This window comes from Microbacterium sp. NPDC090003 (assembly GCF_044748385.1).
GTDB lineage: Bacteria > Actinomycetota > Actinomycetes > Actinomycetales > Microbacteriaceae > Microbacterium.
Genome location: NZ_JBIVFW010000001.1, coordinates 1,130,411 through 1,187,559 on the forward strand (window position 1 = coordinate 1,130,411; position 57,149 = coordinate 1,187,559).

General features: G+C 69.9%; 49 protein-coding genes and 1 riboswitch (2 of these 50 running past the window's edge). Of the genes, 36 read left to right on the forward strand and 13 right to left on the reverse strand.

From position 1 onward, the window contains the following. The 8 genes from ACIPVN_RS05530 to ACIPVN_RS05565 form a co-directional block, all read left to right on the forward strand. Positions 1 to 317: the 3' portion of a pilus assembly protein CpaE gene (locus ACIPVN_RS05530; protein WP_400440531.1), read on the forward strand. It extends 103 nt beyond the left edge of the window; the window shows 317 of its 420 coding nt (coding positions 104-420); the start codon falls outside the window, past its left edge; it ends in the stop codon at positions 315 to 317. 98 nt (positions 318 to 415) lie between these two features. Beyond that, positions 416 to 1,399 (forward strand): 1,2-phenylacetyl-CoA epoxidase subunit PaaA, encoded by a 984-nt coding sequence (gene paaA, locus ACIPVN_RS05535; RefSeq protein WP_400440534.1) that lies wholly within the window; start codon positions 416 to 418, stop codon positions 1,397 to 1,399. Continuing rightward, complete coding sequence (gene paaB, locus ACIPVN_RS05540; protein ID WP_247623085.1) at positions 1,399 to 1,704, forward strand: 1,2-phenylacetyl-CoA epoxidase subunit PaaB; 306 nt, start codon at positions 1,399 to 1,401, stop codon at positions 1,702 to 1,704. The genes paaA and paaB overlap by 1 nt, the downstream gene beginning before the upstream one ends. After that, complete coding sequence (paaC, locus tag ACIPVN_RS05545) at positions 1,701 to 2,525, forward strand: 1,2-phenylacetyl-CoA epoxidase subunit PaaC (protein ID WP_400440538.1); 825 nt, start codon at positions 1,701 to 1,703, stop codon at positions 2,523 to 2,525. The genes paaB and paaC overlap by 4 nt, the downstream gene beginning before the upstream one ends. Before the next feature lie 5 nt (positions 2,526 to 2,530). Continuing rightward, a complete protein-coding gene (paaD, locus tag ACIPVN_RS05550) occupies positions 2,531 to 3,013 on the forward strand; it encodes a 1,2-phenylacetyl-CoA epoxidase subunit PaaD (RefSeq protein ID WP_400440541.1) in 483 nt (160 codons plus the stop codon). Beyond that, a complete protein-coding gene (gene paaE / locus ACIPVN_RS05555; protein ID WP_400440544.1) occupies positions 3,013 to 4,176 on the forward strand; it encodes a 1,2-phenylacetyl-CoA epoxidase subunit PaaE in 1,164 nt (387 codons plus the stop codon). The genes paaD and paaE overlap by 1 nt, the downstream gene beginning before the upstream one ends. A 14-nt stretch (positions 4,177 to 4,190) precedes the next feature. Continuing rightward, complete coding sequence (locus ACIPVN_RS05560) at positions 4,191 to 4,961, forward strand: enoyl-CoA hydratase/isomerase family protein (protein ID WP_400440546.1); 771 nt, start codon at positions 4,191 to 4,193, stop codon at positions 4,959 to 4,961. Positions 4,962 to 5,041: 80 nt separating this feature from the next. Then, the gene (locus tag ACIPVN_RS05565) at positions 5,042 to 6,565 is read left to right on the forward strand and encodes an ATP-dependent DNA ligase (RefSeq protein ID WP_400440549.1); all 1,524 of its coding nucleotides are present in this window, start codon (positions 5,042 to 5,044) and stop codon (positions 6,563 to 6,565) included. A 30-nt stretch (positions 6,566 to 6,595) separates the two neighbouring features. Here the strand turns inward: ACIPVN_RS05565 and ACIPVN_RS05570 are convergent, their stop codons facing one another. Next, complete coding sequence (locus tag ACIPVN_RS05570; protein ID WP_400440552.1) at positions 6,596 to 7,114, reverse strand: phosphoribosyltransferase; 519 nt, start codon at positions 7,112 to 7,114, stop codon at positions 6,596 to 6,598. A gap of 145 nt (positions 7,115 to 7,259) precedes the next feature. Here ACIPVN_RS05570 and ACIPVN_RS05575 point away from each other — a divergent pair, with 145 nt between their 5' ends. From ACIPVN_RS05575 to ACIPVN_RS05590, 4 genes are all read left to right on the forward strand, one after another. Next, positions 7,260 to 9,026, forward strand: a complete 1,767-nt coding sequence (locus ACIPVN_RS05575) for a thiamine pyrophosphate-binding protein (RefSeq protein ID WP_400440555.1) — start codon at positions 7,260 to 7,262, stop codon at positions 9,024 to 9,026. A gap of 80 nt (positions 9,027 to 9,106) precedes the next feature. Further along, on the forward strand, positions 9,107 to 9,973 hold the full coding sequence (locus ACIPVN_RS05580; protein WP_400440559.1) for a PhzF family phenazine biosynthesis protein: 867 nt from the start codon (positions 9,107 to 9,109) through the stop codon (positions 9,971 to 9,973). A 324-nt stretch (positions 9,974 to 10,297) separates the two neighbouring features. Beyond that, a complete protein-coding gene (locus ACIPVN_RS05585; protein WP_400440561.1) occupies positions 10,298 to 12,031 on the forward strand; it encodes a DUF222 domain-containing protein in 1,734 nt (577 codons plus the stop codon). 199 nt (positions 12,032 to 12,230) lie between these two features. Next, the gene (locus ACIPVN_RS05590) at positions 12,231 to 12,626 is read left to right on the forward strand and encodes a VOC family protein (protein ID WP_400440564.1); all 396 of its coding nucleotides are present in this window, start codon (positions 12,231 to 12,233) and stop codon (positions 12,624 to 12,626) included. A 9-nt stretch (positions 12,627 to 12,635) separates the two neighbouring features. Here ACIPVN_RS05590 and ACIPVN_RS05595 read toward each other — a convergent pair whose 3' ends face one another. The 3 genes from ACIPVN_RS05595 to ACIPVN_RS05605 all read right to left on the reverse strand — a co-directional run bounded on the left by ACIPVN_RS05595 (position 12,636) and on the right by ACIPVN_RS05605 (position 16,551). Next, positions 12,636 to 13,016, reverse strand: a complete 381-nt coding sequence (locus ACIPVN_RS05595) for a VOC family protein (protein WP_400440566.1) — start codon at positions 13,014 to 13,016, stop codon at positions 12,636 to 12,638. Positions 13,017 to 13,177: 161 nt separating this feature from the next. Beyond that, positions 13,178 to 15,055, reverse strand: a complete 1,878-nt coding sequence (locus ACIPVN_RS05600; protein ID WP_400440569.1) for an FAD-dependent monooxygenase — start codon at positions 15,053 to 15,055, stop codon at positions 13,178 to 13,180. Between the two features lie 116 nt (positions 15,056 to 15,171). After that, positions 15,172 to 16,551: an MFS transporter gene (locus tag ACIPVN_RS05605; RefSeq protein WP_400440572.1), complete on the reverse strand. Its 1,380-nt coding sequence runs from the start codon at positions 16,549 to 16,551 to the stop codon at positions 15,172 to 15,174. Positions 16,552 to 16,749: 198 nt separating this feature from the next. On the opposite strand from ACIPVN_RS05605, the gene ACIPVN_RS05610 reads away from it, so the two are divergent. Genes ACIPVN_RS05610 through ACIPVN_RS05645 form a run of 8 tightly spaced genes read left to right on the forward strand, consistent with a single transcriptional unit; the run spans position 16,750 to position 24,536 of the window. Beyond that, the gene (locus ACIPVN_RS05610; protein WP_400440575.1) at positions 16,750 to 18,300 is read left to right on the forward strand and encodes a fumarylacetoacetate hydrolase family protein; all 1,551 of its coding nucleotides are present in this window, start codon (positions 16,750 to 16,752) and stop codon (positions 18,298 to 18,300) included. Further along, positions 18,297 to 18,980 carry a GntR family transcriptional regulator gene (locus ACIPVN_RS05615; RefSeq protein WP_400440578.1) on the forward strand — a complete coding sequence of 228 codons (684 nt, stop codon included), beginning with the start codon at positions 18,297 to 18,299 and terminating at the stop codon, positions 18,978 to 18,980. Before ACIPVN_RS05610 ends, ACIPVN_RS05615 begins: the two co-directional genes overlap by 4 nt. Continuing rightward, positions 18,977 to 20,473, forward strand: coding sequence for a 5-carboxymethyl-2-hydroxymuconate semialdehyde dehydrogenase (gene hpaE, locus ACIPVN_RS05620; RefSeq protein WP_400440581.1), 1,497 nt, complete (start codon positions 18,977 to 18,979; stop codon positions 20,471 to 20,473). The genes ACIPVN_RS05615 and hpaE overlap by 4 nt, the downstream gene beginning before the upstream one ends. A gap of 41 nt (positions 20,474 to 20,514) precedes the next feature. Continuing rightward, positions 20,515 to 21,681, forward strand: a complete 1,167-nt coding sequence (gene hpaD, locus ACIPVN_RS05625; RefSeq protein ID WP_400440584.1) for a 3,4-dihydroxyphenylacetate 2,3-dioxygenase — start codon at positions 20,515 to 20,517, stop codon at positions 21,679 to 21,681. Between the two features lie 9 nt (positions 21,682 to 21,690). After that, positions 21,691 to 22,476, forward strand: coding sequence for a fumarylacetoacetate hydrolase family protein (locus ACIPVN_RS05630; protein ID WP_400440586.1), 786 nt, complete (start codon positions 21,691 to 21,693; stop codon positions 22,474 to 22,476). Then, positions 22,461 to 23,279, forward strand: coding sequence for an HpcH/HpaI aldolase/citrate lyase family protein (locus tag ACIPVN_RS05635; RefSeq protein ID WP_400440589.1), 819 nt, complete (start codon positions 22,461 to 22,463; stop codon positions 23,277 to 23,279). The genes ACIPVN_RS05630 and ACIPVN_RS05635 overlap by 16 nt, the downstream gene beginning before the upstream one ends. A 37-nt stretch (positions 23,280 to 23,316) precedes the next feature. Further along, positions 23,317 to 24,039, forward strand: a complete 723-nt coding sequence (locus ACIPVN_RS05640) for a DUF6882 domain-containing protein (protein ID WP_400440591.1) — start codon at positions 23,317 to 23,319, stop codon at positions 24,037 to 24,039. A 59-nt stretch (positions 24,040 to 24,098) separates the two neighbouring features. After that, complete coding sequence (locus ACIPVN_RS05645) at positions 24,099 to 24,536, forward strand: hypothetical protein (RefSeq protein ID WP_400440594.1); 438 nt, start codon at positions 24,099 to 24,101, stop codon at positions 24,534 to 24,536. A 90-nt stretch (positions 24,537 to 24,626) separates the two neighbouring features. On the opposite strand, the gene ACIPVN_RS05650 is transcribed toward ACIPVN_RS05645, so the two are convergent. Both ACIPVN_RS05650 and glyA read right to left on the reverse strand, forming a co-directional pair. Further along, positions 24,627 to 25,505, reverse strand: a complete 879-nt coding sequence (locus ACIPVN_RS05650; protein ID WP_400440597.1) for a bifunctional methylenetetrahydrofolate dehydrogenase/methenyltetrahydrofolate cyclohydrolase — start codon at positions 25,503 to 25,505, stop codon at positions 24,627 to 24,629. After that, complete coding sequence (glyA, locus tag ACIPVN_RS05655; protein ID WP_400440600.1) at positions 25,502 to 26,776, reverse strand: serine hydroxymethyltransferase; 1,275 nt, start codon at positions 26,774 to 26,776, stop codon at positions 25,502 to 25,504. The genes ACIPVN_RS05650 and glyA overlap by 4 nt, the downstream gene beginning before the upstream one ends. A gap of 38 nt (positions 26,777 to 26,814) precedes the next feature. Beyond that, positions 26,815 to 26,899, reverse strand: a riboswitch (ZMP/ZTP riboswitch). 52 nt (positions 26,900 to 26,951) lie between these two features. On the opposite strand from glyA, the gene ACIPVN_RS05660 reads away from it, so the two are divergent. The 6 genes from ACIPVN_RS05660 (at position 26,952) to ACIPVN_RS05685 (ending at position 34,273) form a co-directional block, all read left to right on the forward strand. Continuing rightward, a complete protein-coding gene (locus tag ACIPVN_RS05660; protein ID WP_400440603.1) occupies positions 26,952 to 28,478 on the forward strand; it encodes a family 20 glycosylhydrolase in 1,527 nt (508 codons plus the stop codon). Beyond that, positions 28,475 to 29,650 carry an N-acetylglucosamine-6-phosphate deacetylase gene (gene nagA, locus ACIPVN_RS05665; protein ID WP_400440606.1) on the forward strand — a complete coding sequence of 392 codons (1,176 nt, stop codon included), beginning with the start codon at positions 28,475 to 28,477 and terminating at the stop codon, positions 29,648 to 29,650. Before ACIPVN_RS05660 ends, nagA begins: the two co-directional genes overlap by 4 nt. Positions 29,651 to 30,085: 435 nt before the next feature. After that, positions 30,086 to 32,134 carry a sigma-70 family RNA polymerase sigma factor gene (locus ACIPVN_RS05670; RefSeq protein ID WP_400440609.1) on the forward strand — a complete coding sequence of 683 codons (2,049 nt, stop codon included), beginning with the start codon at positions 30,086 to 30,088 and terminating at the stop codon, positions 32,132 to 32,134. Between the two features lie 9 nt (positions 32,135 to 32,143). After that, positions 32,144 to 32,515, forward strand: a complete 372-nt coding sequence (locus ACIPVN_RS05675) for a YrdB family protein (RefSeq protein WP_400440612.1) — start codon at positions 32,144 to 32,146, stop codon at positions 32,513 to 32,515. Further along, the gene (locus ACIPVN_RS05680; protein ID WP_400440615.1) at positions 32,512 to 33,876 is read left to right on the forward strand and encodes an FAD-binding oxidoreductase; all 1,365 of its coding nucleotides are present in this window, start codon (positions 32,512 to 32,514) and stop codon (positions 33,874 to 33,876) included. Before ACIPVN_RS05675 ends, ACIPVN_RS05680 begins: the two co-directional genes overlap by 4 nt. After that, complete coding sequence (locus tag ACIPVN_RS05685; RefSeq protein WP_400440617.1) at positions 33,869 to 34,273, forward strand: NUDIX domain-containing protein; 405 nt, start codon at positions 33,869 to 33,871, stop codon at positions 34,271 to 34,273. Before ACIPVN_RS05680 ends, ACIPVN_RS05685 begins: the two co-directional genes overlap by 8 nt. 45 nt (positions 34,274 to 34,318) lie before the next feature. Here ACIPVN_RS05685 and ACIPVN_RS05690 read toward each other — a convergent pair whose 3' ends face one another. From ACIPVN_RS05690 to ACIPVN_RS05705, 4 genes are all read right to left on the reverse strand, one after another. Then, complete coding sequence (locus tag ACIPVN_RS05690) at positions 34,319 to 35,098, reverse strand: glucosamine-6-phosphate deaminase (RefSeq protein WP_400440620.1); 780 nt, start codon at positions 35,096 to 35,098, stop codon at positions 34,319 to 34,321. Beyond that, positions 35,091 to 36,017 carry an ROK family protein gene (locus ACIPVN_RS05695; protein ID WP_400443316.1) on the reverse strand — a complete coding sequence of 309 codons (927 nt, stop codon included), beginning with the start codon at positions 36,015 to 36,017 and terminating at the stop codon, positions 35,091 to 35,093. The genes ACIPVN_RS05690 and ACIPVN_RS05695 overlap by 8 nt, the downstream gene beginning before the upstream one ends. Positions 36,018 to 36,091: 74 nt before the next feature. Next, positions 36,092 to 37,279: an ROK family protein gene (locus tag ACIPVN_RS05700; protein WP_400440622.1), complete on the reverse strand. Its 1,188-nt coding sequence runs from the start codon at positions 37,277 to 37,279 to the stop codon at positions 36,092 to 36,094. A 74-nt stretch (positions 37,280 to 37,353) separates the two neighbouring features. Continuing rightward, on the reverse strand, positions 37,354 to 40,692 hold the full coding sequence (locus ACIPVN_RS05705) for a family 20 glycosylhydrolase (RefSeq protein ID WP_400440624.1): 3,339 nt from the start codon (positions 40,690 to 40,692) through the stop codon (positions 37,354 to 37,356). A gap of 25 nt (positions 40,693 to 40,717) precedes the next feature. Here ACIPVN_RS05705 and ACIPVN_RS05710 point away from each other — a divergent pair, with 25 nt between their 5' ends. Beyond that, on the forward strand, positions 40,718 to 41,122 hold the full coding sequence (locus ACIPVN_RS05710; RefSeq protein ID WP_247623118.1) for a RidA family protein: 405 nt from the start codon (positions 40,718 to 40,720) through the stop codon (positions 41,120 to 41,122). A gap of 90 nt (positions 41,123 to 41,212) precedes the next feature. Then, positions 41,213 to 42,679, forward strand: a complete 1,467-nt coding sequence (locus ACIPVN_RS05715; protein ID WP_400440627.1) for a L,D-transpeptidase family protein — start codon at positions 41,213 to 41,215, stop codon at positions 42,677 to 42,679. A gap of 67 nt (positions 42,680 to 42,746) precedes the next feature. Here ACIPVN_RS05715 and ACIPVN_RS05720 read toward each other — a convergent pair whose 3' ends face one another. Beyond that, positions 42,747 to 44,966 carry an NADP-dependent isocitrate dehydrogenase gene (locus ACIPVN_RS05720; protein WP_400440630.1) on the reverse strand — a complete coding sequence of 740 codons (2,220 nt, stop codon included), beginning with the start codon at positions 44,964 to 44,966 and terminating at the stop codon, positions 42,747 to 42,749. 117 nt (positions 44,967 to 45,083) lie between these two features. Between ACIPVN_RS05720 and ACIPVN_RS05725 the strand changes: the two genes are divergently transcribed. The 7 genes from ACIPVN_RS05725 (at position 45,084) to ACIPVN_RS05755 (ending at position 53,778) form a co-directional block, all read left to right on the forward strand. Beyond that, a complete protein-coding gene (locus tag ACIPVN_RS05725; protein WP_400440633.1) occupies positions 45,084 to 45,542 on the forward strand; it encodes a GNAT family N-acetyltransferase in 459 nt (152 codons plus the stop codon). Positions 45,543 to 45,743: 201 nt separating this feature from the next. Continuing rightward, a complete protein-coding gene (locus ACIPVN_RS05730) occupies positions 45,744 to 46,757 on the forward strand; it encodes a LacI family DNA-binding transcriptional regulator (protein ID WP_400440636.1) in 1,014 nt (337 codons plus the stop codon). Positions 46,758 to 46,889: 132 nt separating this feature from the next. Then, on the forward strand, positions 46,890 to 48,197 hold the full coding sequence (locus tag ACIPVN_RS05735) for an ABC transporter substrate-binding protein (RefSeq protein ID WP_400440639.1): 1,308 nt from the start codon (positions 46,890 to 46,892) through the stop codon (positions 48,195 to 48,197). A 58-nt stretch (positions 48,198 to 48,255) separates the two neighbouring features. Further along, positions 48,256 to 49,221, forward strand: coding sequence for a carbohydrate ABC transporter permease (locus ACIPVN_RS05740; protein ID WP_400443318.1), 966 nt, complete (start codon positions 48,256 to 48,258; stop codon positions 49,219 to 49,221). Next, a complete protein-coding gene (locus ACIPVN_RS05745; protein ID WP_247623124.1) occupies positions 49,221 to 50,108 on the forward strand; it encodes a carbohydrate ABC transporter permease in 888 nt (295 codons plus the stop codon). Before ACIPVN_RS05740 ends, ACIPVN_RS05745 begins: the two co-directional genes overlap by 1 nt. Next, entirely contained in the window at positions 50,108 to 52,342 is a 2,235-nt protein-coding gene (gene yicI, locus ACIPVN_RS05750) for an alpha-xylosidase (RefSeq protein WP_400440642.1), read from the forward strand. The genes ACIPVN_RS05745 and yicI overlap by 1 nt, the downstream gene beginning before the upstream one ends. Continuing rightward, on the forward strand, positions 52,339 to 53,778 hold the full coding sequence (locus ACIPVN_RS05755) for a GH1 family beta-glucosidase (protein WP_400440645.1): 1,440 nt from the start codon (positions 52,339 to 52,341) through the stop codon (positions 53,776 to 53,778). The genes yicI and ACIPVN_RS05755 overlap by 4 nt, the downstream gene beginning before the upstream one ends. Before the next feature lie 33 nt (positions 53,779 to 53,811). Here the strand turns inward: ACIPVN_RS05755 and ACIPVN_RS05760 are convergent, their stop codons facing one another. Further along, positions 53,812 to 54,639, reverse strand: a complete 828-nt coding sequence (locus tag ACIPVN_RS05760) for a hypothetical protein (protein WP_400440647.1) — start codon at positions 54,637 to 54,639, stop codon at positions 53,812 to 53,814. 208 nt (positions 54,640 to 54,847) lie between these two features. Here ACIPVN_RS05760 and ACIPVN_RS05765 point away from each other — a divergent pair, with 208 nt between their 5' ends. Then, on the forward strand, positions 54,848 to 55,684 hold the full coding sequence (locus ACIPVN_RS05765) for an alpha/beta fold hydrolase (protein WP_400440649.1): 837 nt from the start codon (positions 54,848 to 54,850) through the stop codon (positions 55,682 to 55,684). Positions 55,685 to 55,784: 100 nt separating this feature from the next. On the opposite strand, the gene ACIPVN_RS05770 is transcribed toward ACIPVN_RS05765, so the two are convergent. Beyond that, on the reverse strand, positions 55,785 to 57,149 hold the 3' portion of the coding sequence (locus ACIPVN_RS05770) for an ABC transporter ATP-binding protein (protein WP_400440652.1). Its footprint extends 447 nt past the window's final position; only the last 1,365 of its 1,812 coding nucleotides appear in the window; its start codon lies off the right edge, out of view; it ends in the stop codon at positions 55,785 to 55,787.

The window sequence follows — 57,149 nt, forward strand, 5'->3', positions numbered from 1 at the left end:
TCGAGTCCGAGGCCGACGTGTTCACGGTCAGCGGGATGACGATCGAGGCGCGGCAGACGCCGAGCGGTACCCACCTCGCCTTCAACGGCACGACCGAATGGGCGCTCGACGCGGTGACCCTCGCGGATGCCGTCTGGCTCCCGCGCGAGGATCAGCTGCGCGAGCTGCTGCGGGGAACCTTCCGCTCCCTGGAGCGGCTCGACGACACCTTCCGTGTGCGGGTGCGGATCTCGGGGGAAGAACTCTCGTTCGAGCACCCCGATCCCGCCGAGGCGTACGGCCGAGCGCTGCTCGAGCTCGTCTCGCGCTCGCAGTGAGTCGAGGATCCGGGCAGCGCGGTCTTGAGGATCCCCTCCCGTCGTGACAGAATTACCTAACGATCGGTCAGTAAAGACGCTGGCCGGGAGGAGTCACGATGAACGCCCCCGCAGACCTCTCGATCACCGCGGACGTCTCCGACGAGGAACGCCTCTTCGACGAGCTCATCGCGAACGAGCAGCGGATCGAACCGCGCGACTGGATGCCCGAGGCCTACCGCAAGACGCTCATCCGTCAGATCTCGCAGCACGCGCACTCCGAGATCATCGGCATGCAGCCGGAGGGGAACTGGATCACGCGGGCGCCCAGCCTCAAGCGCAAAGCCATCCTGATGGCGAAGGTGCAGGATGAAGCCGGTCACGGCCTCTACCTCTACTCCGCGGCGCAGACCCTCGGCATCACGCGCGACGAGATGATGCAGCAGCTCATCGACGGGCGGGCGAAGTACTCCTCGATCTTCAACTACCCCACGCCGACGTGGGCCGACATGGGCGCGATCGGATGGCTCGTCGACGGCGCCGCGATCTGCAATCAGGTTCCGCTCTGCCGTGCCTCCTACGGCCCCTACGGTCGCGCGATGGTGCGGGTCTGCAAGGAGGAGTCTTTCCACCAGCGACAGGGCTTCGAGATCCTGCTCACCCTCATGCGGGGCACCGAGGAGCAGAGACGCATGGCGCAGGATGCCGTCGACCGCTGGTACTGGCCGAGCCTGGCGATGTTCGGTCCGCCGGACGATCAGTCCCCTCACTCCGCGCAGTCGATGGCCTGGAAGATCAAACGCTTCTCGAACGACGAACTGCGCCAGCGCTTCGTGGGGATGCTCGTGCCGCAGGCCGAGATCCTCGGCGTCACCCTCCCCGACCCCGAGCTGCGCTACGACGAGAGCACCGGGCGTTACGAGATGGGCGAGATCGACTGGGACGAGTTCTTCCAGGTGCTCCGCGGTAACGGCCCGTGCAACACCGAACGGCTCGAGCGGCGGCGCACCGCCCACGAGGACGGGGCGTGGGTGCGCGCAGCCGCGGCGGAGTACGCCCGCAAGCAGGCCGCAGTCGCAGCGATCGAGAAGGACGCGGCCTGATGGCGAGCCCCGGCACCGACCCGCGCGAGCCCTGGCCCCTCTGGGAGGTCTTCGTGCGCGCGAACCGCGGACTCAGCCACGTGCACGTGGGCTCTCTGCACGCACCGGATGCCGAGATGGCGATCCGAAACGCCCGCGACCTCTATACGCGACGCGGCGAGGGGGTCTCGATCTGGGCGGTGCCCGCCGAGGCCATCACCACGAGCGACCCCGATGCGAAGGGCGCGTACTTCGAGAGCGCCGCGGGCAAGAACTACCGGCACGCCGTGTACTACACGGCCTCCGAAGGGGTGCCGCACCTGTGAACGTCGCGAACGGGCACGGCGACGTCACCGTCGAAGAGCTGCACCTCGCGCAGGAGCTCGCAGGTTCCGGCGAGCGCGCGGCATCCGCCGACATCGCCGAGTACGCGCTGCGGCTCGGCGACGACGCGCTGATCCTGTCGCAGCAGCTGGGCGCCTGGATCTCGCGCGCACCGGAACTCGAGGAGGACGTCGCGCTCGGCAACATCGCCCTCGACCTGCTCGGCCACGCTCGCTCGCTGCTGCGCTACGCCGGCTCGTTCGACGGACGCAGCGAAGACGATCTGGCGTTCTTCCGCGACGAGCCGGAGTTCCGCAGCGCCTGGATCGTGGAGCAGCCCAACGGCGACTTCGCGCAGACCATCGCGCGGCAGCTCGTCGTCTCGACGTACATGGTCGAGCTCTACGCGGCGCTGCGATCCAGCGGCGACGAGACCCTCGCGGCCGTCGCCGAGAAGGCGCTCAAAGAGGTGGACTACCACCGCGACCACGCCGTGCAGTGGACGCTCCGGCTCGCCGGCGGCACCGACGAGTCGCGCACGCGGATGATCCGCGCCCTGGGTGACGTCTGGCCCTTCGTCGACGAGCTGTTCCGCGACGACCCGCTGATCGACCGGCTCGGCGAGGCGGCCGCGCGGCCGTCATCGCTGCGCGCGGGCTTCAACGCCGTGATCGACACGGTCTTCGCCCGGGCCGACCTCGTGGCTCCCGGGGTCGCGGCGTCGTCGGCGGGCGGGCGGCACGGGTCCCATGCCACGCCTCTGGGGCACGTCCTCGCCGAGATGCAGGTGCTCGCCCGACGGCATCCGGGGGCGACATGGTGACGGCGATGACGACGACGGATGCCTGGCGGATCGCCGCCGCCGTCGCCGACCCCGAGGTTCCGGTGCTGACCATCGAGGACCTGGGCGTGCTGCGCGCGGTCGAGTCCGACGGCGCGCGCGTACGCGTCGACATCACGCCCACCTACAGCGGATGCCCTGCGATGGACACGATCCGCGACGACGTGATCCTGGCGCTCACCGCGGCGGGCTTCGGCGAGGTCGAGGTGCGGCTCGTGCTCGCCCCGGCCTGGACGACGAACTGGATGTCGGATGCCGGCAAGCGCAAACTCGAGCGCTACGGCATCGCCCCTCCGACCGGTCGAGCGGCGGTGCGCGGGGGCCCCATCCCTCTCACGCTGAGCGTGCGCTGCCCGCGATGCGGATCGCTCGACACTCGCGAGGTGTCGCGGTTCGGCTCCACCTCGTGCAAGGCGCTATTCGAGTGCCGCGCCTGCCTCGAGCCCTTCGACCACTTCAAGGTGCACTGATGTCGCTGTTCGCGCCGTCCCCGGCATCCGCTCCTCCGCCCTCGCGTCGCGAGGTGTCGACGGTGCGGACGCGGGCTCGCTTCCATACGCTCGTCGTCGAGGCCGTGCGCCCGCTCACCGACGACGCGGTGGAGGTGACCTTCGCAGTGCCGGCCGCGCTCGCCGACGAGTACGACCATCTGCCCGGTCAGTACGTCGCGCTGCGCACGGTGCTCGACGGGGTCGAGGTGCGGCGATCGTATTCCCTGTGCCGCGCGCCCGAGCATCGCGCCGACGGCGCCGACACCCGGCTGAGCGTGGCGGTCAAGCGCGACGAGGGCGGGCGGTTCTCGACCTGGGCGCAGACCGGCCTGCAACCGGGGTTCGAGATCGACGTGATGAGCCCGCAGGGCACCTTCACCTCGGCCCTGCCCGACCTCGATCACCGGCACGTGGCGGGCATCGCCGCCGGCTCCGGCATCACCCCTCTGATGGCCCTGGCGCACACGGTGCTGTCGCGGTCGGACACCGCTCGGTTCACTCTGCTGTACACGAACCGGTCGACCCTCGACGTGATGTTCCTCGAGGACCTCGCCGACCTGAAGGACCGCTACCCCACGCGCCTCACCCTTCACCACGTGCTCTCTCGCGAGCAGCGCACCGCACCCGTGCTGTCGGGCCGCATCGACGAGCCGAAGCTGCGCACGATCCTCGCGACTCTCCTCCCGCCCGACGACGTCGACGAGTGGTTCCTGTGCGGTCCGCTCGCCCTGGTCGACCTCTGCCGCGAGGTCCTGGCCGATGTCGGCGTGGACCGCGACCACATCCGCTTCGAGCTGTTCACGACCGGCGACGAACCCTCCCGTGCCGCACGACCGGTGCGGGTGCGGGCCGGTGAGCGCACGACGACGATCGAGGTGACGCTCGACGGCGTCTCATCGACGGTCGAGAGCCCCGTGGATGCGCACGAGTCCGTGCTGAACGCGGCGCTGCGCGTGCGCCCCGACGCCCCCTTCGCGTGCGCCGGCGGGGTGTGCGGCACCTGTCGTGCCCGGGTCGTCGAGGGCAGCGTCACGATGACCGAGAACTACGCGCTCGAGCCCGACGAGATCGAGCGCGGATTCGTGCTCACCTGCCAGTCCCATCCGACCAGCGACCGCGTCGTCGTCGACTACGACGTGTGAGGGAGAACGCACCGATGATCGACCTCACGATCGCCGACGAGATCGCGACCGTCACTCTGAACGCACCGGCGAAGCTCAACGCGCTCGACGAGCAGGCGCTCCGCGGCCTCGATGCCGCCTACGCCGAGGCCGAGACGGCCGGAGTGCGCGCCCTCGTGCTGAGCGGAGAGGGGCGTGCGTTCTGCGCGGGACGAGACATCTCGGACGTGGATCCGCGCGACGACGACGTCGTCGGGTACCTCGGCGGGCTCGTCACCCCGCTCCTGCAGCGGATGTCGCGCTTTCCCGCACCCACCTTCGCCGCAGCCCACGGCGCCTGTCTCGGCGTCGGCCTCGGGCTGCTGATCGCCACCGATGTCGTGTACGTCGCGGAGTCGGCGAAGATCGGCTCGCCGTTCGCCGCTCTCGGCGCGACCCTCGACTCGGGCGGGCACGCCCTCTTCCTCGATCGCCTCGGCGCGCACCGCACGCTCGACCTCATCTACACGGGACGCCTGATGACCGGCACCGAAGCCGTGACCGCGGGGCTCTTCTCCCGGGTGCTGCCAGACGGAGAGGTGCATCGGGCGACGACGGATGCCGCGGCGACGGCCGCCCTCGGGCCGACGGCGGCCTTCGTCGCCAGCAAGCGACTCGTGGCGCGGATCCGCGACGAGCGGCTGGCGCTCTGGGAGTCGGTCGAGCTCGAGAACGCGGCGCAGGCGGCGCTCGGTGGCACCGACGACTATCGCGAGGGCTTCGCGGCGTTCCAACAGAAGCGGAAACCGCGCTTCCGGGGTCGGTGAGGCGGCGAGCACATGAGCCGTCGAGCACCGGGTTGTCAACGCTCTGCCCGGATGTCGGCGCCCGGTGTCACACTTCGGAGATGATGCTCTCGCAGCTGGTCTCCACGACCGAAGAGGTCGCCGCCACGTCCTCGCGCCTGGCGAAGATCGACGCGCTCGCCCGGTTGCTGGCCCAGGCCGATGCCGATGAGATCGCGCCGCTGACCGGGCTCCTCCTCGCGACGCCGCGGCAGGGCCGCCTGGGCGTCGGATGGCGAGGGATGGCCGCCCTCGAGGTCTCCCACGCCGATGCCTCGACGCTCGCGATCACCGACGTCGATCAGGCGTTCGAGCGCCTCGCGGCGGCATCCGGAACCGGCTCCGCGAGCGTACGGAGCAGCACCCTGCAGGCGCTGGCCGCGCGGGCCACCGCACCGGAGTGGGATTTCCTCACCCGCGCCATGCTCGGCGAGCTGCGCACCGGCGCGCTCGGCGGCGTGCTGCTCGACGCGATCGCCCGCGCATCCGACCGCCCGGTGCCCGCCGTGCGCCGGGCCGCCATGCTGTCGGGCGACCTCGGCGAAACGGCGCTGATCGCACTCACCGGAAGCGCCGAATCGCTCGACGAGGTCGGGCTCCGCGTCGGTCGTCCCGTGCTCCCGATGCTCGCCGCCACCGCCGCGACCCCGAGCGATGCCCTCGGCATCACCGGTGAGGCGTCGGTCGAGTACAAGCTCGACGGCGCCCGCATCCAGGTGCACCGCCACGGCGAGGAGGTGTCGGTGTACACCCGCAGCCTCGCCGACATCACCCACCGCGTGCCCGAGCTCGTCGAGATCGTGCGCGCCCTGCCCGCGCACGACCTCATCCTCGACGGCGAGACGCTGGCGCTCGACGAAGACGGCGGGCCGCGTCCGTTCCAGGAGACGATGTCGCGGTTCGGGGCCGACGCGGCGCGCGAGCTCGCCCTGCGCCCGTGGTTCTTCGACCTGCTGCACATCGACGGCCGCGACCTCATCGACGAGCCGTTGGGCGTGCGGCTCGCAGAGCTCGATCGGGTCGCCGGCCCGTGGCGCATCCCGGGAACGGTGACGGCCGATGCCGACGCCGCTGAACGGGTCTCGCGCGATGCCCTCGCCGCCGGCCACGAGGGCATCGTCGCCAAAGCCATCGATTCGCCGTACGCCGCGGGTCGCCGCGGCAAGTCGTGGGTCAAGGTCAAGCCCGTGCTCACCTACGACCTCGTGGTGCTCGCGGCCGAGTGGGGTTCGGGGCGCCGCCAGGGCCTGCTCTCGAACCTGCACCTCGGGGCGCTCGATCCCGACGGGGAGTTCGGCGAACCCGGCGGTCTCGTCATGGTGGGCAAGACCTTCAAAGGACTCACCGACGAGCTGCTGCGCTGGCAGACCGCCACGTTCCCGACGCTCGAGACCCGACGCACGCAGGGCACCGTGTTCCTGCGGCCCGAACTGGTCGTCGAGATCGCGATCGACGGCGTGCAGCGATCCCCTCGCTATCCCGGGGGCATCGCGCTGCGCTTCGCGCGGGTCAAGGGCTACCGCCCCGACAAGGCGGCGCGCGATGCCGACACGATCCAGACGCTCCGCGCGCTGCTGCGGGAGTGACGTGCGGAGAGCGTCGGCTGCGGCATCCGCTCAGGCCGAAGGCGCGAGCCCGAGGTCCTCTTCGCGCACGGTTCCCTGGAACGACCACGGGAAGTTGATCCAGAGGTCCGTGTCCTTCCAGGCGTAGTCGGGCTGGATGATGGTCGACGGCTTGGTGTAGATCGTGACCGAGCGCACGTCGGCGCCCTTGTCCTCGAGCAGCTGCACCGCGAGAGCGAGGGTGCGACCCGAGTCGGCGACGTCGTCGACGAGCAGCACGCGGCGTCCGTCGAGGTACGCCATGTCGAGCTCCGGCGGGAGCACCTCGGGCGCGTCGAGCACCGTGCCGATGCCGGTGTAGAACTCGACGTTGATCGCGCCGCAGTTCTTCGCGCCGAGACCGTAGGCGATGGCGCCGGCGGGCAGGAGCCCTCCACGAGCGATCGCGACGACGACCTCGGGTTCGAAGCCGCTGGCGAGGATGTCACGGGCAAGGTCGCGGGTCGCGGCGCCGAAGCCGTCCCAGGTGAGCGTCTCGCGCTCGTTCGATGCATCAGTCACCCGATCCATTGTCCTCCATCACGGCGATAGACTGACCACGTCCGGCCGCACTGCGACCGGTGCCTGAAAAAGAGGCACGAAGCACTCCTCGCCGACGCGGGTGCGAGACACATACGGAACCTCGTTCTCCGTCCCTGTCTCGAAAGGCTTCGCCATGCCCTCCGTCTCCGCGCACGTCGCACTCACCCTCGCCCAGCACATCGACGCCGTGTTCGGGGTGATGGGCAACGGCAACGCCTACTTCCTCGACGCGATCGAGACTCAGACGGATGCCGTCTTCACCGCCGTGCGCCACGAACAGGGCGCCGTGGTCGCCGCCGACGCGCACTTCCGCGCCTCGGGCCGGATCGCCGCGGGCACGTCGACCTACGGTGCCGGATTCACGAACACGCTCACGGCCCTGGCGGAGGCGGTGCAGGCGCACGTCCCACTCGTGCTCGTGGTCGGCGACGAGCCGACCTCCGGACCGCGTCCGTGGGACGTCGACCAGATCGCCCTCGCCTCGGCGGTGGGTGCGCGCACCTATACCGTGGGCCGCGCCGACGCGGCGGCGACGACCGTCATCGCGATCGAGCACGCCCTCACCTACCGCGTGCCCGTCGTGCTGGCGATCCCCTATGACGTGGCGTCGCTCGAGGCCGGCCCCGTGCCGCCGGCCCCGGAGCCGCGGGTGCCGGCACCGCTCGCACCGAGCGGGGAGTTCGCCGAGGGGATGCTCGACGAGATCGCCGCCGCTCTGGCCGCAGCCGAGCGGCCGTTCCTGCTCGCCGGCCGCGGTGCCTGGTTGTCGGGAGCGAGCACGGCACTGGGCGAGCTCGCCGCAACGACCGGCGCGCTCACCGCATCCACCGCCCTCGGCCGTGGGGTCTTCCCGGACGCGCGCTTCGATCTCGGCGTCACGGGCGGATTCGGGGCCGAGGGAGCGATGGAGCTGATCCGCGAGGCCGATGTCGCCGTCGTGTTCGGCGCGGGGCTGAACCAGTTCACGATGCGTTTCGGCGCGCTGTTCGCGCCCGGCACGAAGGTCTTCCAGATCGATATCGCCCCCGCGGCCACGCACGCCCACGTCGGCGGCTTCGTCCGGGCCGATGCGCGTCTCGCGGCGGAGGCGCTCGTCGCGCGCCTCGCCGCCCCCTCCTCTCCCGCCACTCCCCCGGCGGCCGCTCTCGCCGCCCCGCACAACTTCGGAGTTCCGGGCCGACTCGCCGCATCCGAGGCCGCGATCACCAGAGTGTCGCATCCGATCTCCGATGTTGTGCGCCGGCCCTGGCGCGAGAGCGTCGATGTCACCGCCGCACGGGCGTACGACCACGGCGATGATCTCGCCCCCGACGGGCGCCTCGACCCTCGCTCCGCGGCCCGGCGCATCGCCGCGCTGCTGCCCGAGGACCGCGTGGTGGTATCGGACGGCGGGCACTTCATCGGCTGGGCGAACATGTACTGGCCGGTCGCCGCGCCCGATCGCATGATGATGATCGGCACGGCCTTCCAGTCGATCGGTCAGGGATGGCCGAGCGTCGTCGGCGCCGCTCTCGCCCGGCGCGAGGCGACCGTCGTCCTCACGTCAGGAGACGGCGGAGGACTCATGGCGATCGCCGACCTCGAGTCCGCGGTGCGCGCGGCCGCCGGTCGCGGGGTGGCCGTGATCTGGAACGACGCCGCCTACGGTGCCGAGGTCAACCTCTACGGGCTGAAGGGTCTCGCCGAGGCGCCGATGCGCATTCCCGAGGTCGACTTCGCCGCCTTCGCCGCGGCGGTCGGCGCCGAAGGCGTCGTCGTGCGCACACTCGCAGATCTCGATCGCCTGGGATCGTGGGCAGACGAAGACCCCGCGACCCGGCGCTTTCTGCTGCTCGATCTGCGCATCTCGGGTGACGTGATCGCGCCGTACCAGCAGGAGATCATCCGCGTGAACTCGTAGGCACCAGTACCGGCGGCGCCGTCCGTGAGGCCCGACTGTCACGCTCAGTCCGTCAAGCTCAGTCCGTTATGCTCCGAATCATGCCCGAGAGCCCCGAGATCCTGCGCTACAGCGCGTTCGCCGCATCGCCCGACGGAGGAAATCCCGCGGGCGTGGTGCTCGACGCCGAAGGCCTCGACGACGAGCGGATGCTGCGGATCGCCGCCGAGGTCGGATACTCCGAGACCGCGTTCCTGACGGGGCGTTCCGAGGTCGACGGCGTGCCGCACCACCGTGTGCGGTATTTCTCACCGGGCGCCGAAGTGCCGTTCTGCGGTCATGCCACGGTGGCGACGGCGGTCGCCCTCGCCGAACGCGACGGGGAGGGAACGGTGGTGTTCGAGACGGCGGCGGGACCGGTGGCCCTGGAGTCGGCGTCGGATGCCACGGGCGCGATCACCGTCTCGTTCACGAGCGTCGAGCCGCAGGTGCGTGAGCTCGACCCGACGGTGCGCGACCGGTTGCTGGACCTGCTGGGTCTCACCGTGGCCGACATCGATCCGCGATTTCCCGTGCAGGAGTCGTTCGCCGGTAACTGGCATCCGATCGTCGTCGTCGCCGACCGGGAACTGTTCCATCAGTTCCGCTTCCGGCCCTCCGATGTTGCCGATCTGATGCGGGCGCAGGGCTGGCTCGGAACGGTGACGGTGCTGCATGCGCACGATTCCACCGAGTTCGAGGCTCGCAATCTCTTCCCGGTCGGACGCATCACCGAGGATCCGGCGACGGGCTCCGCCGCCGCGTCGACCGGCGCGTACCTGCGCGCGCACGGACACGCGGGAGCGACGATTCGGATCCGCCAGGGCGCGCACGTCGGGCGCCCGAGTGAGCTGATCGTCACGATTCCCGAGTCGGGAGGCATCGTCGTCGCGGGCGGTGCCTTCGCGATCCGCGCTCTCGACTCCTGAGCGAGCGGAGCGAGACGAAGGGCCGCGGGTGGTGACGTTGGGTCCCTGAGCCCGTCGGAGGGCCCGTGCTCGCGCAGGCTGCTGGGTACCTGAGCCTGTCGAAGGGCCCCGGACTCGCGCAGGCGGCTGGGTCCCTGAGCCTGTCGAAGGGTCCTACCCCGTCCCGCGACTGGGTCCCTGAGCGTGTCGAAGGGTCCCGCCGCGTGTGCACTCGTTCTGCACCGGTGTGGTGTGGTTGCGAGTTCTCCACCGATCACGTGGATATGTTCGTTGGTCTGGGGTTTTCGCGTCTGAATGTCGGTGGCCCCTGGTGGACTGGGACGCATGAACAGCACCGCCGAGTATCTGGATCGGGTCGCCCGTGACCTGGCTGTGGTGTTGCGCGCGGACGTCGTGGCGGGGTTGTCGGATGCGGAGAAGATGCAGGTGTTGAGGGCCGCCGGGGAGGTCGCCCGGCGGGTGGATGCGGTGGTGGTGGAGACGGTCGGGTCGGTGGATCAGCGCCCGGCGGGGTCGGGGGAGCTGGCGTTCTGCGGGAGGTTCGGATGCCGGAGCATGAACGAGCTCGTCCAGCGGGTGCTGCGCACGGACGCGGCCGGCGCGGCACGGGTCGTGAAAGCCGGGAAGATCATCCGACAGGAGCTCGACTACTCCTCGGGAGCGACGCTGCCCGCCCGGTGGCCGGCGTTGCGTGACGCCCTAGTGGACGGTGCGGTCGGGGTCGCGGGACTGCTGGCCGCGACCGGGCCCGTGGAGCAGGCCGGCGTCAGGATCGGCGCGGCGGACCGGCTGCGCGCCGATACCGAGCTGGCCGACTACGCGCGAGGGCTCGTCGCGGTGGACGCGGACGGTGATGGCGACGAGGACGTGGACGCGGACGGCGATGAGGATCGTCGGCTTGAGTCGGGCCCGCCGGCGACCCCGGAGGACTTGAAGCTGTTGTCGCGGGTGATCGTGACGTATCTCGACCCGGACGGCGCGGAACCCGCGGAGGAGCGGGCGATGCGTGCTCGCGGGATCGTCCTCGGGCGGGCCAAAGACGGGGTGATCCCGATCCGTGGGTCTTTGCTGCCCGAGACGGCGGGGCAGTTGCAACGCATCTGGGACGCGTACCTGAATCCGAAAGTCGACGGACCACCCATACCGGCAGCGCCGGACATGTCAGCGGTCGGGAGCGGGGTGCGCTTCATGCCGTCCATCGACGACACCGCGCCCGGCGCGCGGTACGACACCCCGCTCGGCGAAACCGAAAACAGCCCGCTCGGCGACACCGATGACACCTCACTCGCGGCCTCGCCTCGTCATCTCGACGCCGACGTCCCCCTCTTCACCGATGACGTCCTGCCCTCCGGTGATGCGGGCGGGCTGGTCGATGACCGCACCCGGGCGCAGAAGCAGCACGACGCCCTCGCCGCCGTCCTCGGCATCGCCGCCCGCCACGGCGACATGCCCACCCTCGGTGGTGCCGCCCCCACCCTCGTCGTGTCCGTGACTGCGGAGGATTATGCGTCCGGGCGGGGGTGGGCGCACGTCGACGGCATCGACGACGCCCCGGTGTCTCTTGCGACTGCCCGGCACACCGCGTGCGGGGGCAGTATCCAACGCGTCACCTCCGACCCGGGCGGGCGCATCATCGGGATCGACACCACCGACCGGATCTTCACCGCCCACCAACGCCGCGCGATCGCCCTCCGCGACAAAGAATGCCTCATCCCCGGCTGCCACGTCCCCGCAACCTGGTGCGAGATCCACCACGTCACCGAACACTCCCACGGCGGACCCACCACCACCGACAACGGCGTCACCCTCTGCTGGCACCACCACCGCACCCTCGACACCAACGGCTGGACCATCCGCATGCACCACGGCGTCCCCCACGTCCGCGGACCCGCCTGGTGGGACCCCCACCAGAAATGGCGCACACCCCAACCCGCCGCCCGACCCACCACACGCACCACCACACGCCACCCCACACCCACCACCATCACCACAGCCACAGTCGCAGCCACAACCACCCCCGCGGCGAGACAGCGAACCAGACCACCGATCCGCGCATGAACACCGTGGGGCGCCCGGCGACGGGCCACCCAAGAAAGAGCACGAGCCTGCCAGGACTGAACACCCCCGCGTCGTCTTGACGCACGTCAACCCCTGCCCCAACCTCCAGCCCCAACCCAGCCCAGCCCAGCCCTACCCGGTCCAGCCCAGCCCCAACCCCAGCCCCAGCCCCTGCCCAGCCCCTGCCAGAATCGATGACATGCCCGGTCTCCACCACGTCGAAGTGTGGGTCGCCGACCCCGAATCCGCTCGCCGCGACTGGGGGTGGCTCCTCCCGCAGCTGGGGTACTCGCTGCGGCAGGAGTGGGCAGAGGGCCAGACCTGGACTGCCGAAAGCGGGCCGTACCTCACGATCACGACGCCTCCGCACGTCGATGATCGAGGCCATGACCGCCGTCGTCCCGGCGTCAACCACCTCGCCTTCCACGGCGGCGACGAAGCGACCGTCGACGGGATCATGGCAGCCGCCGCAGAGAACGGCTGGCGGCCGCTCTATCACGAGCGCTATCCCCATGCCGGTGGCCCCGACCACTACGCCGGATGGCTGGAGAACGCCGCCGGCTTCAAAGTCGAGATCGTCGCGGAAGAAGCCTGACCGCTCCCCTCAGACCTGCGCGCCGTAGTCGGGCAGCTCCTGCAGCGTCCAGGTGTTCCCGTCGGGGTCGTCGAACGACACGAAGCGACCCCAGTCGAGATCCTCGACGCCGCGGGCATCGACCCCGAGGCCGCGCAGGTGCGCGAGAGCCTCGTCGGCATCCGGAACGACGACCTGGATCGTGTTCTGCCGACCCGGTTCGAGATCGAGGCCCAGACCGGTGCCGAACGCGATCGAGCACGCCGAGCCCGGCGGAGTCATCTGCACGAACCGCAGCCCCTCGGTCGGGGTCTGATCGTGGTCGGCATGGAAGCCGATCTTCACGTAGAAGTCCTTCGCCCGGTCGACATCCGACACCGGCACGAAGATGAGTTCGATCTTCCAGTCCATCACGCCACTCCTCAGGTCACGGCGGGCCTCATCGCCCTCCCGCGTCCACGGTAGGCCGCGCCACCGACATTCTCCAGACCTGCCTCACCGCTCCAGACCTGCCTCACGGCCCCAGACCTGCCTCACGGCCCCAGACCTGCCTAACCGCCCCCAGGTCCGCCTCACCGCGCCGGCAGCATCCCCTCGGCGAGGAACTCCCCCAGCTCCCGCACGCCCTCCCCGTGCAATGGAAGGATCGCGGCGACGTACTGGTCGGGCCGCACCACCACGACGACGCCGTCGCGCGACAGCCCGCGCTCGGCGAAGATGTCGACGTCGGTCCACTTGCTGGGCCCCGCCGCGTACACCTTCTCCCAGTCGATGAGGCCGAGAGGCCCGGTCCGCGGCTGGAACAGCGCGGGCGACGTCGTCACCTCGACATCCTCGAAGGGCTGCTGATACACGGCCTTCACATCGAACACGGCATCCGCATCGGCATCCGCGGGTGTGAATCGCTCGAACACCGGCGTCGCCGCAGCAGCCCAGTCGCGCAAGCCGTCACCGCCGCGGTCCCCGAATACGTAGACGCGCCACCGCCCGTCGGCGCGCGCGTGGTGCCCGAGGTGCACCACGTTTCCGTCACCCACGCGCACGACCTCCGCAGACCTGAAGCGCTTCCCGAGCGGGAAGCCGGTGGCCAGCCCCTGATGCGCATCCGCCCCGGTGATCATCGACGCCGAATACTGCGTCATGAACCCCGATGGGAACTCGGCCGTCGCGAGGTAGTACGTCGCGAGTTCCTGCGGGTCGGAGATCTCCTCGGGCTTGCGCGCCATGAGGCTCGACCACTCGCGATCGAAATCGATGAGCTGCTGTGCGACGGGCCGCCGCTCGGCGCCGTACGTCGCGAGCAACGCCTCGGGTGCGCGGCCGGTGAGCACCGAGCCGAGCTTCCATCCGAGGTTGAACCCGTCCTGCATCGAGACGTTCATGCCCTGCCCGGCCTTGGCGCTGTGCGTGTGACAGGCGTCGCCGGTCAGGAACACCCGCGGCGAGCGCCCGGAATCCTCGGGGGCGTCGTCGAATCCGTCGGTCACGCGATGGCCGACCTCGTAGACGCTGTGCCACGCCACCTCGCGCACGTCGAGCGTGTACGGGTGCAGGATCGCGTTCGCCCGACGGATGATCTCCTCGATCGGCGTCTGCCGCACCCGGTGGTCGTCGTCGTCGGCGACCTCGCCGAGGTCGATGTACATGCGGCTGAGATAGCCGCCCTCCCGCGGAATGTGGAGGATGTTCCCCGCCCGCGAGTTGATCGCGCACTTGGTGCGCCAATCGGGGAAGTCGGTGTTCACCAGCACGTCCATGACGCCCCAGGCGTGCGCGGCGACGTCACCCACGTGCCGGCGACCGATCGCCTCCCGTACGCGGCTGCGGGCTCCGTCGCAGCCGACGACGTACTTCGCCCGGACGATCCGTTCCTCCCCCGCCCGCGCTCCGGCGACGTACTGCACGCGCACCTCGACCGGGTACTCGCCCTGGTCGTGCACGGTCAGTCCCTCGAACGCGACGCCGTAATCGGGCGCGATGCGTGCGGGCCCGTCGGCGGCCGCCTCGGCGAAGTAGTCGAGCACACGCGCCTGGTTGACGATCAGGTGCGGGAACTCGCAGATGTCGTAGGCGTAGTCGGCGGTGCGCGCCGTGCGCACGATCCCGGCGGGGTCATCGGGATCGGGCCCCCAGAAGTTCATCCAGCCGATGTTGTAGGCCTCGGCGGTGATGCGCTCCGCGAACCCGAAGGCTTGGAAGGTCTCGACGCTGCGCGGCTGGATGCCGTCGGCCTGGCCCAGCACGAGCCGTCCGTCGCGCTTCTCGATGATGCGGGTCGTCACGCCCGGGTACTGTGCCATCTGCGCCGCGAGGAGCATTCCCGCCGGCCCCGAGCCGACGATGAGCACGTCGACCTCGTCGGGCAGGTCGTCGGGCCGCTCGATACCCGTGCCCTCGGCATCCTGCACGCGTGGATCTCCGGACACATAGCCGTGGTGGTGGAACTGCATCGTCGTCGATTCCTTCCGAACTTCTCTCATTGTGCGCGGCTTCTGCGCTCCCGTCGCACTCTCCGTCGGTCCGAGCGCACCGGGCCGACGGAAAGTGCGATGGGACAGAGCGCCGATCAGGCCCGGGCGAGTCCGTGGATCGGGCTCACGGCCTGCTCCTCCTCGTGATCCGGGCCCAGCGGAATGCCCGAACGGTCACGCAGCAGCAGCGTCGCGATGAGTCCGAGAACGGTCATGCCGGCGAGGTACCAGGTGACGGCTTGCGTCGATCCGGTCGCCGCGACGATGGCCGTCGCGATGGTCGGGGCGAACGCGCCTCCGGCGATGGCACCGATCGCGTACGAGATTGAGACGCCCGAGAAACGGATGCTGGCCGGGAACAGCTCGGTGTACAGCGCCGCCTGCGGGCCGTACGTGAAGCCGAGGCCGATCGTCAGGATCGCGAGGCCGGCGAAGACGAGCCCGATCTCTCCGGTGTTCACGAGCGGGAACAGCGCGAACACGCCGCCGAGCTGCAGCACCCAGCCGATGATGTACGTCGTGCGGCGGCCGATGCGGTCGCAGATCCACCCCGCGACGAGCGTGCTGATCAGCCAGGTGACCGCCGATCCGGCGACGGCCCACAGCACCGGACCGCGCTCGAGCCCGATCGGGCCCTCGGGGTTGGTGGTGTACCCCTGGATGTAGCCGCCCGTGGTCATGTAACCGACGGCGTTGTTGCCCGCGAACACGAGCGCGGCGATGACCACCAGCAGCGCGTGCTTGCGGAACAGCTGCACGATCGGCATCTTCGCCTTCTCCTTGCGCTCCGCGAGTTCGGCGAAGACCGGGCTCTCCTCGACGCGGCGACGCACGTAGTAGCCGACGAGGATCAGCACGACGCTGAGCAGGAACGGCACGCGCCAGCCCCATGCGAGGAACTGGTCGCCCGGTGCGATCACCGTCATGAGCGCCATGACGCCCGAGGCCAGCAGCAGCCCGAGCGGCACGCCGATCTGGGGGGAGGCACCGAAGATACCGCGCTTGGTGCGGGGGGCGTGCTCGACGGCCATGAGCACCGCGCCGCCCCACTCGCCGCCGGCCGAGATGCCCTGCAGGATGCGCAGCAGAACGAGCAGCACCGGAGCGGCGATCCCGATCGTCTCGTAGGTCGGCAGCAGACCGATCAGCGCGGTCGCGAGACCCATGAGGATCAGCGTCCACATGAGCACGGTCTTGCGTCCGAGCTTGTCACCGTAATGGCCGGCGAGGAACGCTCCGAGCGGGCGGAAGAGGAAGCTCACACCGACCGTCGCGAACGCGATGAGAGCGCTGTCGGCGCCGAGCGGCGCGAAGAACAGCTGCCCGAACACGAGTCCGACGGCCGTGGCGTAGATGAAGAAGTCGTACCACTCGACGGTGGTCCCGACCACCGTGGCGAAGACGACACGGCGACGGTCGGCCGCCGTCGCGATGGTTCCGGTGGGGGTGAATCCCGCCTGTGACTGACCGCTCATGCGGTGTCTCCTTTGTTCGTGACTGCATTGTCACGGCGTGCATCCGAGTCTCGGTCGGAGGTGCTTGCCGGGGGTGGAAGCGATGATATATGATTTCGGATACGACGCACAAGCACGATGCACGATGCACGATGCACGATGCACGATGCACGATGCACGAGCAGCGTCCCGACATCCCGAAGCGCGAGGAGGCGCCCCGTGACGGATCCCATCGCCCGCCCCGGCAAGATCATCGCGATCCATCTGAGCTATGCCTCCCGCGCCGATCAGCGCGGCCGTCGCCCCGCCGCCCCCTCGTACTTCTTCAAGCCGTCGAGCTCCGTCGGGGTCTCGGGCGGCACGGTCGAGCGCCCCGCGGGCACCGAGCTGCTGGCGTTCGAGGGCGAGATCGCGCTCGTCATCGGCACGCCCGCCCGGCGGGTGGCGCTGGCGGATGCCTGGGCCCACGTCGCCGGGGTCACGGCGTCGAACGACCTCGGCCTCTACGACCTGCGAGCGAACGACAAGGGATCGAACGTGCGCTCGAAGGGCGGCGACGGCTACACGCCCCTCGGACCGCACCTCATCGATGCCCGCACGGTCGACCCGACGGCGCTACGCGTGCGCGCCTGGGTCAACGGCGAGCTCCGACAGGACGACACCACCGCCGGGCTGATCTTCCCGCTCGCACAGCTCGTCGCCGACCTGTCGCAGCACTTCACGCTCGAGCCCGGTGACGTCATCCTCACCGGGACCCCGGCCGGGTCGTCCGTCATCGTCCCCGGCGATGTGGTCGAGATCGAGGTGGATGCCCCCGACGCCCCCGGCTCCCCGAGTTCGGGCCGACTCGTCACGACCGTCACGCAGGGCGATGTCCCGTTCGACGAGACGATCGGGTCACTCCCCTCCGTCGACGACCTGCAACGCACCGAGGCCTGGGGCTCCGCCGAGGCCGCCGGCCTCGTGGCGGACCCTTCGACAGGCTCACGACCCCAGGACGGTGAGTCGTCCCGGAACAAGGTCGCTGAGCCCGTCGAGACGTCCTCCGCCCTCTCCCCCGCCCTTCGCGCGAAGCTCATCGAAGCCCCGACCGCCGGGCTCTCGGCCCAGCTGCGCAAGCGCGGCCACCACTCGTGCTTCATCGATGGCGTCACCGCGAACATCTCGGGATCGAAGATCGTGGGCACCGCGAAGACGCTGCGCTTCGTCCCCTTCCGCGAAGACCTCTTCGCGAGCCACGGCGGCGGCTACAACGCCCAGAAGCGCGCGTTCGACGCCGTCGAGGAGGGGGAGGTCATCGTGATCGAGGCTCGCGGCGACTCCACGACCGGCACGCTCGGCGATATCCTCGCCCTGCGAGCCCGCACCCGAGGGGCGGCCGGCGTCGTCACCGACGGCGGCGTGCGCGACTTCGAGCAGGTCGCCGGCATCGGGCTCCCCGTGTTCTCGCAGGGCGCCCACCCCTCGGTGCTCGGTCGCCGACACGTGCCCTGGGAAGTCGACGTCACGATCGCCTGCGGCGGGGCGACCGTGCAGTCCGGTGACATCGTCGTGGGCGATGGCGACGGCGTGATCGTGATCCCGCCCGCCCTCGCCGAGGAGATCGCGGATGCCGCGATCGCGCAGGAGCACGAGGATGCGTGGATCGCGACGCAGGTCGAGGCGGGGCATCCCGTCGACGGACTGTTCCCCCTGAACGCCGAATGGCGCGCCCGCTACGAAGCCGAGATCGCCACGAAGGCGCAGGACGAATCGGGTACGAACGCATGACGACGACCACTGCCAGCAAGTCCGAGGTCGCGTACGAGTGGATCCGCTCGCGCATCACCGGCCACATGTTCAGCCCGGGCTACCGCCTGGTGCTCGGCTCGATCGCCGACGATCTGAAGATGAGCGTCGTGCCCGTGCGTGAAGCCATCCGTCGCCTCGAGGCCGAAGGGCTCGTCACCTTCGAGCGCAACGTCGGTGCCCGCGTCACCCTCGTCGACGAGAGCGAGTACGCCCACACGATGCAGACTCTGGGCATCGTCGAGGGATCGGCGACCGCCCTCTCCGCCCCGCTGCTCGACGATGATGCCCTCGACGAGGCGGCCCGCATCAACGAGCGCATGGCCCGGATGCTCGACCACCTCGACGCCCACGCGTTCACCGAGCTCAACCGGCAGTTCCACTCCGTGCTGTTCGAGCCATGCCCGAACCCGGATCTGCTCGACCTCGTCCATCGCGGGTGGTCGCGGCTCTCCGGCATCCGCGATTCGACCTTCGCGTCGATCCCCGGCCGAGCCCAGCATTCCGTCGAGGAGCACACCCAGATCCTCGACCTCATCCGAGCGGGCGCCGATCCGCTCGAGATCGAACTCGCCGCCCGCAATCACCGCTGGCGCACGATGGACGCGTTCCTCGACGCACTGCACAGCCGTACCACCCCGACGACCGGAGACCCGTCATGACCGATCCGCGCATCCCCGCCGACCTGCCCGACCACATCCAGCACTACATCGACGGAGCCTTCGTCGACTCGGTCGACGGCGACACCTTCGACGTGCTCGACCCCGTCACGAACAAGACCTACACGACGGCATCCGCGGGCAAGAAAGCCGACATCGAGCGCGCCGTCGCTGCGGCGAAGCGCGCCTTCGACGAGGGCCCCTGGCCGCGGATGCTCCCGCGCGAGCGCTCGCGCGTGCTGCACCGCATCGCCGACATCGTCGAGTCGCGTGATGCCCGCCTCGCCGAACTGGAGTCCTACGACTCGGGTCTCCCGATCACGCAGGCGCTGGGTCAGGCCCGTCGCGCGGCCGAGAACTTCCGCTTCTTCGCCGACCTGATCGTCGCGCAGTCCGACGACGCCTTCAAGGTGCCCGGTCGGCAGATGAACTACGTCAACCGCAAGCCGATCGGCGTCGCGGGACTCATCACGCCGTGGAACACGCCCTTCATGCTCGAGTCGTGGAAGCTCGGCCCCGCGCTCGCGACCGGCAACACGGTGGTGCTCAAGCCCGCCGAGTTCACCCCCCTGTCGGCGTCGCTCTGGGCCGGAATCTTCGAGGAGGCCGGCTTGCCGCAGGGCGTCTTCAACCTCGTCAACGGACTCGGTGAGGATGCCGGAGACGCCCTGGTGAAGCATCCGGAGGTCCCCCTCATCTCGTTCACGGGCGAAAGCCGCACCGGGCAGATCATCTTCGGCAACGCCGCCCCCTTCCTGAAGGGCCTGTCGATGGAGCTCGGTGGCAAGTCGCCCGCCGTGGTCTTCGCCGACGCCGATCTCGAGGCCGCGGTGGACGCGACGATCTTCGGCGTCTTCTCGCTCAACGGCGAGCGCTGCACCGCCGGATCGCGCATCCTCGTCGATCGCTCGATCTATGAGGAATTCGTCGAACGCTATGCCGCGCAGGCGAAGCGTGTGAAGGTCGGCTACCCGCACGACCCGACGACCGAGGTCGGCGCGCTCGTGCACCCCGAGCACTACGACAAGGTGATGAGCTACGTCGAGATCGGCAAGAGCGAGGGCCGCCTCGTCGCCGGCGGCGGACGCCCCGAGGGATTCGACGAGGGCAACTTCGTCGCACCGACCGTCTTCGCCGATGTCGCCCCCGACGCGCGGATCTTCCAGGAGGAGATCTTCGGCCCTGTCGTCGCGATCACCCCCTTCGACTCCGACGACGAGGCGCTCGCGCTCGCGAACGACACGAAGTACGGCCTCGCCGCCTACATCTGGACCAACGATCTGAAGCGCGCCCACAACTTCGCGCAGTCGGTCGAGGCCGGCATGGTGTGGCTGAACAGCAACAACGTGCGCGACCTCCGCACCCCCTTCGGCGGGGTGAAGGCCTCGGGTCTGGGCCACGAGGGCGGCTACCGCTCGATCGACTTCTACACCGACCAGCAGAGCGTGCACATCACGCTCGGCGGCGCCCACAACCCCACCTTCGGCAAGAACTGACCCCCTCCTGTCACGCAGGAATCGACAGCAAGGACGCTGACATGACCGACAAGACGCAGAAAACGCTCACCTCCTCCGGCTACTACGTGTCGCAGGAGGCACCGATCCACTCCGACAACCCGGTCGCGACACCGACCAGCACGCCGCCCGACATCCTGCGCTGCGCCTACATGGAGCTCGTGGTCACCGATCTCGCCGCCTCGCGCCAGTTCTACGTCGACGTGCTCGGGCTCTACGTGACCGCCGAGGACGAGAACGCGATCTACCTGCGCTCGACCGAGGAGTTCATCCACCACAACCTCGTGTTGCGCCAGGGCCCGATCGCCGCCGTCGCCGCGTTCTCGTACCGCGTGCGCGCAGCGGAGGATCTCGACCGCGCTGTCGCCTTCTACACCGAGCTCGGCTGCGACGTGCGCCGCGAGCCGAACGGTTTCGTAGAGGGCATCGGCGACTCGGTGCGCGTGGTCGACCCGCTCGGCTTCCCCTACGAGTTCTTCTTCGAGACCACGCACGTCGAGCGCCTGTCGTGGCGCTACGACCTGCACACCCCGGGCGAGCTCGTGCGCCTCGACCATTTCAACCAGGTCACCCCCGACGTGCCCCGGGCGGTGCGGCACTACCAGGACCTCGGCTTCCGCGTCACGGAGGACATCCAGGATGACGAGGGCACCGTGTACGCCGCGTGGATGCGCCGCAAGCCCACCGTGCACGACACCGCAGCGACCGGCGGAGACGGACCGCGCATGCACCACGTCGCCTTCGCCACGCACGAGAAGCACAACATCCTCGCGATCTGCGACAAGCTCGGCGCCCTCCGCCGCTCCGACGCGATCGAGCGCGGCCCCGGCCGCCACGGCGTCTCGAACGCGTTCTACCTCTACCTGCGCGACCCCGACGGTCACCGCGTCGAGATCTACACGCAGGACTACTACACCGGCGACCCCGACAACCCCGTCATCACGTGGGATGTGCACGACAACCAGCGCCGCGACTGGTGGGGCAACCCGGTCGTGCCCTCCTGGTACACCGAGGCCTCGCTCGTGCTCGACCTCGATGGCAATCCGCAGCCCGTGATCCCCCGCACCGACAGCTCCGAGATGGCCGTGACGATCGGCGCCGACGGCTTCTCGTACACGCGCCCGGACGAGGGCGAGAGCTCGATGCCCGAGTACAAGCAGGGCGAGTACAAGCTCGGCCACCAGCTGTAGGAGATGCGGATGCTGTCAGCAGAGGTGATCGCGCAGATCGCCGCGGAATTGGCCGAGGCCGATCGGGAGCACACGGTGATCCCACGGATCACGGCGCGCTGGCCCGGGGCCACCATCGAGGACTCCTACGCGATCCAGGGCGTGTGGCGCGATACGCAGCTCGCCGCGGGCCGCACGCTCGTCGGTCGCAAGATCGGGCTGACCTCCAAGGCGATGCAGCAGGCCACGGGCATCACCGAACCCGACTACGGGGTGATGTTCGACGACACCGTCTACGAATCCGGCGCCGAGATTCCGGTCGACCACTTCTCGAACGTGCGCATCGAGGTCGAGCTCGCGTTCGTTCTGAGACATCCGCTCGAAGGCCCCGACTGCACGCTCGACGACGCGCTCGCGGCGATCGACTACGCGGTCCCCGCACTCGAGGTGCTGAACTCGCACATCGAGCTCGAGGGCCGCACGATCGTCGACACGATCAGCGACAACGCCGCCTACGGGGCGATGGTGCTCGGCTCGGTGCGCAAGCGGCCCGACGAGATCGATCTGCGCTGGGTGCCCGGCGTGCTCTCCCGCAACGGCGAGATCGAGGAGACGGGGGTCGCAGCGGGAGTCCTCGGCCACCCGGCGACCGGCGTCGCCTGGCTCGCCAACAAGTTCGCCCAGCACGGCGCGCGGCTCGAAGCCGGCGAGATCATCCTGGCAGGATCGTTCACACGCCCGATGTGGGTGTCGCGCGGCGACGAGGTGCTGTGCGACTACGGACCGATGGGAACGATCGCATGCCGCTTCGTCTAGACCCGAGCTTCCGCGACCGACTCGCGGCATCCGATCGTCCGCTCGTCGGCATGTGGGTGTGCTCCGGCAGCCCGCTGCTCGCCGAGGTCGCCGCCGGCTCCGGCCTGGACTGGCTGCTCATCGACATGGAGCACTCCGCCAACACGCTCGAGTCGGTGCTCCTGCAGCTGCAGGCGGTCGCCGCGTATCCGGTGGCACCGGTCGTGCGCGCACCGGCCAACGATGTCGTGGCCCTCAAGCAGATCCTCGATCTCGGCGCGCAGAACGTGATCGTGCCGATGGTGTCGTCCGCCGAGGAGGCGCGCGCCGCGGTCTCCGCCACCCGCTATCCGCCGCACGGCGTGCGCGGTGTGGGCAGCGCGCTGGCCCGTAGCGCGCGCTGGAACCGTATCGACGACTACCTGCGCGAATCGGCCCGGCACACGTCGCTGACGGTGCAGATCGAGACGACCGCCGGTGTCGAGGCCGCGGCCGAGATCGCGGCCGTCGACGGGGTGGACGCCGTGTTCGTCGGCCCGTCCGACCTCTCGGCCTCGATGGGCCTGCTGGGTCAGCAGACCCATCCGGATGTCGTGGCCGCGGTCGAGCGCGTGTTTGCCGCGGCGAAGGCGGCGGGAACGCCCGTCGGGGTGAACGCCTTCGACCCGGTCGCAGCGGAGGCGTACCTCGCCGCCGGCGCCGACTTCGTGGCGGTCGGTGCCGATGTGGCGCTGCTCGCGCGGGCATCCGAGGCTCTCGCCGCGCGGTTCATCGCCTCGGACGGTCCTGACGCTCGGACCCGCGGGGAGAAACAGAGCTACTGAGTGGCGGATTCATAGGCTCAGCCACGAAACTGTTGGCATGACCTTCGCTGCGCTCCAGCCTCTCGCCGATCGTGCCGCCCTCTACTCCGTGATCCGCCAGGACCAGCTCTCGGCCGCCGCCGATGCTCTGGGCGAGCATCGCTGGGACGCCGACATGACGGCGGGCACCCTCACCTTCACGGCGAACGCCGACCCCTCGCGTCAGCTCGCCACGCGTGCGCACCTGATCGCCACGATCGCTCCGGGACCGCGCTCGATGCTCTGGGCATGGGCGCACCCGCAGGGCGACCCGCAGGGTGTCGCCGCGCAGCTGCGCGGCTACGGCGAGGAACACGGCATCGCCGAGCTCACCTCCGCCGAGGTCCCCTTCCCCGCGGATGCCTCGGGCGACGAGGACTGGATCGCCGCGGCCGCGCACACCGTCGGCGGCGTCGCCGTGGAGCTCACCGGCCGCTCCCCCTACTACTCGGCCCCCGTCGGAGGCGGCACCCGCGCCGTCTTCCTGCTCGATGCTCCGCTGCCGCCGCTCACCGTGGCCGACGCCATGATCGTGATGCCACGCATGCTCGCGAGCGTCGCCCTGTCCGACGCACGCACCTCGGTGTGGGATCTCGCCCGCCTCGCCGGCTGGACCCTGACCTGGACCGACGAGGCGTTCTCAGGGGCGACCGTCGTCGACGCGACCGGTTCCGCCACCTTCAGCTTCGACGAGCACGCCCGCATCTCGAACCTGCAGAGCTCGCTCGGCGGCCAGCGCTGACACCCTCCCCGGTCGCGCCGGGGATGCGCTCTCCGCACGCGCTGTGGGATTCTGATCCCATGAAGAAGGCAATCGTGCGGTTCGGGTCGCTCTACGTGTTCAACGTGGTGGTCCTGCTCCTGATCGGACTGCTGCTGCGTGGCGTCTCAGTGGGATGGCACGCCCTCTGGGCGGCGATCATCCTCACCCTCGCCGCGCTGTTCGTGAAGCCGACGCTCGCAGCCGCCTTCCGACGTTCGGCCGCGAAGTCGGCCGCCGATCGCACGAAGGTCGGCGAGAAGGTCGTCCAGTACTTGCTCGTGTACCTCGTCGAGTTGATCGTCTGGGCGCTCACGGTGTGGCTGAGCGGGGTCGATGCGCGCGGGTTCTGGGGCTACGTGATCCCGCCGCTCCTGCTGCTCGTCGGGTGGATGATCTACGACCAGATCGACGACAAGCTGCAGGCGAAGGCCGCCGAGGTCTACGACACCGTGCACGCACGCGTGCGCCGGCGCTGACGGCAGCCCCTCGCGGATACGCAGAACCTCGCAGCGGATCCGGGGATCGGCTGCGAGGTTCTGCCGTTCTGCGAGATGTCGTCGAACGGACTAGACCAGCCGCTCCGCCGCCTCGACGACATTCGTCATGAGCAGCGCGACGGTCATCGGTCCGACGCCGCCCGGGTTCGGCGAGATGAAGCCCGCGACCTCGGCCACGTCGGGGTGCACGTCGCCGGAGACGACGCTCTTACCCGTCTCGGGGTCGGTCGTGCGGGTCACACCCACATCGAGCACGGCCGCGCCGGGCTTGACGTCCTCGGCACGGATGAGGTGCGCGACGCCCGCGGCGGCGACGATCACGTCGGCCTCGCGGAGGTAGCGCGGCATGTCGACCGTGCCCGTGTGCGTGAGCGTGACCGTGGCATTGATGTCGCGGCGCGTGAGCAGCAGCCCGATCGATCGGCCGATCGTGACGCCGCGGCCGACGACCACGACGTGCTTGCCCTTCAGGTCGTAGTCATTGCGCAGCAGCAGCTCGATCACACCGCGCGGCGTGCACGGCAGCGGCGTGTGGATCGGGCTGTTGACGTTGAGCACCAGGCGACCCAGGTTCGTCGGGTGCAGGCCGTCGGCATCCTTCGCCGGGTCGATCCGCTCGAGGATCGCATCGGTGTCGAGGTGCTTCGGCAGCGGCAGCTGCACGATGTAGCCGTGGCAGTCGGGGTCGGCGTTGAGCTCGTCGATCAGCGCCTCGACGTCCTGCTGCGTGGCATCGGCCGGCAGCTCGCGCTGGATCGAATTCATCCCGATCGCCTCGGACTGCCGGTGCTTCATGCCCACGTACAGCTGCGACGCGGGGTCGGCGCCGACGAGCACCGTGGCGATGCCCGGGGTGATCCCGCGGGCGCGCAGCGCGGCGACGCGCTCGGTCAGCTCGGCCTTGATCTGGGCAGATGCCGCCTTGCCGTCGAGGACGACCGCGGTCACTGCTGCAGGTCCGGGTAGAGCGGGAAGCCGGCGGCGAGCGCGTCGACGCGGGCGCGGAGAGCCTCGACGTCGGCACCCGGCTGCAGCGCCAGCGCGATGATGTCGGCGACCTCGGTGAACTCCGTGTCGCCGAACCCGCGGGTGGCGAGCGCCGGGGTGCCGATACGCAGACCCGAGGTGACCATGGGCGGACGCGGGTCGTTCGGCACGGCGTTGCGGTTGACCGTGATGTGGATGTCGTGCAGCAGGTCTTCGGCCTGCTTGCCGTCGATCTCGGCGTCACGCAGGTCGACCAGAACGAGATGCACATCGGTGCCACCGGAGCGCACGGCGATGCCGGCATCCTTCACGTCCTGCTGCGAGAGGCGCTCGGCGATCAGCGAGGCGCCGCGCAGCACGCGCTGCTGACGCTCGGCGAACTCGGGGGTCGCGGCGAGCTTGAACGCGGTCGCCTTGGCGGCGATCACGTGCATGAGCGGGCCGCCCTGCTGGCCGGGGAACACCGCCGTGTTGATCTTCTTGGCGATGTCGGCGTCGTTCGTGAGGATGAAGCCCGAGCGGGGCCCGCCGATCGTCTTGTGCACGGTCGACGAGACGACGTGGGCGTGGGGCACCGGGTTGGGGTGCAGGCCCGCGGCGACGAGACCGGCGAAGTGCGCCATGTCGACCCAGAGCAGTGCGCCGACCTCGTCGGCGATCGCACGGAACGCCGCGAAGTCGAGCGTGCGGGGGTAGGCCGACCAGCCGGCGATGATGACCTTCGGCTTGTGCTCGATCGCGAGACGACGCACCTCGTCCATGTCGATCACCGAGGTCTCGGGGTTCACACCGTAGGCGACGATGTCGTAGAGACGGCCCGAGAAGTTGATCTTCATGCCGTGAGTGAGGTGGCCGCCCTGGTCGAGCGAGAGGCCGAGCAGCGTGTCGCCGGGGCGGGCGATCGCATGCAGCACGGCGGCGTTGGCCGAGGCGCCGGAGTGCGGCTGGACGTTCGCGTACTCGGCACCGAACAGGCTCTTCGCACGCGAGATCGCGAGCTCCTCGGCGACGTCGACCTCTTCGCAGCCACCGTAGTAGCGACGGCCGGGGTAGCCCTCGGCGTACTTGTTCGTGAGCACGGAGCCCTGCGACTGCAGCACCGAGACGGGTACGAAGTTCTCGGACGCGATCATCTCGAGGAAGGTCTGCTGACGCTTCAGCTCGCGGTCGAGCACTTCGGCGATCTCGGGATCGACCTCGGCGAGCGGGGCGTTGAAGTAACGGTCGGTCATGATGACGGGCTCCTCTGACGACGGATTCGAAGGGTGTTCTCATCGGCCCAGGCGCGCGGTCGAATTCCGTGGTCGGTCGCTCCCCGGTGGTACCCCACCCAGACGCCAGTCGCGACAGAACGAGCATAGCGGATTCCCCCTGGTCGACTCCCCGCCGCGCGGCTAGGGTTTGTTCATGGTCTTTACACTTCAGCTTCCGCTCGTTCCGGTGCCCGCCGCTGCCGTCGTGCACGAGGGACGGATGCCGATCACCGCGACGACGCGCGTGCACGGCTCCTCCCCCGCGATCGACGTCCTGACCGCCGCGGCCGCTCGACGCGGCACCCCTCTCCTCGCCTCCACCGATGAGCCGGATCAGGTCGCCGCCCCCGGGGACATCGTGCTGCGCCTCGACGCCGACGCCGCGGCATCCGAGGGCTACCGTCTGTCGGTCGGCAGACACGCCGAGATCATCGGCGCCGACGAGGCCGGACTGTTCTACGGCGTGCAGACCCTGCTGCAACTGCTGCGCGACGACGACGGGGGCTGGAGCATCCCGCACGTCGAGATCGACGACGCTCCGCGCTTCACGCACCGCGGCGTGATGCTCGACGTCGCGCGCCACTTCTTCGACGTCGCCGAGGTGAAACGGTTCATCGACGCCACCAGCGCACTCAAGTTCAATCGCCTGCACCTGCACCTCACCGACGATCAGGGCTGGCGGGTGCACATCGACTCCTGGCCGCTGCTCACCGAGCGGTCGTCGGCGACGTCGGCCGGAGGCGACCGCGGCGGTTTCTACACGAAGGACGACTATCGCGAGATCGTCGCCCACGCGGCGTCGCGGCACATGGTGCTGATCCCCGAGATCGATCTGCCGGGCCACACCCACGCGGTCGGCGTCGCCTACCCCGAGCTCGTCGAGGAGCCGGTGCTGAACGACGCCCTCGTCGCGCAGTCCGAGACCCTGGGGCAGCCCTTGCCCGTCGCCGGCGAGACGTACCTCGGCTGGGGCGTCGGTCATTCGAGCGTGCGCATCCGCGAGGAGCGCACCTACGATTTCGTGCGCGACGTCGTGCGCGAGCTCGCCGAGATGACCCCGGGGCCCTACCTCCACATCGGCGGCGACGAGTCGCTGGGCACGTCGCAGGAGGACTTCGACCACTTCGCCGAGCGCGCGACGCAGATCGTCGTGGACGCCGGGAAGATCCCCGTCGCCTGGCACGAGATGGGCGCCGCCACCGGCATCGCCGAGGGCACGATCGGGCAGTACTGGGGCATGAAGGCGCCCACGGGTTCGCACGCCGCCGAGGCCGCGCACTTCGTGGAGCGCGGCGGAGCGCTGATCATGTCGGCCGCGGATGCCACCTACCTCGACATGAAGTACGACGAGGACTTCCCGCTCGGCCTCACCTGGGCCGGCGTGATCGATGTGCGAACCGCCTACGAGTGGGAGCCCACCGCCGTGCTCGACGTGCCCGACGCGGCGATCCTCGGCACCGAGGCGCCGCTGTGGTCCGAGACCACGCGCACGATCGACGATGTCGAGTCGCTCGTCTTCCCGCGCGCCGCCGCGGAGGCCGAGATCGCGTGGTCGCCGCAGCACGGCGAGGGGCGCGACTGGTCGTCGTTCCGCGAGCGGCTCGGTGCCCTGGCGCCGCTGTGGAAGGCTGAGGGCACCCGATTCCACCCCACCGCAGACATCCCCTGGAGCGATCGATGAGCGTCCACCCCGCAGCCACGGGAAGCCTGATCGTCCACTCCGCGCGCGTCGTGGACCGTGGCGAGATCGTCGAGGACGCCTGGGTGCGCTTCGACGGCGGCCGGGTGGCCTCGCGCGGAACGGGCGCCGACTGGGCACCCGCAGACGAGGTCGTCGACGCGGCATCCGTCGCCGGCCCCGGAGCGCTTCTCACGCCCGGCTTCGTCGACATGCACGGGCACGGCGGCGCCGGCGCGTCGTTCGACGACGGCGTCGACTCCATCCGGATCGCGCGCGATCTGCATCGCTCGCACGGCACGACCCGCGCCGTGGTGTCGCTGGTGACGGCTCCGCTCGACGAGCTCGCACGCGGGGCCGCACTGATCGCCGACCTCATGCAGACGGATGCCGACATCCTCGGCTCGCACCTCGAGGGGCCGTTCCTCGATCCGGGGCACCACGGCGCCCACGACCCGTCGCTTCTGCGCGAACCGCTGCCCGACGACGTCGACCGGCTGCTCACCGCGGGTCGGGGAACGATCCGTCAGATCACGATCGCCCCGGAGCTTCCCGGCGGGCTCGATGCGGTCCGCCGGATCGTCGCAGCCGGCACGGCAGCGGCCGTCGGCCACACCGATGCGGATGCCGACATGGCGGTCGCCGCGTTCGAGGCGGGGGCGTCGATCCTCACCCATGCGTTCAATGCGATGCCCGGCATCCACCACCGCGCTCCGGGACCCGTGCTCGCCGCTGCGGCGGATCACCGCGTGGTTCTCGAGGCGATCGCCGACGACGTGCACCTCGACCCGCGCGTGGTCAAGCTCGTGTTCGACGCCGCCCCTGCGCGTGTGGCCCTGATCACGGACGCCATGGCGGCCGCAGGGAGCGCGGACGGCCACTACGACCTGGGCGCCGTGAGCGTGACGGTCGAGAGCGGCATCGCCCGCACCGTCGAGACGGGGGCGATCGCCGGCTCGACGCTCACCCAGGACGAGGCTCTGCGGCGCGCGGTCGCCGCGGGCGTCGCACTCGCCGACGTGGTGCGTGCGCTCACCGAGACGCCGGCCGGGGCCGTGGGCTTCGCCTCGGAGCTCGGCGCGCTGCGCACCGGAATGGTGGGCGATGCCGTGCTGCTCGATGCAGAACTGCGCGTCGCGCGCGTGTGGGTCGGGGAGCGGCCCCGCAGGGCCTAGGTCCTTCGCTCGGAGGGAGTGGAGGGTGCCGATCCCCCCGGATCGGCACCCTCGGGTTCCCCCACGTAGAGAGGGGGGCCGAGAACTCCTCCCCCGAGGCTCTCGACCCGCCCGACCGATGCGTGAACCCCCTGCATCGGAGCCCGAACCCCGCCCCCCGGTGGAGTTCGTCGTGGCTGTCTCTACAGATGAGACGACGTGCGGCCCGATTCATTACGCGAACCGGGGAAAAAATCTGAAGAAAGTTTTGAAGCTCGCAAGTAATCACCTCTGACCTGGCTTTTCTCCTGCAAACTTTTTCCACCGCGGAGTTGTTCGAGGGCTGGCCCTCACGCGAGTTCCGAGAGAGAATGGAGAACTCGCGTGATGATCCGGCCCATCGCGCGTCTCACTCTGTGAAGGCACACACCCGTGCCCCACGACCGAGGGATCACAGTGCACGAAGAGAACACTCCTCACATCGACGACACGATCGCCGACGCAGACCTCATCCTCCGCACCCGCTCGGGTGACACGGGGGCGTTCGGAGAACTCTGGCGTCGTCACTACCCCTCGGGGATCGCGGTCGCGCGCTCGGTCACCTCGTCGATCGATCCCGACGACCTCGTGCAGGAGTCGTACACCCGCATCTACCAGGCGATCGTGAAGGGCGGAGGGCCCAACGGCTCGTTCCGCGCCTACCTCTTCACCAGCATCCGCAACACGGCCGCCGCCTGGGGGCGCTCGCGTCGCGAAGACGCGATGGACGAGCTCGACACGGTCGCCGACCCCGACAGCACCGACCAGGCCTCGAACGACGCCCTCGATCGCAGCCTCACCGCGCAGGCGTTCCGCAGCCTCCCCACGCGCTGGCAGGAAGTGCTCTGGTACACCGAGATCGAGCAGATGCGTCCGAACGAGGTCGCGCCGCTCCTCGGCATGAAGTCGGGAGCCGTGTCGCAACTCGCATTCCGCGCGCGCGAGGGTCTGCGCGAGGCGTGGATCCAGGCGCACCTGCGCAGCTCGGCCCCCGGCTCGGAGTGCCAGTGGACGATCGAGCACCTCGGTGCCTACTCGCGCGGCAACCTCGGATCACGTGACCACCGTCGCATCGAGGCGCACCTCGACGAGTGCGCCCGCTGCATGATCGTGGCCGCCGAGGCGAAGGACGTCTCCAAGCGCCTCGCACTCGTGCTGCTCCCCCTCGTGCTCGGCGTCACGGGCGCCGCGGGGTACCTGGCGACCCTGCAGGGCGGCGGCGCACCGATCGTCGCTCTCGCGGCCATGCCCTCCGGCATCCCCGGCGGCGTGGTCGCCGGCGACGGCGGATCCAGCGCCCTCGCGGCGGGAACGACCGCCGGCGGCGCGGGAGCCGGCGGAGCAGGCGGGTCGGCCGGCGGTGGTGCCGGCGGGTCGGCCGGCGGTGGCGCCGGCGGTTCGGGCGGAGCATCCGGCGGGATGCTGTCGGGCATGGGCGCCCTCGTCGGCGCCGGTTCGGCCGCTCTCGTGGTGGCCGGTGTCGTCGCCGCGGCGACGATCATCCCCGGCCTGGCCGGGGCGAACCCGTCGACGTCACTGCCGAGTGCCGGCGACTCCGATTCGTCGTCGATCTCCTCGGACATAGGGCCCGACGCGTCGATGAGCACCGAACCCGTGGACGACGAACTCGACGAGCCCGTCGAGAAGCCGAAGGACGAAACCGTTCCCCCGGTGGCCGACGACGAGACGGATACCGACACCGGCACGGACGTCCCGGTGGCGCCCGTCGCCACGACTCCGACGCGGCCGTCGCCCGACTCCGGGGTCGACACGGATCCCGAGCCCACTCCGACTCCCACTCCCACTCCCACTCCCACTCCCACTCCCACTCCCACTCCGACTCCCACTCCGACGGACCCCGTCGCCCTGCCCTCCGGCACCCCGACGGTCACGGGCGCCTCGGTAAGCTGCCTGCCGCCGGACGACGGACAGATCATCGAGATCACCGTGTACACGCTCCGGATCGAGGGAGCACCAGGCGCCAACGTGCAGCCGTATCTCAGCGGCGACACCGGTGGAACGAGTCCGGGTGCGCTCGACGCTCAGGGCACCGGGACCGTGGAGCTGCGACCGGACCTCGCTCAGATGTTCTTGGGCAGCGTCTCCCTCGTGTACTACGTCGACGCGAACGGAACGAGGGTGGAGAGCGACGAGCGGTCGACACCGGTGCCCCTGAGCTCTCTGATCAGTCCCTGGGAAGTGCCGTGCGGTCTTGTCGATGACGGCGGTCCGGTCGATGAGACGGAGACGTCCCCCGAGGAGTCCGTCCCGGCGGAGGCTCCCGCGCCCGAAGAGGCTCCCGCCGAAGTCACCGCGCCGGCTCCCGCCGAAGTCACCGCGCCGGCTCCCGCCGAGGAAGAGCCGGCACCGGAGACCGCCCCCGCCGAGACGGATGCCCGGGTCGACACCGCGGTGACCCCCGAGGTCGTCGTGGTACCGGACGAGGAGCCGGTTCCCGCCGAATAGACTGGATCCATGCCCCAGGATCCCACCCCCGTACCCGGCGTCGAGCGCCCCGTCATCACGGTCATCGACGTCATCCGTGCCGTGGTGCTGGTGGTGGCCGTCGCCTCACTCGCCCTCTGGGGCTTCGCGACCTGGGATCTCCCCTGGAGCATCGTGGTCGGCATCGGCGCCCCGGTCGTCGTGATCCTCGTCTGGGCCCTGTTCCTCTCACCGCGCCCCGTGTTGCGGGTGCACCCGTTCCTGCGCGCCGCGGTCGAGTTGCTCATCTACGTGGGCGTCACGATCGCCTGGTGGTCGATGGATCAGGCACTGATCGGTTCGGCCTTCGCCCTCGTCGCGATCGTCACCGGTCTCATCAGCGGACGACGCGCACTCGGATGAGCGTCGTCGCGCAGCTGACAGCGGCCCTCGGCGATCTCGTCGACACGGGCACGGCTGCGCTCGAGGAGGCCAGAGCCGACCGCTCCGGCCACGCCGCCGAGGGGCGCCCCCTCGCCATCGTCCACGCCGAGACGGTCGCGCACGTGCAGGAGACGATGCGCATCGCGACCGCCACGCGCACCCCCGTCGTCGTGCGGGGCGCCGGCACCGGCCTCGCCGGAGCCGCGAACGCCGGCGACGGGGAGATCGTCCTCTCCACCGCCCGCATGACCGCGGTGCTCGAGGTGCGCCCCGACGACCTTCTCGCCGTGGTCGAACCCGGCATCCTGAACGCCGATCTCAACCGTCTGCTCGCCGAGCACGGCGTGTGGTGGGCCCCCGATCCCGCGAGTCGCGAGATCTCGACGGTCGGCGGCAACATCGCCACCGGCGCGGGCGGTCTACTGTGCGCCAAGTACGGTGTGGTGCGCGATGCCGTGCTGGGAGTCGACCTCGTCCTGGCCGACGGCCGTCTGCTGCATCTCGGCCACCGCAGCGTGAAGGGCGTCACCGGTCTCGACCTGACCTCGCTCGTGATCGGCTCGGAGGGCACGCTCGGCGTGGTCGTCGGCGCCACGCTCAAACTGCGCCGCCGCGTGGTCGGTACGGTCTGCACGATCGCCGCGACGTTCCCCGACGTCCGCCGCGCCGCGACCGCCTCTGCCGCCGTGACCGCTTCCGGCGCACAGCCCGCGATCATGGAACTGATGGATGCCGCGAGCCTCGCCGCCGTGCACACCGTCCTCGATCTCCCCGCCCCCACGCCGGGCGCCGCGCAGCTCACCATCCAGACCGACGGCCCCGCCTCCGAGGAGGAGGCCGAGGCGATCGCCGGGATCCTGAGCGCGCACGACGGCACGGTCGCTCTGACGCACGATCCCGTCGAGGGCGAGCGCCTGCTGGCGATCCGCCGGTCGATGCACCAGGCGATGGCATCGCTGGGCACCGCCCTCATCGAAGACGTCTCGGTGCCGCGCAGTGCGATGCCGGCCATGTTCGACGAGATCGCGCGCATCGAGCGGCAGTACGGGCTCACGATCCCCACCGTTGCACATGCGGGAGACGGCAACCTGCACCCCAACTTCCTTTTCGCGGGTGCCGAGACGCCCGCGCACGTGTGGCAGGCGGCGGATGACCTTTTCCGCGCGGCGATCGCCCTCGGAGGAACGCTGACCGGTGAGCACGGGATCGGCACCCTCAAGCGCCGCTGGCTCGCCGAGGAGCTCGGCGAAGACCAGTGGGAGCTGCAGCGGCAGATCGCGCGGGTGTTCGACCCGCTCGGCATCCTCAACCCCGGAAAGGTGTTCGCCCCCGATGCCTGACATCCACGTGAGCGCGGCGATCATCGACGACGGCGCCGGGCGCGTTCTCGTCGTGCGCAAGCGCGGCACCACGCGCTTCATGCAGCCCGGTGGCAAGCCCGAGCACGGCGAGACGCCCGCGCAGACGCTGCTGCGCGAACTGCACGAGGAGCTCGGACTCGAGCTCGACGAGAGCGCGATCGAACCCCTCGGGCGGTTCGTCTCGGCGGCGGCGAACGAACCGGGCCACCGGGTGGTCGCCGACGCGTTCCGCACGACGATCGACCCGCGCGAGGTGAGCGTGCAGGCCGAGCTCGAAGAGCTGCGCTGGATCACGCCCGACGACGTGCCGGCGCTCCCCCTCGCTCCCCTCAGTGTGGAGCACCTGCTGCCTCTGGCGTGGCCGGCTCAGCGGTGAACACGCCTCAGCGTTGACACGGACCCGCGGGCCGTCCGAGCGCGCTCAGATGCCCTGCCAGGCGGGCTTGTTCGCGAACGTGTACCGGTAGTAATCGGCCTGCGCGAGACGCGACGCGGCGGCCTCGTCGACGACGACGGTCGCGTGCGGGTGCAGCTGGATGGCCGAACCCGGCAGCGACGCCGTGAGCGGGCCCTCGACCGCGGCGGCCACGGCCTCGGCCTTCCCCTCGCCGAACGCGAGCAGCACGAGGTGGCGCGCCTTGAGGATGGTGCCGAGTCCCTGCGTGATGCAGTGCATCGGCACGTCGTCGATCGAGTCGAAGAAGCGCGCGTTGTCCTCGCGGGTCTGCGCCGTGAGCGTCTTCACCCGGGTCTGCGAGGCGAACGACGAGCCGGGCTCGTTGAAGCCGATGTGGCCGTCGGTTCCGATCCCGAGGATCTGCAGGTCGACACCACCGGCGGCGGCGATCGCGGCCTCGTAGTCGTCACCGGCGTGCTGGATCGTCTCCGTCGCACCGTTGGGCACGTGGATGCGGCGGGGGTCGAGCCCGAGCGGCTCGACGACCTCGCGCGTGATGACCGAGCGGTAGCTCTCGGGGTGCTGCGGGTCGATTCCGACGTACTCGTCGAGCGCGAATCCACGCACCTGCGACAGATCGCGACCGGCGAGCTGAGCGCGCAGCGCCTCGTACACGGGAAGCGGGGTCGACCCGGTGGCGAGCCCCAGCACGGCATCCGGACGCGCGTCGAGGAGCTCGACGATCTCGGTGGCGACCAGGGAACCGGCGGCTTCCTTGTTCTCGACGATGACGACCTCAGCCATGGAACACGATCTCCTTCTCGGGAACGGCGGCGCCGACGAGCGCGGCACCGAAAGCGGCAGCGGGAGACCCCGCGGGAAGCATCTCGATGCGCTCATCGAGGTGGAGCGACCGCATGAACGGCGACGTCTCGGCATCCGCTTGCAGAGCCGAGCGGATGCCGTCCTCCAGACGCGGGCCGAGAGCGGTAAGCCCGCCGCCGATGATGACGGTGTCGACATCCGCGGAGAGCACGAGCACGCGAACGGCGGCCGCTCCCCCGTGGTGCAGGTCGGCGCGGAGTCGGAGCGCGTCGGCGTCGCCGGCATCGGCCGCCTCGACGATGTCCTTGACCGGGAGCGCACCGGGCCTGCCCCAGGCCTTGGCGAGCGCGCCGCCACCGCAGAGCGTTTCGATGCAGCCGCGCTGCCCGCACCCGCAGACGCGCCCGCGAGGGTCCACGGAGATGTGCCCGACCTCCCCGGCGGTGCCACGGGATCCGCGGTGGATGCGACCGTCGATCACGATGCCGGCCGCGACGCCCGTGCCGAGGTTGAGGTAGGCCATGGATCCGGTCGCTCCACGCAGCACGGCCGCGCCGAGTGCGGCGGCTTTGACGTCGTTCTCGACGCGGAAGGGGATGCCGAGTTCGGCCTGGGCGCGAGCGGCGAGGTCGAGCGACTCGACGCCGAGGTTGACGGCGTGCAGGACCCGCCCGCTCTCGACGTCGACGAGTCCGGGGATGCCGATGCCGACCGAGCCGATGTCGGCCATCGCGATCGCGTTCTCCGCGGCCAGCGCACGCACGGCGAGCACGATGCTCTCGACCACGGCGTCGTCGCCCCATCCGGTGGGCCGCCGCAGGCGTCCGATGATCTCGCCCGCCGGGGAGACCGCGACGGCATCGATCTTCGTGCCGCCGACGTCGAGACCGACGCGCACGGCGCGGCCGACGGTCTCGACGGCGCCTCGACGAGTCGGGAGCTCCGGGATGCCGGGGCTCGGGGTCGTGCGGGTCACGAGACTCCCAGCTGGCCCGAGAGCACCATCACCGCTGCTCCCCGGAGAACGATGTCGTCCTGCGCGGTGAGGCGGATGAGGGCGTCCTCGAACACGCCTTCCAGCGTGCGGGCGTGCAGGGTGTCGACGGCTGCGTCGATGAGGATGCCGTCGAGCAGGTCGGCGGGGCCCGAGAGCACGACTTCCGAGAGGTCGAGGGCGGCGACGATCGGGGCGATAGCGATCGCCATGCGGGTGCCGGCGTCGCGGAGGATCTCGTCGCGAGCGGACGGGTCGGCGGCGACGGCCTCGCTCAGGCGCGTCTCGCTGAGCCATGCCTCCAGGCATCCGTCCTTGCCGCAGGCGCAGCGCGGTCCGCCGTCGGTGCCGACCGTGACGTGACCGATCTCGCCGGCGGCGAATCGGCTGCCGAGCAGCGGCTGGCTGCCGGTGATGAGACCGGCACCGACACCGCGGCCGATCTTGATGAGCATGAAGTCGGCCTTCGCCTCACCGAAGGTGTACTCGGCCAGCACGGCGGCGTTGGCGTCGTTGCGGGCGAGCACAGGGAGATCGAGGTCGGCGCCGAGCTTGGCCTCGAGCGGGAAGCTCGTCCAGCCCAGGTTCGGCGAGCTCAGCACGACGCCGTCGGGGCGCACGACGCCGGGGGTGCCGATGCCGACGCCGAGGAGCGGGCGCGTCGAGGCGGCGACCAGCGACCGAGCGAGCTCCAGCGTGGCGGCGTAGGCCGCGTCGCCGTCGGCCGACTCGGGTCGGGGTACCTCGCGGCGCTCGAGCACGTCGCCGTCGAGGCTGAGCACGGCCCCGATGAACGCGTGCGGGCCCGAGAGATCGAGCCCGAGGATCTGGTGGCCGACGCGGTCGATGTCGATGAGGATCGGTGGTTTGCCGGGACCGGCGGTCTCACGCACACCCATCTCGATGACGATCCCGTCGGCGATGAACTCGGCGACGAGGTCGGAGATCGTGACCCGGGTGAGACCCGTCTCGCGCGAGAGGTCCGCTCGACTCATCGCGCCGGCGTGGTACAGCGTCTGCAGCACGAGCGCGCGGTTGTGGCCGCGCGCGTGCTCGGGGAGGACCTTCGACCGCGACCGCAGGTGGCGGCCGGGCCCGAAGGCATGCGCGTTCGCACCGACGTACTCCGACGACGATGCGGGGCGCTGTTCATCCGACACGGACATGTTTGTTAGTAGACCTTACGAACATAATTTACGCAACCCCGCTCGCCGAGCGGGTCCGCGAGGTTACCGAAACGTTACTTCTGTGTGACGCTCTCATCGAGAGCCCGCTCCGCCCGCTCCACGAGGCGTGCGACGAGGCCCTCGACGATCTGCTCCCGGGCCGCGATCGTCATCGGTTTGCCCGGAACGCCGGGTCGCCGCTGCGCGGGCGAAGGACCGTCAGGGGAACGGTACCGCACCCCGGCGGCCGCGAGGCGGCGCAAGTGCGTGGGGAGCCGGCGCGCGAAGTCGTCGAACGGGGCGGGATCTCCCCCCTCCCAGAGGCGCTCGGCGATCGCCGCGAGGCGGGGGAACATCGCGAAGTCCACACGATCGCGCGTCGGCAGATGCTCGGTCCACACGTTCGCCTGCCCGCCGACCGCCCCCTCCTCGATCCGCAGCGAGTAGCTGCGCTCGATGGTCAACGGCGGCCCGACGCGGATCGGCTCCTCGGGCGAATCCGACTGCGCGTAGTCGAGGTACACCTCGAGGTCGGGGCAGGCGATGACCGGGATGCCGCGGCGCACCGCTTCGCGCATCGCGACGGGTCCGCGCCAGGCGAGGATGCGCACACCCTCGGGCACATCGCCCTCGAGCACCTCGTCCCAGGCGAGCGCGGTGCGACCGCGGCTGCGCACATGGGCGGCGAAGTGCGCGGTGAACCAGGGCTGCACGTCGTGCGGGTCGGCGAGGCCGAGCTCGGCCATGCGCGCCCGCGCCGCCGGACTCTCCGCCCATTCGGTGACCGGCACCTCGTCACCGCCGATGCCGATCCACTCCGCGTCGAAGACGTCGCAGAGCGCGTCGATGGCCGCCCGCCCGAAGGCGAGTGACGCGTCGGTCGGCGCGAGCGTGCGCGGATTCACGCCGAAGCGCTCCCAGGCGCCGGTGATCGCCTCGCCCACGTCGACGTTGCCGAGTTCGGGGTAGGCCGCGAGAGCCGCCTGGATGTGACCGGGCAGCTCGACCTCCGGCACCAGCGTGACGAAGCGCTCCGCCGCATACGCGACGAGTTCCCGCAGCTCGGCCTGCGTGTAGAAACCCTCGTGCACGCCCGGTTCCACGGTCGCGAGCGGACCGTGACCGCGCTGCGTGGCCTCGCGCCGCGCGCCGATCCCGGTCAGGCGGGGATAGCCGGGCACCTCGAAGCGCCAGCCCTGATCGTCGGTGAGGTGCAGGTGGAGCACGGAAAGATGGTGATCGGCGAGGAGGTCGACGAGGCGGCGCACGTCTTCGGCCGGCCGGAAGTGCCGGGCGACGTCGAGCATCGCCCCGCGCCAGGCGTAGGCCGGAGCCCCCTCCCAGACGCCGGTGGGGATGACGGCGTCCGCATCCGCATCCGCATCGGGATCGCGCAGCTGACGCAGCACGGTCGCGCCGCGGAAGACGCCGGCCGGTGTGGCGCCGACGATCTCGACGCCGTCGGACTCGACCGACAACCGGAAGGCCTCGGCGCCGATCCGCCTGTCGGAATCGGGCTCCTCGGCCAGCGCCGCATCGACGCGGAGTCGGATGGCGCGAACCGCGCCGTCAGCGTTCGCTGCGGACTCCTCGCCGCCGAGGCGGCGGATCGAGGCGACCAGATCGTCCGCTCCGACGACCGGCGTGCGCGTGGACCACCGGAATCCCGGAGCGCTCTCGTCGATGTGCGCCGAGACCCGGGGGACGGTCGCGCGGTGGGGCGGCGGCGGCATGCGCAGCGCCCGGCCGGGGGTGGCCCCCGTGACAGCGCCGTCCTCGACGACCGGCACTCCCCCGACGAGCACCTCGACCACGCCCACGGGCGGCTCGAGCGGCGACTCGAACGTGGCGCCCGCGGCGATCGTCCGCGCGTCGAAGAGCACGAGGTCGGCCGTCGCCCGCTCTCGGATCACGCCCCGGGGCGCATCGCCGCGATCGAGGCCGAGACGCCGGGCGGGTGTGCCGGACAGATGCCGCACGCCCTCCTCGAGCGTGAGGATGCCGAGCTCGCGCACGTAGTGGCCGAGATAGCGGGCGAAGGTGCCGCGTCCGCGCGGGTGCGGGCGCGCCCCGATCAGGATGCCGTCGCTCCCCGCCGTGTGTCGCGGGTGGCGCATGATCGCCTGCACGTTGGCCTCGTCGCCGATATGCATGAGGATGCCCGTTGCCCCGGCATCCGCGATGATCGTGTCGAGCACTACGTCGACCGCGCGGCGACCCTCGATCGCAGCGATCTCGGCGATGGTGCGCCCCACGAGGTCGGCGAGCTCCGGGTTCGCGGTGCCGGAGATCTGGATCTGCGTCCAGTCCGCGCGTTCCCCGTGGAAGCCGTCGCAGCCGATCTCCTCGAGCTCGACCCGCACCCGCTCGCGTCCGGCGTCGTCGAGGTCCGCGAGCGTTCGCAGGAGCGAGCCGGTCTCGGAGAGTCGACTCGGGAGGAGCGCAGCGAGCGTCGTCGCACCCGGCAGGTAGGGATAGGTGTCGAGGGTCGCATCGACACCGTCGGCGATCGCCCGGTCGACGAGATCGAGGAGTTCGTCGGCGCGCCCGCGGTTCGGCGCGAAGTTCATGGTCGCGTGCGTGAGGTGGATCGGACACCCGGTGCGTCGGCCGATCTCGAGCGCCTCCCGATAGGCGTCGAGCGCGGATCCGCCGTAGCTGCGCGTGTGCGGGGCCCAGTACCCGCCGCGTTCGGCCACGACCCGGCACAGTGCCTCGAGCTCGTCGGTGTCGGCGTACATCCCCGGCGTGTAGGTGAGGCCGCTCGACATGCCGAAGGCGCCCGCGTCGAGGCAGTCGGCGAGCAGCGCGCACATCCGAGCGATCTCGTCGCTCGTCGCCGGGCGGTTCTCGTGACCCACCACGATCATCCGCAGGTTGCCCTGCGGCACCAGCATCGCGGCGTTCGCGACGGATGCCCGGTCGATCGCGTCGAGCAGATCGGCGACGGTTCGCCACGGCGCGGTCGTCGGTCCGTTCCACCCGGCGATCTGCGCCGCGATCACCGGCGCGGTGGCATCGTCGAGCGGCGCGTAGCCGAGCCCGTCCTGGCCGATGACCTCGGTCGTGACCCCCTGCAGGATCTTCGCGTCGTGCGCGGCGCCGGCGAGCACGGCGAGGTCGCTGTGGGCGTGCATGTCGATGAATCCCGGTGCGAGCACGAGTCCGCGGGCGTCGACCTCGACGGCCCCCTCGGGCAGCACCGGGCGCGCCCCGGTTGCTGCGTCCCGGACGACGGCGACCACACGCGCACCCTCGACGGCGACGTCGGCGACGAAGCGTTCCGCCCCCGTACCGTCGACCACGGTCGCCCCGCGATACACACGCACCCGACCCTCCGCGGCCTTCCCGGCGCTGAGCACCAGGGCCTCTCCGGAGGTTCCGTCCACGGCGTCCGCAATTTGTTGAGGCATCTAACAAGGCTACTAGGCTGGCCTCATGACTGCGAAGACCCGTATCTCCACCGACGCCGCCCCCGCTCCCGCCCACACCTTCTCGCAGGGCGTGCGCAAGGGCCCCTTCGTCCAGGTCTCCGGCCAGGGCCCGGTCGACGCCGTGACCAACGAATACCTCTACCCCGGTGACGTCGCGGCGCAGACGACCCGCACGCTCGAGAACGTGAAGGCGATCGTCGAGGCCTCCGGCGCGACCTTCGACGACGTCGTGATGCTGCGCGTGTACCTCACCAAGCGCGAGGACTTCCCGATCATGAACGACGCCTACGGCGCGTTCGTCGAAGCGCACACCACGAGCGGCGTGCTGCCCTCGCGCACCACCGTCTTCACGGGTCTGCCCCGCGAGGAGATGCTGGTCGAGATCGACGGCATCGCGATCGTCGAGTGATTCGCACGGGGAGGCCACGGGCGACCGTTGCCTCCCCGTTATACGCTCTCCGGTACTCTTGTCAAAGACGGCACGTTAGATAACCGGGGGGTGAAGTTCGTGACGGATGTGATCTCGACTCACGAGGCTGCGACAGAAGCGCTCGACGGAGCGCCGACCGAGGCGGATTCCGAGCCGCCCACGGGCGAGCAGCCCCTCGCGTGGGCGCCCAACGAGCCGGCCCCTAAGAAGCGACGCCTCGGCCTCTGGATCGGGCTCGGTCTCGGTGTCGTGGCTCTCGGCGCGGGCGCCGCGTCGATGATCCTCATCGCCCCCGGCACCACGGTCGCCGGGATCAACGTCGGGTGGATGACCCCCGGGGCGGCGAACGATGCGATCGAGTCGCACCTCGCCGACACGCAGATCACGCTCACCGGCGCCGGCGACGGCACGGTGCTCAGCGGCGCCGACCTCGGCATCGCCCTCGACGGCGAAGCGCTCAGCGAGCAGGCCTTCGCCGAGCGCCCGATGTGGAACCTCGGCGCGTGGATGGGCGAGCCGATCGCGGGCGACATCACCCTCGACGCAGCAACGGCCACGAGCGCACTGCGCGAGGCCGTCCCCTCCAGCTTCGCCGACCCCACCGACGCGGGCGTGATCTTCGACGCCGCCAGCGGAACGTACGTCACGACCCCCGCCGAAGCCGGCACCGCGATCGACGTCGACGCCCTCACGGCCGCGATCATCGACACCGTCGCCGCCGGGGGCTCGAACGTCGAGTTCTCGGGCGACCCGACCGAAGCCGCGGCCGCCGTCACCGACGACGACGCCGCGAGCACCGCCGCCTCGCTGAACACGCTGCTCGGCACCGCCGGGTTCTACGTGGGCGAAGAACGCACTGTGCCCCTCACGGCGGACGTCGTCGCATCGTGGCTCACGATCACCGACGAGGGCGGTCAGCTCGCCATCGAGGCCGACCCCGCCGTGATCCAGAAGACCGTCGACCTGCTGCCCGGGATCGTCGACCGTGCTCCCGTCAACGCGAGCAACATCGTCGACTCGGCCGGCAACGTGCTCCGCGCCGAGACCGAGGGCGTCACCGGCCGCACGATCGGCGAGACGACCGGCATCGCCGACGACGTCGCCGCCAAGATCGAAGCGGGCGACGGGGTGTTCCCGCTCGCGGTGTCCGAGGTGCCGTTCGAGTCGGTGAACCTCTACCGCCACATCGACATCAACCTCAGCAGCCAGACCGCCACGCTCTATGAGAACGACAAGGTCGTCCAGAGCTGGCTGGTGTCGACGGGCCTCCCCGGCACGCCCACCCCGACGGGCGAGTTCAAGGTGTTCGCGCACACCCGTATGCAGGACATGGGCTGCTACGAGGGCGCCCCGTACTGCACCGAGGACGTGCCGTACATCACCTGGTTCACCACCAACATCGGGTTCCACGGCACCTACTGGCACAACAACTACGGCAACCGGATGAGCCACGGCTGCGTCAACCTTCCGATCGACCTCGCGAAGTACGTCTACGACTGGTCGCCGGTCGGCCTCGAGGTCTCTGTCCACAACTGAGCCGGGATGCCCCGGGTACGACGAAGGGGCGGATGCCGAAGCATCCGCCCCTTCGTCCTGTCTGCGATCAGTTCAGCGCGTCGATGATCCCGTTGAGGGTGGCCGACGGACGCATGACCGCCGTGACGAGCGCGTCGTCGGGACGGTAGTAGCCGGCGATCTCGACGGGCGAGCCCTGTACCGCGTTGAGCTCGGCGACGATGGTCGCCTCGTTCTCGGTCAGTGCAGCGGCGACAGGGGCGAAAGCCGCCGCGAGGTCGGCATCCTTCGTCTGCTTCGCCAGCTCCTGCGCCCAGTACAGACCCAGGTAGAAGTGGCTGCCCCGGTTGTCGATCGTGCCGAGCGCACGGCCGGGCGAGCGGTCCTCCTCGAGGAAGGTCCCGGTCGCGGCGTCGAGGGTCTCGGCGAGGACGCGGGCCTTCTCGTTGCCCGTGCGGTCGGCGAAGTGCTCGAGCGAGGCCGCCAGCGCGAAGAACTCGCCGAGCGAGTCCCAGCGCAGGTAGTTCTGCTCGACGAGCTGCTGCACGTGCTTGGGCGCCGAACCACCGGCACCGGTCTCGAACAGCCCGCCACCGGCGAGCAGCGGCACGATCGAGAGCATCTTGGCGCTCGTGCCGACCTCGAGGATCGGGAACAGATCGGTGAGGTAGTCGCGCAGCACGTTGCCCGTGACCGAGATGGTGTCGAGTCCGTGACGCATGCGCGCGAGCGTGTAGCGCGTGGCCTCCTCGGGGGCGAGGATCGTGAGCGTCAGGCCGTGCGTGTCGAGCAGCGCGAGGCCCTGGTGCACCTTGGCGATGATCTGGGCGTCGTGCGAGCGGTTCGCGTCGAGCCAGAAGACCGCGGGGTCGCCGGTCGCGCGGGCGCGGGTGACCGCGAGCTTCACCCAGTCCATGACCGCGATGTGCTTGGTCTGCGTGGCGCGCCAGATGTCTCCGGCTTCGACCTCGTGCTCGATGAGGGCGTTGCCCTCGCCGTCGAGGATCTGCACGACACCGGCCGTCGCGATCTCGAAGGTCTTGTCGTGGCTGCCGTACTCCTCGGCCGCCTGCGCCATGAGGCCGACGTTCGGCACGGTGCCGATCGTGGCGGGGTCGAGCGGGCCGTTCGCGATCACGTCGTCGATGACGGCCTGGTACACGCCGGCGTACGACGAGTCGGGGATGACCGCGATCGTGTCGCCCTCCCCGCCGTCCTGACCCCACAGCTTGCCCCCGTTGCGCACGAGGGCGGGCATCGAGGCGTCGACGATCACGTCGCTCGGCACGTGCAGGTTCGTGATGCCCTTGTCGGAGTTCACGTACGACAGGCGCGGCCCCTCGGCGATGGCCTTGTCGAAGGCCGCCGCGATCGCGGTGCCGTCGGCCACGTCGGCGAGACCGGCCAGGATCGAGCCGAGGCCGTCGTTCGGCCGCAGACCGGCCTCGGCGAGCTGGGTGCCGTAGGTCGCGAACACGTCGGCGAAGAACGCCTTCACGACGTGACCGAAGATGATCGGGTCGCTGACCTTCATCATGGTGGCCTTGAGGTGCACCGAGTAGAGCACGTCGTCGGCCTTGGCCTGCGCGAGCGTCTCGGCGAGGAACGCGTCGAGCGCCGAAGCCGAGAGGAAGGTCGCGTCGATGATCTCGCGCGGCAGGACCTTGAGGCCCTCCTTGAGAACCGTGACGGTGCCGTCGGCGGCCGTGTGGCGGATGCTCAGTACGTCGTCGGATGCCGCGACCCACGACTTCTCGTTGGACTTGAAGTCGTCGTGGCCCATGGTCGCGACGCGGGTCTTCGACCCCTCGGCGAAGGGCTTGTTGCGGTGCGGGTGCTTCTTCGCGTAGTTCTTCACCGCGAGAGGCGCACGACGGTCGCTGTTTCCCTCGCGCAGCACCGGGTTCACGGCGGAGCCCTTGATGCGGTCGTAGCGTGCGCGCACGTCCTTCTCGTCGAGCGAGGTCGGGTCGTCGGGGAAGTCCGGGATGTCGTACCCCGCCTTCTGCAGCTCGGCGATCGCAGCCTTGAGCTGCGGGATGGACGCCGAGATGTTCGGCAGCTTGATGATGTTCGCCTCGGGCAGCGTGGCGAGGCCGCCGAGCTCGGCGAGCGCGTCGCCGACCTGCTGCTCGGGCGTGAGCTTCTGCGGGAAGGCCGCGAGGATGCGTCCGGCGAGCGAGATGTCCCTGGTCTCGACCTCGATGCCCGCCTGACCGGTGTAGGCCGTGATGATCGGCAGGAGCGAGGCGGTGGCGAGCGCCGGTGCCTCGTCGGTGTAGGTGTAGATGATGGCGTCGTCAGTCACCGGATGATCTCCGTTCACAAGGGCGATTTGTCTCGATACCAAGATACCCGCAACGCTGTGGGAGAAATCTCGACCCGATCGAGTGTGCGCGTACGCGCGAGGCGTTAGCCTGGGGTCATGTCCGAACTGCGCATGGTCGAACTCTCCGCTGCGACGATCGTCGCCGTGAACAACATGTCGCTCAAGCCCGGGCAGGAGCAGTTCCTTGCTCCGGTCTCGTACGGGATCGCAGCGACCGTCATCAACCCGGCCACGTCGTGGCAGCGGGTCGTGCTCGACGGCGACGCCGTCGTGGGCTTCGTGAGCGCCAATTTCGATCCCGACGCCCCGGAGGAGCACTTCCGTTCGGTGCTGTGGCGCATCAACGTCGACGCCGACGACCAGGGTCGCGGAGTCGGCCGCTTCGCGGTCGAGAAGCTGACCGAGGAGGCCGCGGCGCGCGGCTTCGACCACGTCGACGTCATCTACGAGGCCGGCGACGACGGACCCGAGGCCTTCTTCCTCCGCGTCGGATTCAGTCCGGTCGGCGAGACGGAGTACGGCGAGGTCATCGCCTCCATCCGCCTCACTTCCTGAAGCCGGCGGCGGGGTCTCGAATCCCCTCCCCCATCGAGACCCCGTCGCCTTCGGCAGGGGCGTCGCCGTCCCGTGCCTGCGTGTGTCTCTTTCGGTGCGACAGAAATATGTTGCGCTCTCCCACAAACCGTGTCTATCATCGCTGAAGAAGCCTGAGCGAAGCGCTTCGACAATCTCACCCAGAGCGACGATGGAGTCACGATGACGACGATCCACGAGGTGGCCGCTGCCGCCGGTGTCTCGATCAGCACCGTGTCGTACGCGCTCAGCGGCAAGCGTCCCGTGTCGGAGAAGACCCGACGTCGCATCGAGGATGCAGCCCAGACGCTCGGCTACCAGCCCGATGCCGGCGCCCGGATGCTCGCGGGCCGCCGCACCCACATCTTCGCCCTCACCGAGCCGCTGCGAGCCGATACACACGCCCCCACGCACATGGCGTTCGTGCTCGCCACCGCGGTCGCCGCTCGTCGCCGCGGCTACGACATCCTCCTCCTCACCGATGAGCAGACCTCCGACGGGATGAACCGCGTCGCCGCGTCGAACCTCGTCGATGCGATCCTCGTGCTCGATGTGGCGCCCGACGACGAGCGCGTCGCCATCGCCCGCGCGGTGCGCACGCCGACGATCTTCATCGGCCTCCCCGACGATCAGCGCGACCTCACCTGCGTCGACCTCGACTTCGAAGCCGCCGGCCACCTCGCGGTCGACCGACTCGCCGACGCCGGGCACCCCGCGGTGCACCTCCTCGGTCAGACCGAGGTGTCGTACCGCAAGTCGAACTTCCCCCGCAGGCTCCTCCGCGGGGTCGAGGAGCGCGCCGCCGACCGCGGCGTCGCCCTGACCTGGACCGCGACCGGGGCCGCCGCCACCGACACCGCCCTCGTGCGCCGATCGGCCGAAGCGGCGCTCGACGACGGCATCCGCGCGTTCGTCGTGCACGCCGTCGGCGACGTGCACGACGTGCTCCTCGAGGTACTGAGGGAGCGCGGCCTCGCGCTCGGCGTCGACGCCTCGGTCATCTCGGCCGCGGCATCCTTCGACACCTCCGTGCTGGCGGCGCCGATCGACACCATCCCGCTGGTCCCTCAGCAGTCGTGCGAACTGGCGGTCGACATCGCGGTACGCCACCTCGACGAGACGAACGTGCCGCCCGAGATCCACCTCATCGCGCCCGAGTACCACGGCGCGGGTTCCGTCCGACCGCCCCGGGACTGACCCGCACCCCTCACACCTCTTTCCCGTATCGCCGAGATCGAAACGCTTCGACGATCACGCGATCACCACAACTGAACACCCCACCGATGCAGTGTTCGGCCCTCCGGGGCCACCGAGAAAGGAGTGCCGACGATGGCACGCACGACACGCAGGACGAAGACGCTCACCGCCCTTGCCGCCCTCACCGCGACCGGCATCGCGCTGAGCGGCTGCTCCGCCGGATCATCCGATGACGGCGGAGACGGCCAGACCCTCAAGCTCTGGCACTACGAGGGCGCCGACAGCGCCATGGGCAAGGCCTGGGACGAAGCGATCAAGATCTTCGAGGAGGAGACCGGCGCGACGGTCGAGTTCGAGGAGAAGTCGTTCGAGCAGATCCAGAAGACCGCGAGCCAGGTGCTCGACACCGACGCCGCGCCCGACCTGATGGAGTTCAACAAGGGCAACGCGACGGCGGGCTTCCTGGCGTCGACCGGACTCATCGCCGATATCTCCGACGCCGTCGAGGAGTATGGCTGGGACGAGAAGCTCGCCCCGTCGCTGCAGACCACGGCGAAGTACTCCGACGACGGCGTGATGGGCGGCGACACCTGGTTCGGAGTTCCGAACTACGGCGAGTTCGTCGGCGTCTACTACAACCAGGACGCCTTCGCCGCGGCGGGCCTCGAGATCCCCACCACCTACGAGGAATTCATCGACGTGCTCGACGCCTTCGTCGCACAGGGCATCACTCCGCTGGCCGAGGCCGGAGCCGAGTACCCGCTCGGCCAGCTCTGGTACCAGCTCGCGCTGCTCGAGGGCGACCGCGGCTTCGTCGACGCGTACCAGCTCTACGACGGAGAGGTCGACTGGCAGGGTCCGGAGATCACCTCCGCGACCGAGACTCTGAAGGAGTACATCGATAAGGGCTACATCGCCTCCGACGTCTCTTCGGTGAAGGCCGAGGACGCCGGCGTCTCGTTCATCAACGGCACCTCGCCGATCTTCGTTTCGGGATCGTGGTGGTTCGGCCGCTTCGTCGCCGAGGCCACCGGCTTCGAGTGGACGATGAACGCCTTCCCCGGCGCCGACCTCTCGCTCGGCTCCTCGGGCAACCTCTGGGTCGTGCCCGAGAACGCCGCCAACAAGGAGCTCGCGTACGAGTTCATCGACATCACGATGCGACCGGAGATCCAGGCGATCATCGGCAACAACGGCGGCCTCCCCGTCGCCGCGGACACCGCCGACATCACCGACGAGAAGAGCGCCGCGCTCATCGAGACGTTCAACGGTGTGCTCGACGCGGACGGCCTGTCGTTCTACCCGGACTGGCCCGCACCCGGCTTCTACGACGTGATCGTGCAGGAGCTGCAGGGACTGATCACCGGTGCGCAGGATGCCGAGACCACGAACGCGAACCTCGGCGAGCAGTACGACGAGGGAACCGCCGAATTCCGTTGATCCGCCCGCGGGGGCGGCGCCCGACCGGCACCGCCCCCGCACCCTCCTGGAGATGAACATGTCACTCGCCACCCGCGAGGGCCGCCGCACCAAGCTGCCGCCCGAAGAACCGTCGATCCCGCAGCGCAGCGGTGGGACCGGGGCCTACTGGATGTACCTGCTCCCCGGCTTCGTGCTGCTGCTCGTGGTCGTCATCGTCCCGCTGATCTGGAACCTGTACCTCACCTTCACGAAGTGGAAGGGCGTGCGCACACCCGAGTTCATCGGGCTCGAGAACTGGCAGAAGATCCTCACCGACAGCGACTTCTGGACCTCCTTCACCAACTCGGTGTGGATGATCCTCGCGATGGTCGTCGTGCCCACGATCATCGGCCTCATGGTCGCAGCCCTCCTGTTCGACGTCGTGGGACGCAAGTTCGGCGGCAAGGTGGGCAGCTTCCTCCGGGCCACCTACTACCTCCCCCAGATTCTTCCGATCGCCGTCGCCGGCATCGTGATCGGCTGGATCGTGCGGCCCGGCGGCGACGGCGCGCTCAACCAGATCCTCGGCTGGTTCGGCATCCCCGCCTACGACTGGCTCGGGCAGATGCCCTCCGCTCTCATCGTGCTGATGCTCGTCATGGTCTGGGTGCAGCTCGGCTACCCCGTCGTGGTGTTCATGGCCGCACTGCAGCGCGTCGACCCCGAACTCTACGAGGCGGCGGAGCTCGACGGCGCGAACTGGTTCCAGCGCTTCTCGGCGATCACGATGAGCATCATCCGTCCCGAGATCTTCGTCGTCACCCTCACCTGCACGATCGCCGCCCTCAAGGTGTTCGGCCCCGTGTACATCATCACCCGCGGTGGACCGGCGGGGTCCACCCTCGTTCCGGCGTACTACGCCTACCAGGAGTTCTTCACCAAGCGGAACGTCGGCTACGGCGCCACGATCGCGACCGTGCTCACGATCGTCGTGGTCATCGTGTCGATCATCTTCATCCGCGTCCAGAACTCGCTCGAGCGCAAGGAAAGGGCGGGTCTGTGATGCACGCCACCACCGCCATCGTCACCGGCAAGAAGGCCGCGAGCCGTCCGCGCGGCGGCATGACCAAGAAGCGTCCCGTCGACTGGCTCCTGCTGGCTCTCGTCATCGTCGGCGCGCTGCTCGTGATCGCGCCGTTCTACCTCGTGCTCGTGAACTCCTTCAAGTCGCCGCTCGACTATGCGACCTCCGGCCCTCTCGCGTTCCCCGAGACCCTCGACTTCGGCGGGATCATCAAGTTCTGGGAGCGCGTGAACTTCCCCGAGAAGGTCTGGAACTCGATCTTCATCGCCGGCATCGTGTCGGTGCTCGCGGTCGTGATCTCGATGCTCAACGCCTTCGCGATCGGGATCGGACGCGTGCGCGGACGCTCCTGGATCGTGCTGCTCTTCCTGCTCGCGAACCTGCTGCCGCAGGAGGCGCTGCTGTACCCCCTCTACTACATGTTCAAGTCGGTCGGCCTGTACGACAACGTCTGGTCGGTCATCATCGTGTTCACGGTGATCCAGGCCGCGTTCGGCACGTACCTGCTGTCGTCGGTGTACGGCACCTTCCCCAAGGAGATCCTCGAGGCCGCCTCACTCGACGGCGCGACCCGCTGGCAGATCCTGTGGCGCGTCGTCTTCCCGATCAGCCGCCCGACGCTGTCGGTGCTGCTCATCTTCTTCTTCATCTGGACGTGGAACGAGTTCCTCATCCCGCTGACGTTCCTCGCGTCGAACGCGAATCAGACCGTCCCGGTCGCGATCAGCGTGCTGCAGGGCGACCGCCTCATGGACGTCACGACCACGAGCGCCTCGGCCCTGCTGGGCATCATCCCGACGCTCATCTTCTTCCTCATCTTCCAGCGCACCCTCACCCGGGGCATCACGGCAGGAGCAGTCAAGTAATGAAGTTCACCGACGGGTTCTGGCAGCTGCGCCCCGGCGTCACCGCGCTGTACGCGCAGGAGGCATACGACATCGCCGAGACCACCGAGACCCCCGACGGCCCCGGTCTCGTCATCACGGCCCCCACGATGGTGATCTCCAAGCGCGGCGACACCCTCAACCGCCCCGTGCTCACGACCACCCTCTCCTCCCCCGCCGAGGGTGTGATCCGAGTGCGGGTCGCGCACCACACCGGTCGGCCGTGGCACGGAGGCTTCGCCCTCCCCGGCGCCGGTGGAGCCGCGGCATCCGTCTCGGTGTCGGATGCCGCCGGCGTCGTCGATGCCGGCTCCCTCGTGGCGACGGTCACCCCCGGAGCCCCGTGGGACCTGTCGTTCGCCGTCGACGGACGCCGGGTCACCGGCAGCGGGCACAAGGCTCAGGGCTACGTCCAGCTCGCCGACGGCGCGCAGGTCGACCCGGGGATCGTGAGCAACGCGCGTCAGGGAGGCGGCGCGCCCTCGGCATCCGTGTTCGTCCACGAACAGCTCGACCTCGGCGTCGGCGAGCAGATCTACGGACTCGGCGAGCGCTTCGGCCCGCTGGTCAAGAACGGCCAGACGGTCGACGTATGGAACGCCGACGGCGGAACCTCGAGCGAGCAGGCCTACAAGAACGTGCCGTTCCACCTCTCGAGCAGGGGCTACGGCGTGCTCGTCAACGATCCGGGACATGTGTCGTACGAGATCGGGTCGGAGGCCGTCGAGCGCGTGCAGTTCTCGGTGTCGGGCGAGCAGTTGGAGTACTTCGTGATCGCCGGGCCCACGCCCAAGGACGTCCTCGGGCGCTACACCGCACTCACCGGGCGCCCGCCCGTGGTGCCGGCCTGGTCGTACGGGCTGTGGTTGTCGACGAGCTTCACGACGGACTACGACGAGCAGACCGTCAACTCCTTCCTCGATGAGATGGCGGCCCGAGAGCTGCCCGTGTCGGTGTTCCACTTCGACTGCTTCTGGATGCGCGAGTTCAACTGGTGCGACTTCGAGTGGGACCCGCGGGTGTTCCCCGACCCCGAGGGCATGCTCGGCCGCCTGCATGAGAAGGACCTGCGCGTCTGCGTGTGGATCAACCCCTACATCGCCCAGCGCTCGCCCCTGTTCCGCGAGGCGGCCGACCACGGGTTCCTGGTGAAGCGCGCCGACGGCTCGGTGTGGCAGTGGGACCTCTGGCAGGCGGGCATGGGGCTCGTCGACTTCACGAATCCCGAGGCGACGGCGTGGTACCAGTCCAAGCTGCGCGCCCTGGTGGCCCAGGGCGTCGACTGCTTCAAGACCGACTTCGGCGAGCGCATCCCGACCGACGTGGTCTGGGCCGACGGCTCCGATCCCGAGCGCATGCACAACCTCTACACCGACCTCTACAACCGCGCCGTGTTCGACGTGCTCACGGAGGCGCGCGGCGACGGCGATGCCGTGCTCTTCGCGCGGTCGGCGACCGCGGGCGGGCAGAGCATGCCCGTGCACTGGGGCGGCGATTCGACCTCGACGTTCACGTCGATGGCCGAGACCCTGCGTGGCGGCCTCTCGCTCGCGCTCTCGGGCTTCGCGTTCTGGAGCCATGACATCGGCGGGTTCGAGGGGATGCCGGATGCCGGCGTGTACAAGCGCTGGACCGCGTTCGGTCTTCTCGGGTCCCACTCGCGCTTCCACGGCTCGAGCTCGTACCGGGTGCCGTGGGCGTTCGACGACGAGGCGGTGGAGGTCACTCGTCGCTTCACGCACCTCAAGATGCGCCTGATGCCCTACCTGTACGCGCAGGGCCTCGACGCGGCCGCCACGGGTGTGCCGCTGATGCGGCCGATGGTGCTCGAGTTCCCCGACGACCCGGCGACGGCGTACCTCGACCGCCAGTACATGCTCGGCTCCGACCTGCTCGTCGCCCCCGTGTTCACCGACGACGGCGAGGTCGAGTTCTACCTGCCGGCCGGCGAATGGACCTCGCTGCTGACCGGCGAGACCGTGACCGGCGGCGGATGGCGGCGCGAGCGGCACGGGTTCGATTCGCTCCCCCTGTACGTGCGTCCCGGCACCGTGCTCCCCTGGGGCGCTCGGGTCGACCGCCCGGACTACGACTACCATGACGGTTTGCAGCTGCGCGTCTTCGCGGGCGGCACCGGCACCGCGGCCGTCACCGTCACGAATCCCGACGGTCGCACCGAGACCTACACGGCCGACCTCGAGGAGATCACCGCATGACCACGCTGCTCACCCCCCGCGACGACTACCGCGGCTCGGGACTCGTCTTCCCCGCGGACTTCACATTCGGGTCGGCGACCGCGTCGTACCAGATCGAGGGGGCCGCCGCGGAGGACGGGCGCACCCCCTCGATCTGGGACACGTTCAGCAAGACTCCCGGCAAGGTGTGGAACGGCGATACCGGAGACGTCGCCTGCGACCATTACCACCGCACCGAGGAGGACCTCGACCTGATGGCCGACCTCGGCCTGCAGGCCTACCGGTTCTCGATCGCCTGGCCCCGCATCGTCCCTGCAGCGTCCGGTGAGGTGAACCAGGCCGGCATCGACTTCTACTCGCGTCTCGTCGACGGGCTGCTCGCCCGCGGCATCCGTCCCGTCGCCACGCTCTACCACTGGGATCTGCCGCAGTACCTCGAGGATGCCGGCGGCTGGACCGCGCGCGCCACGACCGACGCCTTCGAGCGGTACGCCGAGATCATGGGCACGGCCCTGGGCGACCGCGTGCACACGTGGACGACGCTCAACGAGCCGTGGTGCTCGGCCTACCTCGGCTATGGCCAGGGCGGCCACGCACCGGGGCGCCACGAACCGGCATCCGCCCTGTCGGCCGTGCACCACCTCAACCTCGCGCACGGGCGCGCGGTGCAGGCGCTGCGGGCGACCTCGACGGGCGACCCGGATTACTCGGTCACGCTGAACTTCCACGTGCTGCGCGGACAGGGCGACGGTGCGGCCGAGGCGATGCGCCGCATCGACGCCCTCGCGAACCGCGCGTTCACCGGTCCGATGCTGCGCGGTGGGTACCCCGCCGACCTGCTCGACGACACGTCCTCCGTCACCGACTGGTCGTTCGTGCAGGAGGGCGACCTCGCCACCATCCACCAGCCGATCGACGTGCTCGGCGTCAACTACTACTCGACCGCGACCGTGCGGCTCTGGGACGGCGTCTCGCCGAAGCAGCAGAACGACGGCCACAAGGGCACCGAGGGCGGCACCGCCTGGCCGGGGAGCGATCAGCTCGTCGAGTTCGTCGAGCAGCCGGGCCCGTACACGGCGATGGGGTGGAACATCGCACCCGAGGGACTCGAGGAGCTGCTCGTATCGCTCTCGGAGCAGTTCCCGGAGCAGGCGCTCATGGTCACCGAGAACGGCGCCGCGTTCGACGACGAGGTCTCGGTCGACGGGACCGTTCCCGACCCGGAGCGCACCGACTACCTGCGGCGGCACTTCACCGCGGCGCACCGGGCTCTCGAGCGCGGCGTCGACCTGCGTGGGTACTTCGTCTGGTCGCTGCTCGACAACTTCGAGTGGGGATACGGCTACGCCAAGCGGTTCGGCATCGTGCGGGTCGACTTCGACACGCTCGAGCGCACCGTGAAGGACTCCGGGCACTGGTACCGCGAGCTGGTACGCAGCCGCACGATCGCCCCCTGAGCGAGGTGGGGTTCCGCGGATCCTCGCGGGACCTCACCGATCCCGGTCGTCCCGGCCCTCCCGGTCGTCGCCGCGCGGGCGCTTGCGAGCCGACCACGCGGCGAACGCGGATGCCGCCGCTCCCGCCGCCCGATCGATCGCCTCGGCGGAGCGCGAGATCGCGTCCTGCGCGGCGTCCTGCCATCCCGCTGTCGTCGTCGTGTCCGCCCGTCCGCGCGCGGTGTGCTCGGCGATCTCGAAGGCACGGGCGAGCGCGTCGACGGCGTCGCGGTAGTCGGCGAACTCCGCGGGCGTCGGACGTTCCCCCGCCGTGCGCCGCGCCTGGGCCGCACGGTTCGCCGCGCGGAAGTAGGCCGCCGTCGCCGGCTGCTTCACATCGGACATCGCCGGGTACGCGATCTGCAGACCGGGATCGGTCTCGTAGGTCATCCAGCGCGCGACGATCGCATCGTGATCGGCGCGCAACCGCTCCAACGGGCGAGGGGCGGATGCGGCGGGGAGCGCGGCTCGGGCCGCGTTCAGGCGCACCTGCTTCGCGCGGACATCGGCCGCGGCCGCCTTCGCATCGCGCTCGGCGTCGCGAAGCATCCGTTTCGCGCTGGCCACGTGCTCCGCCGTCGCCCGGCGCGCGGTGCGTTCGGCGGCGATGCGGGTGTGATCGGCGCGCGCGATCTTCACGGCTGCGCGCTTCTCGACCACCGCGACCTTCGCCGCCCGCAGATCATGGCGTGCCGCATCGACGGCGAGGCGCCGACCGCTGCGTGTGCTGCGACGCCGCAGCCCGACGGCGCCCGCGGTGACACCGCCGGCCCCGACGGCCGCGATCCACCACCACTCCCCGAGGAGCATCAACGGGTCCATCCTCCGATGCTATCGAGACGGCGGCCGGGGCGCTGAGCAGGACCGGGGAGGGAACCTCACTGAACAGGTGTCGAATCCTTCCGGAAACCCCTGTCCCGAGGGGCCATACGGCGGTACGTTGATCGTGCTCATCACTCCCCGATGGGCACACAAGCCCACACCGCCGTACCGATCACGATTCGGTGCGGCACCGACGATGGAGGCCCTCATGGGATTCGTAACCACGGAAGACGGCGCGGAGATCTTCTTCAAAGACTGGGGTCCCCGCGACGCCCAGCCGATCATGTTCCACCACGGCTGGCCTCTGTCGTCCGACGACTGGGACGCGCAGATGCTGTTCTTCCTGTCGAAGGGCTTCCGCGTCGTCGCCAGCGACCGTCGCGGTCACGGACGGTCCTCGCAGATCGGCACCGGGCACGACATGGACCACTACGCCAGTGACGCATCGGCGGTCGTCGAGCACCTCGATCTGCGGAACGCCGTGCACATCGGCCACTCGACGGGAGGCGGCCAGGTCGCCCGCTACGTCGCCAAGTACGGCCAGCCGCAGGGGCGCGTCGCGAAGGCCGTCCTGGTCTCGGCCGTTCCGCCGCTCATGGTGCAGACCGAGGCGAACCCCGAGGGAACGCCGATCGCGGTCTTCGACGGTTTCCGCGAAGCGCTCGCCGCGAACCGCGCCGATTTCTTCCAGGCCGTCGCCTCCGGTCCCTTCTACGGCTTCAACCGCGAGGGCGCGGCCGTCTCGGAGCCCGTGATCGCCAACTGGTGGCGCCAGGGCATGACGGGCAGCGCGCTCGCGCACTACGAGGGCATCAAGGCGTTCTCCGAGACCGACCAGACCGAGGATCTGAAGTCGATCACCGTCCCGGTGCTGGTTCTGCAGGGTGACGACGACCAGGTCGTGCCCTACAAGGATGCAGCGCTGAAGCAGCACGAGCTCCTGCCGAACTCCGAGCTCAAGATCTACGAGGGCTACCCGCACGGCATGCTCACCACGCACGCCGACGTGATCAACCCCGACATCCTGGCCTTCATCCAGGCCTAGTCGCGGGCGCTCCGCACGGAGACGGCGCACCTCGGGAACTCCCGGGGTGCGCCGTCTCCGTGTGGTCACACGGTCGGTGGACGAGGTGATCGACGAGGCGTCAGACCAGCGTCTCCTGCCATGCCGCATGCAACTGGGCGAACTTGCCCGTGCCGCCGATCAGGGCGTCGGGGGTGTCGTCCTCGATGATCCGACCGTGCTCCATCACGAGCACCCGGTCGGCGATCGCGACGGTCGAGAGCCGGTGCGCGATGATGATCGCGGTCCGGTCGGCGAGCAGCGTCTGCAGAGCGTCCTGGATCAGCCGCTCCGAGGGGATGTCGAGCGACGCCGTCGCCTCGTCGAGAATCAGCACCGCGGGGTCGGCGAGGAACGCACGGGCGAACGAGATCAACTGACGCTGACCGGCCGACACACGGCCACCGCGCTTGTTGACGTCGGTGCCGTAGCCGTCGGGCAGCGCCTCGATGAACCCGTCGGCGCCCACGGCCCGCGCAGCCGCACGGATCTCGTCGAGCGAGGCGTCGGGTTTGCCGAGCGCGATGTTGTCGGCGACCGTGCCACTGAACAGGTAGGCCTCCTGTGTGACCATGACGATCGCGCGGCGGAGGTCCTTCGGGTGCAGCGAGCGCAGGTCGACGCCGTCGAGCGTCACCGTGCCCTTCGACGGGTCGTAGAAGCGCGAGATGAGCTTCGCCAGCGTGGACTTGCCCGCACCGGTCGTGCCGACCAGCGCGATCGTCTGCCCCGCGGGGATGTCGAGCGAGAAGTTCGGGAGGATCGTCTTCTCGCCGTTGTACCCGAAGGTCACCTCGTCGAACTCGATGTGCCCGCGCGACTCCCACAGGTCGACCGGCTTCTCGGGGTCGGGCACCGTCGGCACCTCCTCGAGCACGCCCGACACCTTCTCGAGCGCGGCGGTGGCCGACTGGTAGGAGTTGAGGAACATCGCGATCTCCTGCATCGGCGCGAAGAAGTTGCGCACGTACAGCACCGCCGACAGCAGCACGCCGACGGTCAGCGCACCCTCGGCGACGCGCACACCGCCCCAGAGCACGACGATGCCGAGCGTGAGCGCCGCGACGCCCATGAGACCGGGCTCGAAGGTGCCGAACAGCAGGAGCGACCGGCGGTTGACGTCGCGGTACTCACCCGAGATCTTCTGGAAGGCGACGTCGTTGCGGGGCTCCTTGCGGAATGCCTTGACCGCGCGGATGCCGGTCATGGTCTCGACGAACTGCACGATCACCTGGGCGCTGATGACGCGCGACTCGCGGTAGACGAGCTGCGAGCGGGAGTAGAACCAGCGCATGAGGAAGAACAGCGGAACGCCCGCGATCGCGAGGATGAGTCCGGACTGCCAGTCCCAGATGCACAGCGCGATGAAGGTGAACAGCCCGAAGAGCACGCCGGAGACGAGCTCGTTGAGGCCGCCGTCGAGCAGCTCGCGGATCGAGTCGAGGTC

Coding starts and splice junctions, on each gene's coding strand:
- paaA (WP_400440534.1), top strand. CDS start 416: ATGAACGCCCCCGCAGACCTCTCGATCACCGCGGACGTCTCCGACGAG.
- ACIPVN_RS05700 (WP_400440622.1), bottom strand. CDS start 37,279: ATGTCCGTGTCGGATGAACAGCGCCCCGCATCGTCGTCGGAGTACGTC.
- ACIPVN_RS05560 (WP_400440546.1), top strand. CDS start 4,191: ATGATCGACCTCACGATCGCCGACGAGATCGCGACCGTCACTCTGAAC.
- ACIPVN_RS05640 (WP_400440591.1), top strand. CDS start 23,317: ATGACCTTCGCTGCGCTCCAGCCTCTCGCCGATCGTGCCGCCCTCTAC.
- ACIPVN_RS05680 (WP_400440615.1), top strand. CDS start 32,512: ATGAGCGTCGTCGCGCAGCTGACAGCGGCCCTCGGCGATCTCGTCGAC.
- ACIPVN_RS05735 (WP_400440639.1), top strand. CDS start 46,890: ATGGCACGCACGACACGCAGGACGAAGACGCTCACCGCCCTTGCCGCC.
- ACIPVN_RS05575 (WP_400440555.1), top strand. CDS start 7,260: ATGCCCTCCGTCTCCGCGCACGTCGCACTCACCCTCGCCCAGCACATC.
- ACIPVN_RS05630 (WP_400440586.1), top strand. CDS start 21,691: ATGCTGTCAGCAGAGGTGATCGCGCAGATCGCCGCGGAATTGGCCGAG.
- ACIPVN_RS05615 (WP_400440578.1), top strand. CDS start 18,297: ATGACGACGACCACTGCCAGCAAGTCCGAGGTCGCGTACGAGTGGATC.
- ACIPVN_RS05590 (WP_400440564.1), top strand. CDS start 12,231: ATGCCCGGTCTCCACCACGTCGAAGTGTGGGTCGCCGACCCCGAATCC.
- ACIPVN_RS05600 (WP_400440569.1), bottom strand. CDS start 15,055: ATGCAGTTCCACCACCACGGCTATGTGTCCGGAGATCCACGCGTGCAG.
- ACIPVN_RS05755 (WP_400440645.1), top strand. CDS start 52,339: ATGACCACGCTGCTCACCCCCCGCGACGACTACCGCGGCTCGGGACTC.
- ACIPVN_RS05565 (WP_400440549.1), top strand. CDS start 5,042: ATGATGCTCTCGCAGCTGGTCTCCACGACCGAAGAGGTCGCCGCCACG.
- ACIPVN_RS05635 (WP_400440589.1), top strand. CDS start 22,461: ATGCCGCTTCGTCTAGACCCGAGCTTCCGCGACCGACTCGCGGCATCC.
- ACIPVN_RS05725 (WP_400440633.1), top strand. CDS start 45,084: ATGTCCGAACTGCGCATGGTCGAACTCTCCGCTGCGACGATCGTCGCC.
- ACIPVN_RS05705 (WP_400440624.1), bottom strand. CDS start 40,692: ATGCCTCAACAAATTGCGGACGCCGTGGACGGAACCTCCGGAGAGGCC.
- ACIPVN_RS05690 (WP_400440620.1), bottom strand. CDS start 35,098: ATGGCTGAGGTCGTCATCGTCGAGAACAAGGAAGCCGCCGGTTCCCTG.
- ACIPVN_RS05710 (WP_247623118.1), top strand. CDS start 40,718: ATGACTGCGAAGACCCGTATCTCCACCGACGCCGCCCCCGCTCCCGCC.
- paaB (WP_247623085.1), top strand. CDS start 1,399: ATGGCGAGCCCCGGCACCGACCCGCGCGAGCCCTGGCCCCTCTGGGAG.
- ACIPVN_RS05740 (WP_400443318.1), top strand. CDS start 48,256: ATGTCACTCGCCACCCGCGAGGGCCGCCGCACCAAGCTGCCGCCCGAA.
- ACIPVN_RS05580 (WP_400440559.1), top strand. CDS start 9,107: ATGCCCGAGAGCCCCGAGATCCTGCGCTACAGCGCGTTCGCCGCATCG.
- ACIPVN_RS05585 (WP_400440561.1), top strand. CDS start 10,298: ATGAACAGCACCGCCGAGTATCTGGATCGGGTCGCCCGTGACCTGGCT.
- yicI (WP_400440642.1), top strand. CDS start 50,108: ATGAAGTTCACCGACGGGTTCTGGCAGCTGCGCCCCGGCGTCACCGCG.
- ACIPVN_RS05760 (WP_400440647.1), bottom strand. CDS start 54,639: ATGGACCCGTTGATGCTCCTCGGGGAGTGGTGGTGGATCGCGGCCGTC.
- ACIPVN_RS05765 (WP_400440649.1), top strand. CDS start 54,848: ATGGGATTCGTAACCACGGAAGACGGCGCGGAGATCTTCTTCAAAGAC.
- ACIPVN_RS05675 (WP_400440612.1), top strand. CDS start 32,144: ATGCCCCAGGATCCCACCCCCGTACCCGGCGTCGAGCGCCCCGTCATC.
- glyA (WP_400440600.1), bottom strand. CDS start 26,776: ATGACCGACCGTTACTTCAACGCCCCGCTCGCCGAGGTCGATCCCGAG.
- ACIPVN_RS05645 (WP_400440594.1), top strand. CDS start 24,099: ATGAAGAAGGCAATCGTGCGGTTCGGGTCGCTCTACGTGTTCAACGTG.
- ACIPVN_RS05605 (WP_400440572.1), bottom strand. CDS start 16,551: ATGAGCGGTCAGTCACAGGCGGGATTCACCCCCACCGGAACCATCGCG.
- ACIPVN_RS05595 (WP_400440566.1), bottom strand. CDS start 13,016: ATGGACTGGAAGATCGAACTCATCTTCGTGCCGGTGTCGGATGTCGAC.
- paaE (WP_400440544.1), top strand. CDS start 3,013: ATGTCGCTGTTCGCGCCGTCCCCGGCATCCGCTCCTCCGCCCTCGCGT.
- ACIPVN_RS05570 (WP_400440552.1), bottom strand. CDS start 7,114: ATGGATCGGGTGACTGATGCATCGAACGAGCGCGAGACGCTCACCTGG.
- ACIPVN_RS05730 (WP_400440636.1), top strand. CDS start 45,744: ATGACGACGATCCACGAGGTGGCCGCTGCCGCCGGTGTCTCGATCAGC.
- ACIPVN_RS05685 (WP_400440617.1), top strand. CDS start 33,869: ATGCCTGACATCCACGTGAGCGCGGCGATCATCGACGACGGCGCCGGG.
- paaD (WP_400440541.1), top strand. CDS start 2,531: ATGACGACGACGGATGCCTGGCGGATCGCCGCCGCCGTCGCCGACCCC.
- ACIPVN_RS05745 (WP_247623124.1), top strand. CDS start 49,221: ATGCACGCCACCACCGCCATCGTCACCGGCAAGAAGGCCGCGAGCCGT.
- hpaE (WP_400440581.1), top strand. CDS start 18,977: ATGACCGATCCGCGCATCCCCGCCGACCTGCCCGACCACATCCAGCAC.
- hpaD (WP_400440584.1), top strand. CDS start 20,515: ATGACCGACAAGACGCAGAAAACGCTCACCTCCTCCGGCTACTACGTG.
- ACIPVN_RS05660 (WP_400440603.1), top strand. CDS start 26,952: ATGGTCTTTACACTTCAGCTTCCGCTCGTTCCGGTGCCCGCCGCTGCC.
- nagA (WP_400440606.1), top strand. CDS start 28,475: ATGAGCGTCCACCCCGCAGCCACGGGAAGCCTGATCGTCCACTCCGCG.